At 70.8% G+C, this 56,189-nt stretch carries 53 protein-coding genes and 1 riboswitch (2 of these 54 cut by a window edge); of the genes, 37 read left to right on the top strand and 16 right to left on the bottom strand.

Going from position 1 to position 56,189, the window contains the following annotated elements; translation table 11 throughout:
* A protein-coding gene (locus ACTWQO_RS23640; protein WP_443239336.1) for an MMPL family transporter crosses the window boundary here: on the bottom strand, positions 1-989 show its 5' portion. 1,192 nt of this gene lie to the left of the window's left edge; 989 of the gene's 2,181 nt are visible here — the first part of the coding sequence; it begins with the start codon at positions 987-989; its stop codon lies beyond the left edge, outside the window.
* 134 nt (positions 990-1,123) lie between these two features.
* On the opposite strand from ACTWQO_RS23640, the gene rpe reads away from it, so the two are divergent.
* The 3 genes from rpe to ACTWQO_RS23625 all read left to right on the top strand — a co-directional run bounded on the left by rpe (position 1,124) and on the right by ACTWQO_RS23625 (position 3,528).
* On the top strand, positions 1,124-1,810 hold the full coding sequence (gene rpe, locus ACTWQO_RS23635) for a ribulose-phosphate 3-epimerase (protein WP_443239335.1): 687 nt from the start codon (positions 1,124-1,126) through the stop codon (positions 1,808-1,810).
* Between the two features lie 78 nt (positions 1,811-1,888).
* On the top strand, positions 1,889-2,932 hold the full coding sequence (locus ACTWQO_RS23630; protein WP_443239334.1) for a sugar-binding transcriptional regulator: 1,044 nt from the start codon (positions 1,889-1,891) through the stop codon (positions 2,930-2,932).
* 128 nt (positions 2,933-3,060) lie between these two features.
* The gene (locus ACTWQO_RS23625; protein ID WP_443239333.1) at positions 3,061-3,528 is read left to right on the top strand and encodes an iron chaperone; all 468 of its coding nucleotides are present in this window, start codon (positions 3,061-3,063) and stop codon (positions 3,526-3,528) included.
* 15 nt (positions 3,529-3,543) lie between these two features.
* Here the strand turns inward: ACTWQO_RS23625 and ACTWQO_RS23620 are convergent, their stop codons facing one another.
* Positions 3,544-4,143 (bottom strand): hypothetical protein, encoded by a 600-nt coding sequence (locus ACTWQO_RS23620; protein WP_443239332.1) that lies wholly within the window; start codon positions 4,141-4,143, stop codon positions 3,544-3,546.
* A gap of 130 nt (positions 4,144-4,273) precedes the next feature.
* Between ACTWQO_RS23620 and ACTWQO_RS23615 the strand changes: the two genes are divergently transcribed.
* A complete protein-coding gene (locus tag ACTWQO_RS23615) occupies positions 4,274-4,585 on the top strand; it encodes a barstar family protein (RefSeq protein ID WP_443239331.1) in 312 nt (103 codons plus the stop codon).
* An 8-nt stretch (positions 4,586-4,593) separates the two neighbouring features.
* Here the strand turns inward: ACTWQO_RS23615 and ACTWQO_RS23610 are convergent, their stop codons facing one another.
* A complete protein-coding gene (locus ACTWQO_RS23610; RefSeq protein WP_443239330.1) occupies positions 4,594-5,271 on the bottom strand; it encodes a response regulator in 678 nt (225 codons plus the stop codon).
* On the bottom strand, positions 5,268-6,473 hold the full coding sequence (locus ACTWQO_RS23605) for a sensor histidine kinase (RefSeq protein WP_443239329.1): 1,206 nt from the start codon (positions 6,471-6,473) through the stop codon (positions 5,268-5,270). Before ACTWQO_RS23605 ends, ACTWQO_RS23610 begins: the two co-directional genes overlap by 4 nt.
* Positions 6,474-6,852: 379 nt before the next feature.
* On the opposite strand from ACTWQO_RS23605, the gene ACTWQO_RS23600 reads away from it, so the two are divergent.
* From ACTWQO_RS23600 to ACTWQO_RS23565, 8 genes are all read left to right on the top strand, one after another.
* Positions 6,853-9,015, top strand: a complete 2,163-nt coding sequence (locus ACTWQO_RS23600) for an MMPL family transporter (protein ID WP_443239328.1) — start codon at positions 6,853-6,855, stop codon at positions 9,013-9,015.
* Positions 9,016-9,199: 184 nt separating this feature from the next.
* Positions 9,200-10,666, top strand: coding sequence for a GuaB1 family IMP dehydrogenase-related protein (locus ACTWQO_RS23595; protein ID WP_443239327.1), 1,467 nt, complete (start codon positions 9,200-9,202; stop codon positions 10,664-10,666).
* A gap of 391 nt (positions 10,667-11,057) precedes the next feature.
* Entirely contained in the window at positions 11,058-12,545 is a 1,488-nt protein-coding gene (locus ACTWQO_RS23590) for an amino acid permease (RefSeq protein ID WP_443239326.1), read from the top strand.
* Between the two features lie 10 nt (positions 12,546-12,555).
* On the top strand, positions 12,556-13,008 hold the full coding sequence (locus ACTWQO_RS23585) for an Lrp/AsnC family transcriptional regulator (RefSeq protein WP_062713983.1): 453 nt from the start codon (positions 12,556-12,558) through the stop codon (positions 13,006-13,008).
* A gap of 103 nt (positions 13,009-13,111) precedes the next feature.
* Positions 13,112-14,254 (top strand): MFS transporter, encoded by a 1,143-nt coding sequence (locus ACTWQO_RS23580; protein ID WP_443239357.1) that lies wholly within the window; start codon positions 13,112-13,114, stop codon positions 14,252-14,254.
* A 142-nt stretch (positions 14,255-14,396) separates the two neighbouring features.
* Positions 14,397-16,682: a nitrate- and nitrite sensing domain-containing protein gene (locus ACTWQO_RS23575; RefSeq protein ID WP_443239325.1), complete on the top strand. Its 2,286-nt coding sequence runs from the start codon at positions 14,397-14,399 to the stop codon at positions 16,680-16,682.
* Complete coding sequence (locus ACTWQO_RS23570; protein WP_443239324.1) at positions 16,672-17,109, top strand: roadblock/LC7 domain-containing protein; 438 nt, start codon at positions 16,672-16,674, stop codon at positions 17,107-17,109. The genes ACTWQO_RS23575 and ACTWQO_RS23570 overlap by 11 nt, the downstream gene beginning before the upstream one ends.
* Before the next feature lie 7 nt (positions 17,110-17,116).
* Entirely contained in the window at positions 17,117-17,494 is a 378-nt protein-coding gene (locus tag ACTWQO_RS23565; protein ID WP_443239323.1) for a DUF742 domain-containing protein, read from the top strand.
* Here ACTWQO_RS23565 and ACTWQO_RS23560 read toward each other — a convergent pair.
* Positions 17,491-18,027, bottom strand: coding sequence for a Repetin (locus tag ACTWQO_RS23560; protein ID WP_443239322.1), 537 nt, complete (start codon positions 18,025-18,027; stop codon positions 17,491-17,493). The genes ACTWQO_RS23565 and ACTWQO_RS23560 overlap by 4 nt on opposite strands.
* A gap of 298 nt (positions 18,028-18,325) precedes the next feature.
* On the opposite strand from ACTWQO_RS23560, the gene ACTWQO_RS23555 reads away from it, so the two are divergent.
* Entirely contained in the window at positions 18,326-19,114 is a 789-nt protein-coding gene (locus ACTWQO_RS23555; RefSeq protein WP_443239321.1) for a carbon-nitrogen hydrolase family protein, read from the top strand.
* Positions 19,115-19,163: 49 nt separating this feature from the next.
* Positions 19,164-20,861, top strand: coding sequence for a flavin monoamine oxidase family protein (locus ACTWQO_RS23550; RefSeq protein WP_443239320.1), 1,698 nt, complete (start codon positions 19,164-19,166; stop codon positions 20,859-20,861).
* Between the two features lie 6 nt (positions 20,862-20,867).
* On the opposite strand, the gene ACTWQO_RS23545 is transcribed toward ACTWQO_RS23550, so the two are convergent.
* Positions 20,868-21,554: a DUF5995 family protein gene (locus tag ACTWQO_RS23545; RefSeq protein ID WP_443239319.1), complete on the bottom strand. Its 687-nt coding sequence runs from the start codon at positions 21,552-21,554 to the stop codon at positions 20,868-20,870.
* A gap of 201 nt (positions 21,555-21,755) precedes the next feature.
* Between ACTWQO_RS23545 and ACTWQO_RS23540 the strand changes: the two genes are divergently transcribed.
* Positions 21,756-22,892, top strand: coding sequence for a glycoside hydrolase family 6 protein (locus tag ACTWQO_RS23540; protein ID WP_443239356.1), 1,137 nt, complete (start codon positions 21,756-21,758; stop codon positions 22,890-22,892).
* A gap of 138 nt (positions 22,893-23,030) precedes the next feature.
* A complete protein-coding gene (locus ACTWQO_RS23535) occupies positions 23,031-24,299 on the top strand; it encodes an alginate lyase family protein (RefSeq protein WP_443239318.1) in 1,269 nt (422 codons plus the stop codon).
* A gap of 8 nt (positions 24,300-24,307) precedes the next feature.
* Here ACTWQO_RS23535 and ACTWQO_RS23530 read toward each other — a convergent pair whose 3' ends face one another.
* Positions 24,308-25,519 (bottom strand): MFS transporter, encoded by a 1,212-nt coding sequence (locus ACTWQO_RS23530; RefSeq protein ID WP_443239317.1) that lies wholly within the window; start codon positions 25,517-25,519, stop codon positions 24,308-24,310.
* 108 nt (positions 25,520-25,627) lie between these two features.
* On the opposite strand from ACTWQO_RS23530, the gene ACTWQO_RS23525 reads away from it, so the two are divergent.
* Positions 25,628-26,947, top strand: a complete 1,320-nt coding sequence (locus ACTWQO_RS23525; RefSeq protein WP_443239316.1) for an ROK family transcriptional regulator — start codon at positions 25,628-25,630, stop codon at positions 26,945-26,947.
* Positions 26,948-26,963: 16 nt separating this feature from the next.
* On the opposite strand, the gene ACTWQO_RS23520 is transcribed toward ACTWQO_RS23525, so the two are convergent.
* Positions 26,964-27,719: an SDR family oxidoreductase gene (locus ACTWQO_RS23520; protein ID WP_443239315.1), complete on the bottom strand. Its 756-nt coding sequence runs from the start codon at positions 27,717-27,719 to the stop codon at positions 26,964-26,966.
* 404 nt (positions 27,720-28,123) lie between these two features.
* Positions 28,124-28,254: riboswitch (FMN riboswitch) on the top strand.
* Positions 28,255-28,402: 148 nt separating this feature from the next.
* Here ACTWQO_RS23520 and ACTWQO_RS23515 point away from each other — a divergent pair.
* From ACTWQO_RS23515 to ACTWQO_RS23475, 9 genes are all read left to right on the top strand, one after another.
* Positions 28,403-29,008, top strand: a complete 606-nt coding sequence (locus ACTWQO_RS23515) for a riboflavin synthase (protein ID WP_443239314.1) — start codon at positions 28,403-28,405, stop codon at positions 29,006-29,008.
* A complete protein-coding gene (locus ACTWQO_RS23510; RefSeq protein ID WP_443239313.1) occupies positions 29,005-29,646 on the top strand; it encodes a nicotinamide mononucleotide transporter family protein in 642 nt (213 codons plus the stop codon). Before ACTWQO_RS23515 ends, ACTWQO_RS23510 begins: the two co-directional genes overlap by 4 nt.
* Positions 29,643-30,932 carry a bifunctional 3,4-dihydroxy-2-butanone-4-phosphate synthase/GTP cyclohydrolase II gene (locus tag ACTWQO_RS23505; protein ID WP_443239312.1) on the top strand — a complete coding sequence of 430 codons (1,290 nt, stop codon included), beginning with the start codon at positions 29,643-29,645 and terminating at the stop codon, positions 30,930-30,932. Before ACTWQO_RS23510 ends, ACTWQO_RS23505 begins: the two co-directional genes overlap by 4 nt.
* A gap of 20 nt (positions 30,933-30,952) precedes the next feature.
* Entirely contained in the window at positions 30,953-31,438 is a 486-nt protein-coding gene (gene ribH / locus ACTWQO_RS23500) for a 6,7-dimethyl-8-ribityllumazine synthase (protein WP_362947672.1), read from the top strand.
* A 34-nt stretch (positions 31,439-31,472) separates the two neighbouring features.
* On the top strand, positions 31,473-31,745 hold the full coding sequence (locus ACTWQO_RS23495; protein ID WP_055636932.1) for a phosphoribosyl-ATP diphosphatase: 273 nt from the start codon (positions 31,473-31,475) through the stop codon (positions 31,743-31,745).
* Between the two features lie 44 nt (positions 31,746-31,789).
* Positions 31,790-32,638 (top strand): ATP phosphoribosyltransferase, encoded by an 849-nt coding sequence (gene hisG, locus ACTWQO_RS23490; protein WP_443239311.1) that lies wholly within the window; start codon positions 31,790-31,792, stop codon positions 32,636-32,638.
* 15 nt (positions 32,639-32,653) lie between these two features.
* Complete coding sequence (locus tag ACTWQO_RS23485) at positions 32,654-33,097, top strand: PH domain-containing protein (RefSeq protein WP_443239310.1); 444 nt, start codon at positions 32,654-32,656, stop codon at positions 33,095-33,097.
* Positions 33,098-33,271: 174 nt separating this feature from the next.
* Positions 33,272-34,600 carry a hemolysin family protein gene (locus ACTWQO_RS23480; protein WP_443239309.1) on the top strand — a complete coding sequence of 443 codons (1,329 nt, stop codon included), beginning with the start codon at positions 33,272-33,274 and terminating at the stop codon, positions 34,598-34,600.
* Entirely contained in the window at positions 34,597-35,682 is a 1,086-nt protein-coding gene (locus ACTWQO_RS23475) for a hemolysin family protein (protein ID WP_443239308.1), read from the top strand. Before ACTWQO_RS23480 ends, ACTWQO_RS23475 begins: the two co-directional genes overlap by 4 nt.
* Before the next feature lie 137 nt (positions 35,683-35,819).
* Here ACTWQO_RS23475 and ACTWQO_RS23470 read toward each other — a convergent pair whose 3' ends face one another.
* On the bottom strand, positions 35,820-37,682 hold the full coding sequence (locus ACTWQO_RS23470; protein ID WP_443239307.1) for an AAA family ATPase: 1,863 nt from the start codon (positions 37,680-37,682) through the stop codon (positions 35,820-35,822).
* Between the two features lie 436 nt (positions 37,683-38,118).
* Entirely contained in the window at positions 38,119-38,739 is a 621-nt protein-coding gene (locus ACTWQO_RS23465) for a uridine kinase family protein (RefSeq protein ID WP_443239355.1), read from the bottom strand.
* A gap of 202 nt (positions 38,740-38,941) precedes the next feature.
* Between ACTWQO_RS23465 and ACTWQO_RS23460 the strand changes: the two genes are divergently transcribed.
* The 3 genes from ACTWQO_RS23460 to ACTWQO_RS23450 all read left to right on the top strand — a co-directional run bounded on the left by ACTWQO_RS23460 (position 38,942) and on the right by ACTWQO_RS23450 (position 41,233).
* Positions 38,942-40,294, top strand: coding sequence for a peptidase C39 family protein (locus tag ACTWQO_RS23460; RefSeq protein WP_443239306.1), 1,353 nt, complete (start codon positions 38,942-38,944; stop codon positions 40,292-40,294).
* Between the two features lie 66 nt (positions 40,295-40,360).
* A complete protein-coding gene (locus tag ACTWQO_RS23455; protein WP_443239305.1) occupies positions 40,361-40,507 on the top strand; it encodes an SCO1431 family membrane protein in 147 nt (48 codons plus the stop codon).
* Between the two features lie 66 nt (positions 40,508-40,573).
* Entirely contained in the window at positions 40,574-41,233 is a 660-nt protein-coding gene (locus ACTWQO_RS23450; protein ID WP_443239304.1) for a TetR/AcrR family transcriptional regulator, read from the top strand.
* Positions 41,234-41,289: 56 nt separating this feature from the next.
* On the opposite strand, the gene ACTWQO_RS23445 is transcribed toward ACTWQO_RS23450, so the two are convergent.
* Positions 41,290-42,522, bottom strand: coding sequence for a glycoside hydrolase family 18 protein (locus ACTWQO_RS23445; protein ID WP_443239303.1), 1,233 nt, complete (start codon positions 42,520-42,522; stop codon positions 41,290-41,292).
* A 321-nt stretch (positions 42,523-42,843) separates the two neighbouring features.
* Between ACTWQO_RS23445 and ACTWQO_RS23440 the strand changes: the two genes are divergently transcribed.
* From ACTWQO_RS23440 to ACTWQO_RS23430, 3 genes are all read left to right on the top strand, one after another.
* The gene (locus ACTWQO_RS23440) at positions 42,844-44,016 is read left to right on the top strand and encodes an acyl-CoA dehydrogenase family protein (protein WP_443239302.1); all 1,173 of its coding nucleotides are present in this window, start codon (positions 42,844-42,846) and stop codon (positions 44,014-44,016) included.
* 350 nt (positions 44,017-44,366) lie between these two features.
* Positions 44,367-45,482, top strand: a complete 1,116-nt coding sequence (locus ACTWQO_RS23435) for a hypothetical protein (RefSeq protein WP_443239301.1) — start codon at positions 44,367-44,369, stop codon at positions 45,480-45,482.
* A gap of 46 nt (positions 45,483-45,528) precedes the next feature.
* The gene (locus ACTWQO_RS23430) at positions 45,529-46,626 is read left to right on the top strand and encodes a phosphotransferase family protein (RefSeq protein WP_443239300.1); all 1,098 of its coding nucleotides are present in this window, start codon (positions 45,529-45,531) and stop codon (positions 46,624-46,626) included.
* Positions 46,627-46,636: 10 nt separating this feature from the next.
* Here ACTWQO_RS23430 and ACTWQO_RS23425 read toward each other — a convergent pair whose 3' ends face one another.
* Positions 46,637-47,083 (bottom strand): hypothetical protein, encoded by a 447-nt coding sequence (locus ACTWQO_RS23425; RefSeq protein ID WP_443239299.1) that lies wholly within the window; start codon positions 47,081-47,083, stop codon positions 46,637-46,639.
* 268 nt (positions 47,084-47,351) lie between these two features.
* On the opposite strand from ACTWQO_RS23425, the gene ACTWQO_RS23420 reads away from it, so the two are divergent.
* The 4 genes from ACTWQO_RS23420 (at position 47,352) to fxsA (ending at position 51,450) form a co-directional block, all read left to right on the top strand.
* Positions 47,352-47,792: an Lrp/AsnC family transcriptional regulator gene (locus tag ACTWQO_RS23420; protein WP_125508282.1), complete on the top strand. Its 441-nt coding sequence runs from the start codon at positions 47,352-47,354 to the stop codon at positions 47,790-47,792.
* Positions 47,793-47,839: 47 nt separating this feature from the next.
* Complete coding sequence (locus ACTWQO_RS23415) at positions 47,840-49,447, top strand: amidohydrolase (RefSeq protein ID WP_443239298.1); 1,608 nt, start codon at positions 47,840-47,842, stop codon at positions 49,445-49,447.
* Positions 49,448-50,001: 554 nt separating this feature from the next.
* Positions 50,002-50,802, top strand: a complete 801-nt coding sequence (locus ACTWQO_RS23410; protein ID WP_443239297.1) for a polyprenol monophosphomannose synthase — start codon at positions 50,002-50,004, stop codon at positions 50,800-50,802.
* Positions 50,803-50,874: 72 nt separating this feature from the next.
* Positions 50,875-51,450 carry an FxsA family membrane protein gene (gene fxsA / locus ACTWQO_RS23405; protein WP_443239296.1) on the top strand — a complete coding sequence of 192 codons (576 nt, stop codon included), beginning with the start codon at positions 50,875-50,877 and terminating at the stop codon, positions 51,448-51,450.
* A 101-nt stretch (positions 51,451-51,551) separates the two neighbouring features.
* Here fxsA and ACTWQO_RS23400 read toward each other — a convergent pair whose 3' ends face one another.
* The 4 genes from ACTWQO_RS23400 to yczE all read right to left on the bottom strand — a co-directional run bounded on the left by ACTWQO_RS23400 (position 51,552) and on the right by yczE (position 55,048).
* Positions 51,552-51,926 carry an RNA polymerase-binding protein RbpA gene (locus ACTWQO_RS23400; protein ID WP_003977404.1) on the bottom strand — a complete coding sequence of 125 codons (375 nt, stop codon included), beginning with the start codon at positions 51,924-51,926 and terminating at the stop codon, positions 51,552-51,554.
* A gap of 267 nt (positions 51,927-52,193) precedes the next feature.
* Complete coding sequence (locus ACTWQO_RS23395; protein ID WP_443239295.1) at positions 52,194-53,540, bottom strand: MFS transporter; 1,347 nt, start codon at positions 53,538-53,540, stop codon at positions 52,194-52,196.
* Between the two features lie 42 nt (positions 53,541-53,582).
* Positions 53,583-54,350, bottom strand: coding sequence for a glycerophosphodiester phosphodiesterase (locus ACTWQO_RS23390; RefSeq protein ID WP_443239294.1), 768 nt, complete (start codon positions 54,348-54,350; stop codon positions 53,583-53,585).
* Positions 54,347-55,048: a membrane protein YczE gene (gene yczE / locus ACTWQO_RS23385; protein ID WP_443239293.1), complete on the bottom strand. Its 702-nt coding sequence runs from the start codon at positions 55,046-55,048 to the stop codon at positions 54,347-54,349. The genes ACTWQO_RS23390 and yczE overlap by 4 nt, the downstream gene beginning before the upstream one ends.
* A 64-nt stretch (positions 55,049-55,112) precedes the next feature.
* Between yczE and ACTWQO_RS23380 the strand changes: the two genes are divergently transcribed.
* Positions 55,113-56,189: the 5' portion of an SCO1417 family MocR-like transcription factor gene (locus tag ACTWQO_RS23380; RefSeq protein ID WP_443239292.1), read on the top strand. 432 nt of this gene lie beyond the right edge of the window; only the first 1,077 of its 1,509 coding nucleotides appear in the window; it begins with the start codon at positions 55,113-55,115; the stop codon falls past the right edge of the window.

Here is a 56,189-nt window from a genome sequence, read left to right as displayed (position 1 = left end):
ATCGCGGCGACCGGGCCGAGGCCGCGGGTCGAGTTCATCTCGGCGGCCAGCAGCACCAGCATGCTCAGTACGACCGTGGCGCCGGACGCGATCACCGCGGGACCGGCGCGGTGCAGAGCCAGGGCCATCGCCTCGTGCCGGTCCTCGTGGCGGCGGAGTTCTTCCCGGTAGCGGGCGACGAGGAGCAGGGCATAGTCCGTCCCCGCGCCGAAGACGAGCACGGTGAGGATGCCCGCGCTTTGGCCGTTCACCGTCAGGCCCGCGTTCTCGGCGAGGAAGTAGATCAGGGCCTGTGCGGTGAACAGGGCGGCGATCACGGAGAGCAGCGGGATCAGCAGGAGCGAGGGGCTGCGGTACGTCAGCAGCAGCATGATGATGACGACGCCCATCGCGGACACCAGCAGCGTCGAGTCGATGCCCTCGAAGGCCTCGGAGAAGTCCGCGGAGGTGCCGCCCGGTCCGGTGATGTGCACGGCGAGCCCGTCGCCGCCTTCGCCGACGTCGTCACGGATCGAGTCGACCGCGGGCGCGATGCGCTCCCAGCCCTTCTCGTCCATGGTGATCGGGATGTAGATCTGGGCGGCCCGCGGGTCGGTCTCCCGGTCGAAGGTCGGGCCGCGGGTCTCGGCGCCCCGGATGCCGTGGTCGGTGAGCTGCTTGAGCTGCCGTACATCCTCGGTGATCTGCGCCCGGTCCTGCGCGGTCAGGCCGCTCTCGCGGGCGTAGATGACGATCGCCGGGATGGTCTCGGGCCTGAAGTCCTCCGAGATCTCCAGGACTTGGGTCGATTCGGCGGACCCGGGCAGCCAGGAGGCGGCGTCGTTGTCCTGGGCGTCGGTGAGTTTCTGCGCGAACGGCGCCGTCAGGAAGAGCACCGCCAGCCACAGCACCAGCACGACCCATTTGGCGCGCCGTCCGCACACCAGGTGGGCGATGCCCTTGGTGCCCGTCGTGATCTCGGACTTCGTCTCGGAACTGGTCCCCGTCATGGCCACCCCCGCAGCCGTCCGTGGAGCCGGTGGGCGGCCCAGCATGGCACGCCCGGCCCTCGTACAACATCCGATGAACGTCTTAGGTACGGACCGAGGCGAACATTCGTGCCCGGACATGGGAGGCTTGGGTCATGGCCGTGCAGATCAACCCCAGCATCCTGTCCGCCGACTTCGCCCGGCTCGCCGAAGAGACGAAGGCGGTCGAAGGGGCCGACTGGCTCCACGTCGACGTCATGGACAACCATTTCGTCCCGAACCTCACGCTCGGCGTGCCGGTCGTAGAGTCGTTGGCCCGTGCGACGGACACCCCGCTGGACTGCCATCTGATGATCGAGGACCCTGATCGGTGGGCACCTCAGTACGTCGAAGCGGGTGCCGGTTCCGTCACGTTCCATATCGAGGCGGCCTCCGCTCCCGTGCGGTTGGCCCGGGAGATCCGGACCAAGGGTGCCCGTGCCTCCATGGCGCTCAAGCCGGCGACGCCCATCGAGCCGTACGAGGATCTGCTCCCCGAGCTCGACATGCTGCTGATCATGACGGTCGAGCCGGGTTTCGGTGGCCAGGCGTTCCTCGACATCATGCTTCCGAAGATTCGCCGCACCCGCGAGTTGATCAGCAAGCACGGCCTGGAGCTGTGGCTCCAGGTCGACGGTGGAGTCTCGGCGGCCACGATCGAGCGTTGCGCGGAGGCCGGAGCCGATGTCTTCGTGGCGGGTTCGGCGGTGTACGGCGCCGCCGATCCGGCCGACGCGGTACGTGCATTGCGCACCCAGGCGGAGGCGGCCACGGCCGTCGCGTCCTGGGCGTGCGACCACTGAGCCAAGGGAACGTGAACGGCGCCCTTCGGGGCGGATCAAGCGGGCCGGATCTGCAAGGATGAACAGCGAATCCAGAGTGTGAACAGCAGTGAGGAGAGCGCCGTGTCGGCAATGTCGGCGGGCCGGTCAGCCATGCGGATGGGACCCGCTGAGCTGGTGCAGGCGGCGGCCATGGCCCGCCGCTTCTACCTCGAGGGCAAGTCCAAGATCCAGATCGCCGAGGAGTTCGGCGTCAGCCGCTTCAAGGTGGCCCGGGTCCTGGAGACCGCTCTCGAACGGGATCTCGTACGGATCGAGATCCGCGTCCCGGCCGAACTGGACGCCGAGCGCTCCGACGCGCTGCGCGCCCGCTACGGCCTCAGGCATGCCGTCGTGGTCGAGTCCCCGGCCGAGCCCGAGGACTCGCCCGATCCCGAGAACCTCGGTGAGGTGGCCGCCGACCTGCTCGGCGAACTCGTCAACGAGGGCGATGTGCTCGGTCTGGCCTGGGGCCGCTCCACCATCCACATGGCCGCGGCCCTCGACCGGCTGCCGCCGTGCACGGTGGTGCAGCTGACGGGCGTGTACGACGCCGGGACCGCCGAGCGCGGTTCGGTGGAGGCCGTGCGCCGGGCCGCCCAGGTGTCCGGCGGTGACGCGCACCCCATCTACGCGCCGATGCTGCTGCCGGACGCGGCCACGGCGGCGGCGCTGCGGAACCAGACCGGGATCGCGCGGGCCTTCGAGTACTTCGACAAGGTCACGGTCGCCTGTGTCTCCATCGGCTCCTGGGAGCCGGGCATCTCGACGGTGTACGACATGCTCAGCGACGAGGAGCGGGCGCACTACTCGTCCCTCGGTGTCGCCGCCGAGACGTCCGCGCACCTCTTCGACGCCGATGGCCGCCGGGTCGGACGGGACCTGGGCGAGCGGTGCATCACGGTCAAGGCCGACCAGCTCCGCCGTATCCCCGAGGTCGTGGCGATCGCGGGCGGAGCGCGGAAGGCGGGCGCGATCGACGCGGTGCTGCGGTCGGGGCTCGTGACCAGCCTGGTGACGGACACGTCCGCGGCCGACCACCTGATGACGACGGGGTCGACGCCTCGGCCCGCGCTCAACCGGGCGGATCCGGACGGGCCCTGACGGTCCTTCAGGGCAGGGCGTGACGGGAGAGCCGTGGGCAGCATCGGTCAGTTTTCAAGAAGCCGATGCCGCCGCGGCTTCCTAGCATCGGGGGTGTTCCCAACCGATCGCGCAGAAGGATGCCTGTCATGCCGAACGCAGAGAAGTCCGCCAAGAGCACGACCGCCACGTCCTACGACGGCTTCACGGACGAAGAGCGGGCCGCGATGAAGGAGCACGCTCAGGAGCTCAAGGCCGTGCGCGGTGGGAAGCGCAAGACCAAGGCCGACGCGGAAGCCGCCGTGCTCGAGAAGATCGCCGAGATGCCGGAAGCGGACCGCGTGATCGCCGAGCGGCTGCACGCTCTCATCAAGGAGAGCGCGCCGGAGCTGGCGCCGAAGCTCTGGTACGGGATGCCTGCGTACGCCAAGAACGGCAAGGTGCTCTGCTTCGTGCAGGCCGCGGCCAAGTTCAAGTCCCGCTATCTGACGCTCGGCTTCGACGACTCGGCCATGCTCGACGACGGCACCATGTGGCCGACCGCCTTCGCCGTGACGGAACTGACCCCCGCCCACGAGAAGACGATTGCCGCGCTCGTGCGGAAGGCGGTGCGCTGAGGCGCCGGACCGGCGTCAGCGCGACTGCAGCGCGTCCAGGGCCACCGCCTGCGCGAGCATCAGGCGACGGTCGAACCGGTCGTCCTCGATCCGGAGCACGTAGTGGTCACGGAAGCGGGTCTTCTTCTCGAAGAAGCCCACGTTCCGGCCGTCCGTGTCGACGAAGTCGAAGTGGTACTTCCAGATGAAGGGCAGGTCGCCGATGAACGGCAGCAGCCCCCACACGCGCCGGAAGAGGGCCAGGGCGGCGTTGCGCTCCTGAACGGTCAGGGCAGGCAGGCCCGGCTGGTCGAGCGTCCATGTCGAGCGCAGCAGCGACTTGCCGAACTTCTTGCCGAACACGCCTATCGGCTGCCCGCCGCCGGTGACGTCATAGGCGCTGGCGAGGTCGACGACCTTGCGGGCCTTGAAGCCGCCGAAGACGGCTTGCTTCGACTCATCGGTGTAGAGGGTGACCTCTTCCTTGAACTTCATGCGCTTCTGCTCGACGAAGGCGACCTTCGCACCGGGCCCGCCGGCGCCGTCGTCGGCGAAGATCTCGTAGCGGTTGACCATCATGGTCACCCGCTGGTGGATGTGGAACTGCCGCTGGGACTGCACAGCGCCGACGTCCATGGGCTCCCCTTCACACGATGGCGCTCGGCAGCGTACAGGCCGTGGCCGGCGGTGGCGACGCGCTGCCGGCCCTGCGGCAGAATGACCACCACACCGATGATCACTACGAATCGTTCAGGGCGGTACTGAGATGACGGAAGTCGTGGTCACGCTGGACCTCGACGGGGTCACGGACAAGGCGGGCCTGATGGACCGCTGCGCCCGTGCCCTGTCGCTGCCCGACTGGTTCGGCCGCAACTGGGACGCGCTGGCCGACTCGCTCTCCGACCACACCGTCTGGCCCGACGGCGCCGTGGAGCAGGGGCTGCTGGTCGTCGTACGGAACTGGCAGCCGTACGCCGTCGCGCGCCCGGGCGAGTGGGAGACCGCGCAGGAGGTGTTCGGGCAGGCGGCCGACAAGGCGCCGGCGTTGACCGTGGCGCTGGCTCTTGGTCGAGCATGACCCTGCGTTCAGTGGCCCACGTCGTGATCGCCCGCTTCGATGAGGCCGCTTTCATAGGCGAAGATCACGATCTGGATGCGGTCGCGCAGCCCGAGCTTGGTGAGGATGCTCGACACATGTGACTTGACGGTGGCGGCACCGATGACGAGTTGCTCGGCGATTTCGGCGTTGCTCGCGCCGCGGGCGACGGCGGTCATGATCTCGCGTTCGCGGCCGGTGAGCCGGTCCAGGCGGGCTGCGACGGCGGCGTTGACGGTACGGTGCTGCGCGAACCTGTCGATGAAGCGTCGGGTGATCGAGGGGGCCAGCAGCGTTCCGCCCTCGGCCACGGTGCGTACGGCGGTGGCCAGTTGCTCAGGGGGAATGTCCTTGAGTACGAAGGCACTGGCGCCGGAGCGCAGCGCCTTGTAGACGTACTCGTCCGGGTCGAACGTGGTCAGGATCAGCACCTTGGGACCCCAGTCGGCCTCCTGAAGGATCCGGGAGGTCGCTTCGAGGCCGTCCATCTCGGGCATGCGGATGTCCATGAGGATCACGTCCGGACGGTGCAGGCGTGCCGCCTCGATCACCTCGAAGCCGTTGCCCGCCTCAGCCACGACCTCGATGTCGTGGTGGACCCGGAGAATCATGGCGAAGCCGCGCCGTACCAGCGCCTGGTCGTCGGCCACGACGACGCGGATGCTCACGTGGTCTCCCCCTTGACGGGCAGATGGGCGGCGAGCCGGAATCCGCCGCCGGGACGTGGCCGGGCGTCGAGGCTTCCGCCGAGCAGATGGGCTCTTTCGCGCATGCCGACGATGCCGTGGCCGGGTGGCCCCTTGGGTGCGGCCGGCGCGGCCTGGACGCTGCCGTGGCCGTCGTCGAGCACCTCGATGGTGATGCCGTCGCTCTCGTCGCGCAGCTGCACCTGGGTGCGGGTGCGAGGTCCGCTGTGTTTGAGCACGTTGGTGAGGGCCTCCTGGACGATGCGGTACGCGGAGAGGTCCACGCGGGCCGGGAGAGGGTCTCGGATGCCGTTCGTGACCGAGATGTCCAGACCCGCCTCGCGGACCTCGGCCACGAGCCGGGGCAGCTCGGCCAGACCCGGCTGGGGCCCCAGATCATCGCGCTCCGCGTCCGGCCGCAACACTCCCAGCAGGTGCCGCAGTTCGTCCAGCGCCTGGCGTCCCGCCTCCTCCACCGCCGCCATCGCCTCCAGGGCACCCTGCGGATCCTCGGCGGCCACCATCCGGGCCGCACCGGCCTGCACCGTCATCATGCTCACCCGGTGGGCGACCACATCGTGCAGTTCCCGCGCGATGTGGCTGCGTTCCTCGGTCACGATGCGCCGCGCCTCGGCGGCCTGTTCCCGGAGGAGCCGGGCGGCACGCCCGGCGCGAAGCCGTAGGCGCCGGCCGAGGTACCAGGCCCCCGACATGACGAGGGCGCCGAAGACGATGTCTCCCCAGGGGAGGGAAAGCAGGAGGCCGTCGATCGTGAGCGCGGCGATGGCCGCGACGACGCCGAGGGGACCCCACCGGGTGTCGTCGGAGTGCCGCCCGACGCTGTACAGCGCGACGATCACCATCCCGCCCAGAGTGGAGTGGCTGCTTCCCAGCGTCCCGGCCCACGCGGCGAGCACCACGCACAGCACCGCGAGCGGACTGCTCCGACGCCGGTAGAGCGCCGCGCCGGCCACCAGGATGAGCAGGAGCGCCGGATGGAGGATGCCCGAGACCGGGCGGACGACCATCGTGTCCCCCGGCCCTCCCTCCAGGAGCATCGTCGGCACGAACAGCGCCATGGCGAGGACGGCGTCCGCGGTGCGCGGCCAGCGCGTGAACGGGTCGCGGAACCTGCCCGGCACGCTGCGGCCCGGCGTCTCGGCATGCGGCGCCCTGCGATTCATCGAGGCTCCATCAAGAGGCGTCCGGGGCCTGGCGCAGGTCATCGGGACGCACCGGGCAGGTCATCGTAAGTCCGGCTCACAGGCACCGTCACCCGCCTGTGGACGGATCCGGTCCTCCGCCGCCGGCAGGAGGCAACCGCCCTGTTCTCCCCGTCGCGCGCGGGAGGGCCGAACCCGCCGCGGGGCGGGAGACGGTACCGGCGCCGACGCCCACGATGGGACTGCTCGCTCCCACTGCCGCCGAACGCCGGTCCGGTGCAGCCGACCGGCGGCCAACCACGGGATCCAGGTCGGCAGTTGACGTCGCTCGGCAGCAGACCGCAGGAGCCCGGTCGTCACGTGCCGCCGGTCGGCACCCGTCTCACAGGAGCCCACCACCATGAACCGACTCACGCGCCGCATCGGCGACGCGAGCGCCCGCCGACCGTGGGTGACCATCGCCGCCTGGCTGGCGGCCCTGGCACTCGTGCTGCCCCTGGCCGGCCTTGCGGGCGGCTCGTTCGTCGACGACCTCGTCGCTCCCGGCAGCCAGAGCGAGGAGGCGATGCAACTCCTCGAAGAACGCTTCCCCGAAGCATCCGGCGGCAGCGCCACGACGGTGTTCGCCGCGCCGGAAGGGGAGCGGATCGACCGCCACCGCCCTGCCATCGAGGCGGCCGTCGCCCGGATCGCCGATGTGGAGCACGTCGCCACGGTCACCGATCCCTTCACCGCCGGCACGGTCTCGCCCGACGGACGGATCGGCTTGGTCCACGTCACCTTCGACATACCGACGATGGACGTGCATCCCGAGCAGATCGATGCCCTGAACAGCGCCATCGAACCCGTACGTGGCGACGGTGTCGTCGCCGAACTCGGCGGCGACACCGTCTTCATCAATGCCGAGACGCCGACCTCGGGCGCGGAGGCGGCGGGCCTGCTGGCCGCCCTGGTCATCCTGGTGGTCGTCTTCGGCACGATCGTGGCCGCGCTGGTCCCGATCGCGCTCGCCCTCGTCGCCGTCGCCGCCGGACTGGGCGGCATCACGCTGCTCGCCCACGCGATGGACGTCTCCACAGCCGCCCCCACCATCGGCGCGATGGTCGGCCTGGGCGTCGGTATCGACTACGCCCTGTTCGTCGTGGCCCGCTACCGCGAGAACCACGCCGCCGGCCAGGACAACTCCACCGCGCTGTCGAACGCCATGGCGTCGTCGGGCGCGGCCGTCCTGTTCGCCGGCGGCACCGTCGTCGTGGCGATGACCGCGCTCGCAGTGACCGGCCTGGGCTTTCTGACCTCGATCGGTCTGAGCACCTCGCTGGTCGTGCTGTTCGCCGTGGCGACCGCCCTGACGCTGCTGCCCGCACTGCTGTCCCTGCTGGGCGACCGCATGCACAAGCGGCGGCGCCGGGGCCTGCGCACGCGCCGGGTGAACAAGCCCGAGGAGACCGCGTGGTGGCGGTTCGCCCACCGCGTCTCCGGTCGGCCGTGGCCGTATCTGCTGGTCGCGTCCGCGGCGTTGCTGGCGCTGGCCGCCCCGGCGCTGCGCATGGAGACGGGCTTTCCCGACGCGGGCGACGACGCGACCAGCACCACCCATCGCCGTGCCTACGACCTGATGGCGGAGGGCTTCGGCCCGGGCTTCAACGCCCCTCTGCTGATCGTTGCCGACCTGCGCAGCCCCGGCGTGGACGCCGAGGGCATCCCCGAGCTGTCCCGCCGCCTCGCCGACGACCCCGGCATCGCCTCGGTCGGCGAGCCCCAGATCTCCGCGGCGGGGGACACCGTCGTCCTGCCCACGCTTCCCACCACCGCCCCCGCGGACGCCGCGACCTCCCACACCCTCGAACGCATCCGCGACGTCGTCCCCGACAACGTCGCCGTGTCGGGCCTGACCGCCATGACCGACGACCTCACCCGGCAACTCGCCGACACACTCCCCGTCTTCATCGCCGCGATCATCGTGGTGTCGTTCCTGCTGCTGATGCTGGTGTTCCGCTCCATCGCGGTACCGCTGAAGGCGGCCGTGATGAACCTGCTGTCCATCGGCGGCGCGTACGGCGTCGTGGTGGCCGTCTTCCAGTGGGGCTGGCTGGGGGGACTGTTCAACCTGGAGGAGACCCTGCCGATCGCCTCACCCATGCCGACGATCTTCTTCGCGGTCCTGTTCGGCCTGTCCATGGACTACGAGGTGTTCCTGCTGTCGCGCGTCCGCGAGGAGTACGACGCCACGGGCGACCCCAAGGAGTCGGTGGCTCGCGGCATGGCGGTCACGGGCCGCGTCATCACCTCCGCCGCGTTGATCATGACCGTGGTGTTCCTCAGCTTCGTGGTCAATCCCTCGCCGCTCGTCAAGATGATGGGCCTGGGGCTGGCGACGGCCGTCGTGCTCGATGCCACGATCGTCCGGATGGTGCTCGTCCCCGCGTCGATGGCGTTGCTGGGACGCGCCGCCTGGTGGCTGCCCCGCCCCCTCGACCGGCTGCTGCCCCGCACCAGCACGGAGGGTGCCGCCGACGTCCCACCCCCGCCGGAGCCCGCGCTCGTCCCCAGCCGTCAGTGACAGGGACGTCCTCGGTCCTCGGCTCGCCGGTCGTACAAGCACTCGGGTAACGTTTTGTTGCAAGGCAGGTTCCTGCCCGGCACAGGAGTCCCCGTACCTCCTAGGAGGATCACATGAGCGTGGGGCTGTCTCGCTGTGTCTTCGTGGGAGTGACCTGCGTAATTTCACGTGAAATTGTGGGTCTATGCGTTTTCTTGAGGCCAGCACCGGTCGCCACGTAGAAGCATCTCCGGTTCCCTACGACCTGACGTACGACGACGTGTTCATGGTGCCGAGCCGCAGCGCGGTCGGTTCGCGGCAGGATGTGGACCTCAGCTCCTCGGACGGCACCGGCACCACGATCCCGCTGGTCGTCGCCAACATGACCGCGATCGCGGGTCGCCGGATGGCCGAGACGATGGCCCGGCGCGGCGGCCTCGTGGTCATCCCGCAGGACATCCCGATCGACGTGGTCACCGAGGTCGTCTCCTGGGTGAAGAGCCGCCATCTCGTCCTCGACACCCCGATCGTGCTGGCCCCGCACCAGACCGTCGCCGACGCGCTGTCCCTGCTGCCGAAGCGGGCGCACAACGCCGGTGTGGTCGTGGACGAGGAGCAGCGGCCGATCGGTGTGGTCACCGACGCGGACCTGTCCGGCGTGGACCGCTTCACGCAGCTCGAGATCGTCATGTCCCGGGACCTGCTGCTGCTCGACGCCGACATGGACCCGCGCGAGGCCTTCAACACCCTCGACCACCACAACCGGCGGTACGCCCCCGCGGTCGACAGCGACGGCCGGCTCGCCGGCATCCTCACCCGCAAGGGCGCCCTGCGCGCCACGCTCTACACGCCGGCCGTCGACGCACAGGGCAGGCTGCGGATAGCCGCCGCCGTCGGAATCAACGGCGATGTCGCGGGCAAGGCCAAGCAGCTGCTCGACGCGGGCATCGACACGCTCGTCATCGACACGGCGCACGGCCACCAGGAGTCGATGATCAGCGCGCTCAGGCTGGTCCGCGCCCTCGACCCGCAGGTCCCGATCGTCGCGGGCAACATCGTGTCCGCGGACGGGGTGAAGGACCTCGTCGAGGCCGGCGCCGACATCATCAAGGTCGGTGTCGGACCGGGTGCGATGTGCACCACCCGCATGATGACCGGGGTCGGCAGGCCGCAGTTCTCCGCGGTCCTGGAGTGCGCCGCCGAGGCGAAGAAGTACGGCAAGCACGTCTGGGCCGACGGCGGTGTCCGGCACCCCCGCGATGTCGCCATGGCGCTGGCCGCCGGTGCGTCCAACGTGATGGTCGGGTCCTGGTTCGCGGGCACGTACGAGTCGCCGGGCGACCTCCAGCAGGACGCCGACGGCCGTCTCTACAAGGAGTCGTTCGGCATGGCGTCCGCGCGGGCCGTGGCCAACCGTACGTCCGACGAGTCGGCCTACGACCGGGCTCGCAAGGCGCTGTTCGAGGAGGGCATCTCCACCTCCCGCATGTTCCTCGACCCCGCCCGCCCGGGCGTCGAGGACCTGATCGACTCGATCATCGCGGGTGTGCGGTCGTCCTGCACCTACGCGGGCGCCGGCTCCCTGGAGGAGTTCGCCGAGAAGTCGGTCGTCGGCATCCAGAGCGCGGCGGGCTATGCGGAGGGAAAGCCGCTGCACGCCAGCTGGAACTGACGTCTCACTCCCTTGTTGTTCGCCCCCGCCGCCCCTACCCGTCCCATCCCTGAGGGCTGCGCCCCCAGACCCCCGCTTCGGCCTGAACGGCCTCGTCCTCAAACGCCGGACGGGCTAAAAGCAGCCTTGAGGAGCGGGGGTCCAGGGGGCAGAGCACCCTGGCGGGACGCAACGCTCGAAAGCCCCCGTGCAACGAACGCCCACGTAGCCATGATGAACGCAATGATCTTGCACGCCCACGCAAGGTTGCTGCATTACAACGGCAACGCTGTTCCTCGTAGGCTGTCGCCTCGTACGTGGCGTGGCAGGGACCCCGCTCGGTGGGTCCCTGCCCGAAGGGGTGCCGCCGGTCCCTGTCGCCCCTGACCGGCAGCGATGAAGGAGCCAGCGCGTGCTCGACCAAGGCGCACCCCCGCACGACCGCAGTCAGACAGTCCCCGCCTCCCCGGGCGTCGGCGCACGCCTGTTGCGTCGCAAGCCCGTGGAACACCTGGTCGCGGAGGGCGGCCAGGGTGAGGGAGGGTCGCTGCGCCGCTCCCTCGGGCTGTGGCAGCTGACCATGATCAGCATCGGTGCCACGCTCGGCACCGGCATCTTCGTCGTGCTCGGCGACGCCGTCCCCGAGGCGGGCCCCGCGGTCACCCTCGCCTTCGTCATCGCCGGTCTCACGGCCCTGTTCTCGGCGCTGTCGTACGCGGAACTCGCGGGCAGCATCCCGGTCGCGGGCTCCTCGTACTCGTATGCGTACGCAACGATGGGTGAACTCGTCGCCTGGGTCTGCGGCTGGTGCCTGGTGCTGGAGTACGGCGTGTCCGTGGCCGCCGTCGCGGTCGGCTGGGGCGAGTACCTCAACGAGCTGCTCGACGGGACGATAGGGGTCACCATCCCGGCGACGCTGTCGTCCGCGCCCGGTGAGGGCGGGATCATCAACCTGCCCGCGCTGATCGTCGTCCTGCTGGCGATGGTGTTCCTGCTCGGCGGCGTCCGGGAGTCCGCCCGCGCCAACACGATCATGGTCGCCGTGAAGATCGCCGCGCTGGTGCTGTTCTGCGCGGTCGGCTTCATGGGCTTCAAGTCCGGCAACTACGAGGACTTCATGCCGCTCGGCATGGCGGGCGTGAGCGCGGCCGGCGCCACGCTCTTCTTCTCCTACATCGGCTTCGACGCCGCCTCCACCGCCGGTGAGGAGGCGAAGAACCCCAAGAAGGACCTGCCGCGGGCGATCATGCTCTCGCTGATCATCGTCACCGCGCTGTACGTGCTCGTCGCGGCCGTCGCCGTCGGCGCCTGGAACTGGACCAAGTTCGAGGGCTCCGAGGCCTCCCTCGCCGCGATCATGAACGACGTCAGCGGCCAGACCTTCTGGGGCACCCTGCTCGCGCTCGGCGCCGTCATCTCCATCGCGAGCGTGGTCCTCACCGTGCTCTACGGCCAGACCCGCATCCTCTTCGCGATGTCCCGCGACGGCCTGGTGCCCAAGGCGCTCGGCAAGGTCCACGCCAAGACGGGCGCGCCCCGCCTCAACACGGTGATCGTGTCGCTGTTCTGCGGTGCGCTCGCCGCCCTGATCCCGCTGGGCAAGCTCGTCGACGCCACCAGCATCGGCACGCTGTTCGCCTTCGCGCTGGTCAACATCGCGGTGATCGTGCTGCGTTACAAGCGACCCGAGCTGGAGCGGACGTTCAGGGTCCCCTTCGGCCCGGTCCTGCCGGTCCTGGGCTTCGGCTTCTGCGCGTACAACATGTTCAGCCTGGACTCCGTGACCTGGGTCGTCTTCGGGTGCTGGATGGCCGCGGGTCTCGTGTTCTACTTCAGTTACGGCTATCGCCGCTCCCGTCTCGCGACGCAGGAAGCGCTCGCAACACCAGAAGTGAAGTGAACCACCCGCAGTGCTGAACGATCTCGACGAACGCATCGTGCACGCCCTCGCCGAGGACGCCCGCCGCTCCTACGCGGACATCGGGCAACTGGTCGGCCTGTCCGCGCCCGCCGTGAAACGGCGCGTGGACCGGCTGCGCGCCACCGGCGCCATCACCGGCTTCACCGTACGGGTGGACCCGTCGGCGCTCGGCTGGGAGACCGAGGGGTTCGTCGAGATCTACTGCCGGCACAACACCTCGCCGGAGACCATCCGGCGGGGCCTGGAGCGCTATCAGGAGGTCGTGGCCGCGTCCACCGTCACCGGTGACGCGGACGCGGTCGTCCAGGTCTTCGCCTCCGACATGCGCCACTTCGAGCGGGTGCTGGAGCGGATCGCGGGCGAGCCGTTCGTGGAGCGGACGAAGTCGGTGCTGGTGCTGTCGCCACTGCTGCGCCGCTTCTCGTCGGGATCGCCCACGTAGTCGGGCCGCCCACCCAATTCCGGCGACGAATGCGCTCGGCCGGTCTAACATCGGTGTCATGACCTGGCGACATTGATCCTCACCAGAGCCTGGCGTCCGACGGCTGACCGCGACGCTGTACGGCTACTCGTTCCTGGACGAATTCGTCCTGCTGTACCCGGTGTACGCGCTGCTGTTCACCGACACCGGCCTGTCGGTCTGGCAGATCTCCTCCCTCTTCGCCCTGTGGTCGATCACCGGCGTCCTGCTGGAGGTCCCTTCCGGTGCTTGGGCCGACGCCGTCTCCCGCCGACTGCTGCTGTGGCTCGGCCCACTGCTGACTGCTGCCGGCTTCGCGCTGTGGGTGATCGTCCCGTCGTACTGGGCCTTCGCGGCCGGCTTCGTCCTGTGGGGCGCCGGTGGAGCGCTCGGCTCCGGTGCGCTGGAGGCCCTGGTCTACGACGAGCTGGACCGGCTCGGCGCGGCCGACCGGTACGCCCGAGTGATGGGCCGGGCGCGGGCGGCCGGGCTGATCGGCGTCATGGCGGCGATGGGGCTCGCCGGGCCGGTGTTCGCGTGGGGCGGTTATCCAGCCGTCGGGACGGCGAGCGTCCTGGCGTGTCTGCTCGCCGCGGCGACCGCGAGCCGGTTCCCGGAGCACCGGACGCCCACGGAGGACGGCGACAACTGGGCCGCGACCCTGCGGGCGGGGCTCGCCGAAGCACGCGCCGACCGTTCGGTGGTCGGGGCGCTGCTGCTCGTCCCGGCCGTCACCGCGGTGTGGAGCGCCCTCGACGAGTACACGGCGCTCCTGGTGCGGGACTTCGGCGTGCCGGACGAGAGGGTTCCGTATCTGCTTCTGCTGATCTGGGCGGGTGCCACGGCCGGGAGCCTGCTCGCCGGTCTCGCCGAACGCCTCGGCACGGCAGGGTTCGCGGGACTCCTCGCGGGCGCCGCGCTCGCCCTCGCCGTCGGTGCCACGGCGTCGTCCGTGGCCGGGCTCGGCCTCGTGGCCCTCGCCTTCGGCGGCTTCCAGCTGGCGACCGTGCTCGCCGACGCCCGCCTCCAGGACCGCATCGACGACAGCCGCCGGGCCACCCTGACCTCGCTCGCCGGTCTCGGCACCGAGCTGGCCACGGTCGCCACGTACGGCGCGTACGCGACGATCGGCGCGACGGCGGCGCACAGCACCGCCTTCGCCGTGTTCGCGGTGCCGTATCTGGTGACGGCGGTCCTGCTGGCGGCCGGGAGAGCGGCGACGCGGTGACGGCGACGGTCACTGCGGGCGACCGTGCGGTGGGGGTCGTGTTACCCCCGGCAACCGTTGCGTTCCCTGTGCGGCATCCCGTAAGTTGCAGGCGCCCGCGTGCTACCGGCGGGTAACACCCGCGGGTAACCCTGAGGAGACCATGCGCCGGCTCATCGGCCGTCCCACCACGGTCCGCGCCCGCATCGTGGCGCTCGCACTCGCCCCGGTGGTCGCACTGATGGCGCTGTGGAGCTTCGCCATGGTGTCGGTCACCGGCGAACTGCGCGCTCTCGCCCGGGTCGAGGGGGTGTACGACGACTTCGGCACCCCCGTCGACACGGCGATCGGACAGATCCAGATCGAACGACGGCTCGCCGCCGCCTACTTGGGCGCCGGCCACCGCACACCGGCCGCCCTGGACCTCATGGAACAGCAGCGCCGCACCGATCAGGCGGTGACCGCGCTGCGCGAGGCGGTCCGGGAAGGGGACCGCGACCGGCTCTCCGACCGGCAGCGGCGGGCCCTCGACACCATGCTCGACACCGTGGACGAACTCGACGGCCTGCGCGAGCGCGTGCTGTCCCGCGAGATCTCCTGGGACCGAGCCGTCACCGAGTACGGCGCCGTCGTGGAGCCCGGGTTCGACGTCCAGTCCACGCTCACCGCGCTGCAGGCCGGGCAGTTGGCGCGGGAGGCGCAGGTCGTCATCGAGCTCGTCCGGGTACGGGAGTTCGTCTCCCGCGAGGACGCCCTTGTCGCCGGTGCGCGGGCGGCCGGCACCCTCACCGACCGCCAGTACGACACGCTCACGGCGACGATCGAGGACCGCCGGGTCTTCCAGCGGACGTATGTGCCCGATCTGCCGTCAGACTCGCGGGCGCTGTTCGAGGAGTTCCGGCGCGGGGAGGCGCACCGGGCGCTGACCGCCGGTGAGGACGCGCTGCTGCGGGCCGGCGCCGACGGGGCGGGGCGCGCCGTCGCGGCCGACTCATGGCGTACGACGACCGACCGTGCGGTCAAGCGGTACATGGAGTTGTGCACCGAGGCGGCGCGGAACTCCGCCGAGCGCGGGCGGGCGTTCGCCTACCGTGAGCTGGCCAAGGCCGCGGTGGTGGGTGTGCTGGGGCTGGCGGCCGTAGGGCTGTCGCTGTGGTTCGCGGTGCGCGGGGCGCGTCGTATCTCGCGTCGGCTGGAGGATCTGCGGGACGCGGCCGACCTGCTCACGACGCGTCAACTCCCGGACGTCATGGAGCGGTTGAGCGCGGGTGACGAGGTGGACGCGCTCGCCGAGGCGCCGCCGCTGGCCGACGGGGAGGCGGGTGCCGACGAGATCGGTCAGGTCGGCCGGTCCTTCAACGCGGCCCGGCTCGCCGCGATCGAGGCGGCCGTGCGGCAAGCCACCCTGCGCCGGGGCCAGTTCTCGGTGCTGCTCACCATCGCCCGGCGCAACCAGGCGCTGGTGCACCGCCAGCTGAAACTCGTCGACACGCTGGAGCGGCGTACGAACGACCCGGACATCCTCGACCAGCTGTTCCGCATGGACCATCTGACCACCCGGATGCGGCGCCACGCGGAGGGCCTGATCATCCTCTCCGGCGCGGCGCCCGGCCGCAGATGGCGGCGTCCGGTGCCGATCGCCGACGTCGTCTCCTCGGCGGTGGGCGAGATCGAGGACTACGCGCGCGTGGAGGTGCCGCCGATGCCGAGGGTCGGCGTTGCGGCCGACGCGGTCGCCGATGTCGTCCATCTCATCGCCGAACTCGTCGAGAACGCCACGGTGTTCTCGCCGCCGCACACCCGGGTGACCATGCGTACCGGGCAGGCCGGTGGCGGCTTCGTCCTGGAGATCGACGACCGGGGGCTCGGTCTCGATCCCGACCAGCTCGACGAGGCCCGGCGCACGCTCACCGACCCGGACGACTTCGACCCGACCCGGCACGACCGGCTGGGCCTGTATGTCGTGGGCCGGCTGGCGGCGCGGCACGGCATCGAGGTCACGCTGTGCGGGTCGCCGTACGGCGGCACGACGGCGGTCGTGCTGCTGCCGGAGGGGGTGCTCGCCGAGGTGGACGGGCGGACGCCGGAGGAGGCGGAGAGCGGGAGGCCGAGGGCGTCCTCGGTGCGGAGCGCGGGGCCGTCCGGGACACCGCCGTCGCGGAAGGGGTGGGAGGAGTCCGGGAGCGGGGCGGCCGTGCTTGCCCTGCGTGGTCGCGACCGGGCCACGCCCGCTCTGCCCACCCGCGTCCGCCAGGCCTCGCTCGCCGAGGGCCTGCGTGACGACGGGCCGTCCGTGGACGCGCCGGTCACCGACGGCCCGCCCGATCGCGACGTCACGCCCGACGAGATGCGAGCCATCTTTGGTGCCTTCCAGCGCGGCACCGACCGCGGACGCAGAGGCCTGCCCGCCGACACCAAGGAAGGGACGGACGCCGACGATGCGCCCTGACCAGAACTCCGTTCCAGAACGCACCGGCACCGACCTCGGCTGGCTCCTCGACGACCTTGTCGCCCGGACCGATCACGTCCGCCAGGCCGTACTCCTCACCGCCGATGGCCTCCCGCTGAGCATGTCGGAGGGCATGGCGGCCCGGGACATCGAGCACCTCGCCGCCGTCTGTTCCGGCTTCCACGGCCTCGCCCGCTCGGCGGGGGAGCGGTTCGCCGCGGGAAGGGTGCGGCAGACGATGGTGATGCTCGACGACGCCTACCTCTTCATCACCCCGGCCGGCGACGGCACCCGGCTCGCCGTGCTGAGCGGGCCACAGACCGACGTCGGACAGCTCGCCCATGAGATGGCCCTGCTCGTCCGCCGCGTCGGCCGGCATCTGGCCACCGGCGCACGGTCGGCCGCCGCCGATCCGGCAGATCCCTGATCCGCCCGTGACCGACGACGAGCACTGGTACGAGGACGAGACCGGGGCGATGGTGCGCCCCTACACCGTCACGCACGGACGCACCCGGCCCTCGGACCACATCGACATGTTGTCGCAGGTCACGGCTTTGCGGCCGGACGGCGGACCGCCGGGCGTCGACCACGCGCGCGCCTCTCTGCTCGCCCTGGCGCACCGCGGCCCCCGCCCGGTCGTCGAGCTCGCCGCGGACGCCGACCTGCCGCTGACCGTCGTACGCGTACTGCTCGGGGATCTGGCCGCGGCCGGACTCGTACGCATCGACGAACCGCGGCGGACGGGGCCGGACGGTCCTGCCGCCGACCCCGAGCTGCTGCGGGTGATCGTCGCGCGGCTGCGCGAGATCTAGAAGCGCGGCTGCCAGGGCACGACCCTGAAGTCGCCCGTGCCCTTCTTCACCCGCTCGAACGGCGCCGAGCTCACGCACTTGGGCAGGTCCTTCGGACCCAGGTCCTCGGTCGTCGCCCAGCTGTAGCCGACCCGGTCGGTGCCGCCGGTGTCGTGGACGGTGATGCCCACCCGGGTGCCCTTCGCGCCGTCGAGGTCGGTGTCCGTGACGACTCCGGACACGACGGCCACCTTGCCGCCGGTGACCAGGCAGTCGACCTTCGCCTTCGCCCAGGCACCTTTCCCGTCGATGTAGTGGCTCCACTCGAAGGTGCCGGTCGCCTTCATCGGGTCGTCGGTGTCCTTCGCCGCCAGATGCGCGTCGAAGCTGAAGGTGATGTCGTCCCCGGCGACGCGGTAGAGCTTCGCGGTGCCGGTGAGCGCGGCGGCCTCGCGTCGCTTGTCAGCGTCGTCACCGGCAGTGGCCGATCCCGCCGCCCCGGCGGTGAGCAGCAGCGCGGCGCCGAGTACGGCGGTCTTCGTACGGCGGTTCATGGCGGTCCTTTCCGCAGGTCAACCGGACGCCCACCACTCTCGCCGGGCGGCGCCCGCGCCACATCGCGCCAGGGGCGGCACCCCGCCTCCGCCGTCCGGCGGGGACACCACGGCGATCTGCGCCTTCGGAGGTACGGCACCTCCGCCCGAGGTCGCGCAACGAATCGACGCCGCAGCCGGAACGGACGCAACAATCCGCTCACCGACGCGCAACGGCTCCTCCTTGTCCGCCCGAGCCGGCCGCCCGTACCGTCTACGTGGCCCCCACAACCACCCTTCCGTCCGGTGAGGATCACGCATGCGTACCGCCCTGCTCCAGAGCTCCGGCCGCCCCGGCTCCGTCGTCGAGAACCTCAAGGTCCTCGACGAGGCCGCGGGCAGGGCGGCGGACGCCGGTGCCGGGCTGCTGGTCGCGCCGGAGATGTTCCTGACCGGGTATGCCATCGGCGACGACATCGCCCGCCTCGCCGAACCCGCGGACGGCGACTGGGCCGACGCCGTCGCCGAGACCGCGACACGGAACGGCCTCGCGATCGCCTACGGCTACCCCGAGCGCTCCGGCGAGACCGTCTACAACTCCGCCCAGCTGATCGCCGCCGACGGCACCCGGCTCGCGAACTACCGCAAGACCCACCTCTTCGGCTGCTTCGAGCGCGACCACTTCACCCCGGGGGAGCAGCCGGTCGTCCAGGCCGAGCTGAACGGCCTCCGCGTCGGCCTCATGATCTGCTACGACGTCGAGTTCCCGGAGAACGTCCGCGCCCACGCCCTCGCCGGCACCGACCTCCTCCTGGTGCCGACCGCGCAGATGCACCCGTTCCAGTTCGTCGCCGAGTCCGTCGTGCCAGTGCGGGCCTTCGAGAACCAGATGTACGTCGCGTACGTCAACCGGGCCGGGCAGGAGGGGGAGTTCGAGTTCGTCGGGCTCTCCACGCTGGCCGGACCCGACGGGATCGCCCGCACCCGCGCAGGCCGCGGCGAGGAGCTGCTCCTCGCCGACGTCGACCCGGCCTTCCTCGCCGCCTCCCGCGAGGCCAACCCGTATCTGCGGGACCGCCGCCCCGGCCTCTACGGGTCCCTGGTCTGAAATCCCCTGATCTTCCCCCAGTTCTTTTCGCGCAAGGAGTCCGTACCCCATGACGTCCACGGTGCCCAACGCCGTCCAGCACGCCGACGCGCAGCAGCCGCCGATCACCATGTTCGGTCCGGACTTCCCGTACGCGTACGACGACTTCCTCGCCCACCCGGCGGGCCTCGGCCAGATACCCGCGACCGAGCACGGCACCGAGGTCGCGGTCATCGGCGGCGGGCTGTCCGGCATCGTGGCCGCCTACGAGCTGATGAAGATGGGCCTCAAGCCCGTGGTCTACGAGGCCGACCAGATCGGCGGTCGGCTGCGGACCGTCGGCTTCGACGGCTGCGACCCTTCCCTCACCGCCGAGATGGGCGCGATGCGCTTCCCGCCGTCCTCCACGGCGCTCCAGCACTACATCGACCTGGTGGGTCTGGAGACCCGGTCCTTCCCCAACCCCCTTGCGGAGACGACGCCTTCGACGGTCGTCGACCTCAAGGGCGAGTCGCACTACGCCGAGACGGTCGACGACCTGCCGCAGGTCTACCGGGACGTCGCCGACGCCTGGAACAGGTGCCTGGAGGAGGGCGCCGACTTCTCCGACATGAACCGGGCCCTGCGCGAGCGCGACGTGCCGCGTATCCGGGAGATCTGGGCGAAGCTCGTCGAGAAGCTCGACAACCAGACCTTCTACGGCTTCCTCTGCGACTCCGAGGCCTTCAGGTCCTTCCGGCACCGCGAGATCTTCGGCCAGGTCGGCTTCGGCACCGGTGGCTGGGACACCGACTTCCCCAACTCGATCCTGGAGATCCTCCGCGTCGTCTACACCGAGGCCGACGACCACCACCGCGGCATCGTGGGCGGCTCGCAGCAGCTGCCGCTCAGGCTCTGGGAGCGCGAGCCGGAGAAGATCCTGCACTGGGCGTACGGCACCTCGCTGAAGTCCCTGCACGACAACGGCGAACCGCGCCCCGCCGTGACCCGCCTGCACCGCACCGCCGGCAACCACATCACCGTCACCGACGCGAACGGCGACATCCGTACCTTCAAGGCGGCCGTCTTCACCGCCCAGTCCTGGATGCTGCTCTCCAAGATCGCCTGCGACGACTCGCTCTTCCCGATCGACCACTGGACGGCGATCGAGCGCACCCACTACATGGAGTCCAGCAAGCTTTTCGTCCCCGTCGACCGGCCGTTCTGGCTGGACAAGGACGAGGAGACCGGCCGGGACGTCATGTCGATGACCCTCACCGACCGGATGACCCGCGGTACCTACCTGCTGGACGACGGTCCGGACAAGCCGGCCGTCATCTGTCTGTCGTACACCTGGTGCGACGACAGCCTGAAGTGGCTGCCGCTGTCCGCGAACGAGCGGATGGAGGTCATGCTGAAGTCGCTGGGCGAGATCTATCCGAAGGTCGACATCAGGAAGCACATCATCGGCAACCCGGTGACGGTGTCCTGGGAGAACGAGCCCTACTTCATGGGCGCGTTCAAGGCCAACCTGCCCGGTCACTACCGCTACCAGCGGCGCCTGTTCACGCACTTCATGCAGGACCGGCTGCCCGAGGACAAGCGGGGCATCTTCCTGGCCGGCGACGACATCTCCTGGACGGCGGGCTGGGCCGAGGGCGCGATCCAGACCGCGCTGAACGCGGTGTGGGGCGTCATGCACCACTTCGGCGGGGCGACCGACGCGACCAACCCCGGCCCGGGCGACGTGTACGACGAGATCGCGCCGGTGGAGCTTCCGGAGGACTGACCCCGGTCAGTCGGGGAGCGGGGTGAGCAGCATCCGCCCCGCGAACCCCACCACCGCGTCCAGCCGCTCGGTGAACTCCTCGGCGACATCGGGGAGTTCACGCAGCGCCCACAGGGCCCGGGCCGTCGACCAGGTGGCGTCCCGGGCCCGCTCCAGGCTCCACGAGCCGAGCAGATGGGTGAGCGGGTCGGCGATCTGGAGGAGGTCGGGGCCCGGCATCAGATCTTCGCGGATGCGCTCCTCCAGCGAGACGAGGAGATCACCCACGCGGTCGAACTCGTCCTCCAGCTCGGCGGGTTCGCAGCCGAGCGTACGACAAGCGTCCACGACCGCGAGCGCGAGATCGTGGCCGACATGCGCATTGATGCCCGCCAGCGCGAACTGCAGCGGACGTACCCCGGGATGGTGGCGGTACTGGAACAGGGGCCGCCAGCAGGCCGGCGGGCGCCCCCCGTCGGCGACCGCGTCCACGGCCGCCAAGTACCGCTCCGCGAACCGCACATCCAGCATGATCGCGGCCCGGGCGTCGGGGAACCGGCCAGCGTCGATACGCCGCTCGACGGCCTCCGTGACGGTGAGGTAGACGCGGTTGAACACGGCGAGCCCGTCCCGCGGGGGCAGGGTCGCGTCGAGGGCGCGCATGCGGGAGACGACCGTGTCGACGGGTGTGGTGATCTGTTCCAATTGCGCCATGCACGCAGGGTCCCAGTCCTAGGCTGGCCGGGGTACCGGCGGGACCGACGCTTCGCCGGAATGGGGTAACGCGCCCGTCGCGCAGGGGGAGAACGTCGCGCAGGGTGAGACCAAGGGGGGAGCTGGACTGTGTCAGGCTCACGTGCCCGCCGCCTGGCCGCACGCAGGGCCGAGCGCAGAAGCGCCGCCCGGCGCGGCGCCATGGTCGTGGCGGCCTCCGTCGTGGTCGCCGTCGGCACGGTGACCGGCATGATGTCCGCGCTCGACGACGGACGCGGCCCCGACGAGGCCCGGCCCGAGGTGACCAGCTCACCACGCCTGGAACCGCTGCCCGCGGTCCCGTCGGCGTCCCCGTCGACGAAGGCGTCCGCTTCCCTGACCTCTTCTCCCTCTCCCTCGAAGAAGGGGGAGGAAGGGAGCGCGACCCCCTCACCCACGAAGACGGAGCCGAAGCAGCAGACCGCCGCCGCGTCCACACGGCTCTACCGCCACCCCGAGTCCCAGGTGCTCGACTGGGTCCGCGCCCACCCCGGCGACCCGCGCCACGCGGTCATCGAGTCCCGTATCGCCGATCATCCGGCGGCCGTGTGGTTCGCCGACTACACACCGGCCACCATCACCGCCCGGGTCCGCGCGGTCACCTCCGGCGGCGCGGCGCAGGGCCGGGCGCCGGTGATCGTGCCGTACGCCATCCCGGACCGCGACTGCGGCGGGTACTCGGACGGCGGTGCGCCCGACCTCGGGGCGTACGACGCCTGGATCGACGCCTTCGCGGCGGGACTGGGCTCCGGTGACGTCGTCGTGATCCTGGAGCCCGACTCGATCGCCCAGTCCGACTGTCTCTCCGCCGGTGCCCGCGCCGACCGCTTCGCCTCGCTGGCTCGCGCGGGCCGCGTCCTCAAGTCCGCGAACCCCAAGGCGCGCGTCTACTTCGACGCGGGCCACTCCGGCTGGAACCCGGCGGCCAAGCAAGCGGCGCTGCTGAAGCAGGCGGGCGCCTCCTCGGCCGCCTCCTCCGACGGCATCTTCAGCAACGTCTCCAACTTCCACCGCACGGCGGACGAGATCGCCTACGACCGACAGGTCCTCGACGCCCTCGACGGCCCCGCCTCCCTCGGCGCCGTCATCGACACCAGCCGCAACGGCAACGGAGCCCCGGCCGACGGCCAGTGGTGCGACCCGGCCGGCCGGAAGATCGGCCGGACACCCACCCTGAACACCGGCGAGGCGCGCATCGACGGCTATCTGTGGGTCAAGCTGCCGGGGGAGTCGGACGGCTGCAAGGGCACGCCGGGCACGTTCAGTCCGTCGTACGCCTACGACCTGGCCTCGTCGTAGCAGGCGGTTCCGCCATCTCTGTACATGAAGACTGTCCGAACATGAAGACTGTCCGATCCATTGCCTCGTGTCCCTGCTGGTCCTACGCTCACCCAGTCCTGCTCATGAACATCGTTCACATCCGTGATCGGAGGCTCAATGAGTGCAAGGAAACGCCTGAGCGTCCTGCCGGCCCTGGCGGCCGTACTCGCCGCTGGGATCGTCCCGGCGACCGCCGCCGCGGACACGGCTCCCAAGGCCCCGAAGACGGCCGTCCTCGACGGCACCCGGCTCCAGCAGACCAAGATCCGGCTCGACCGCGGCGACCCTCAACTCCGCCGCGCCCTCCGGGACTTGACCACCCGCGCCGACCGTTGGCTGGACAAGGGCCCCTGGACGGTCGTCGACAAGCCCAAGCCCGCGCCCGGCGGTGACGTCCACGACTACCTGAGCCAGGCGCCCTACTGGTGGCCCACCAAGCCCCCCACCGCCGACAACCCCTGGGGCTGCCCCTACGTCCAGCGCGACGGCGAGCGCAACCCCGAGGTGGACAGCGGCACCGACCGCCAGGACGTCGAGAAGGTCTTCGACTCGACGTACGACCTCACGCTCGCCTGGTACTACACGGGCCGGCAGCGGTACGCCGAGAAGGCCGGACGCATTCTGCGCACCTGGTTCCTCGACCCGGCCACACGGATGAACCCGAACCTGAACCACGCGCAGTTCATCCCCTGCAAGTACGACGGCCGCGCGATCGGCATCATCGACTTCTCGCAGTCCTACACCGCCGTCGTCGACGCGCTGGCCATCCTCCGCACCGGCGCCCCCGGCTGGACGAAGGCCGACCGCACGCGGATGGACCGCTGGAACGCCGACTTCCTCGACTGGCTGAAGAACAGCGACTTCGGCAAGCAGGAGGCCGCCGCGACCAACAACCACGGCACGTTCTACGACATGCAGCTCGCCGCCCTCGCGCACGCGACCGGCGACAGGGAACTGGCCCGCAGGACAGTCCGCGAGGCGGGCTCACGGCGTATCGATCCGCAGATCGCGGCCGACGGCAGCCAGCCGCAGGAGCTGACCCGCACCCGCAGCTGGCACTACTCGACCTTCGACCTGGTCGCCTACACCCGGCTCGCGGCCATCGGCCGGAACCTGGGCGTGAACCTGTGGGCCCATCAAGGTCCGGACGGCCAGAGCCTGTTCAAGGCGGTGCGGTATCTGCTGCCGGCCGCGACCGGCGCCGGGGCGTGGCCGCATCCGGAGCTGGAGTTCCACCGGTACGCGGCGACCGACGTCGTACACGCGGCGGCCGACGCGGGCGACGTCCGGGCGCGGCAGGCCGTGCCGCTGCTGGAGGCGCCGCCCGGCGGTGACCTGTGGGCGCTGCGCCCGGCGGCCGAGCAACTGGACTCGATCGCGGGCTGACGACCGTCTCAGGGCCGAGGGTCGACAACCGCCGTGTCCGGCGCGCTGACCTTCGGCCGGTCGCGGTCGCCCGCGCGCAGCACGCTCGCGAAGGCGACGATCCCGCCGGACAGTACGGTCACGAGCCCGAACGACACCACCAGGCTGGTCGCCTGGGCCAGCGTGCCGATCGCGCTCGGCGCGATCAGGCCCGAGGTGTACGTGATCGTCGCGACGCCCGCTATGGCCAGGCTGGGGTTGGACCCGCTGCGGCCCGCCGCGGCGAAGCACAGCGGGACGACCACGGCGATGCCCAGGCCCATCAGCGCGAAGCCGCTCATCGCCACCGCCGGATGATCCGAGACGACGATCAGCAGCCCGCCGAGGACAGCGAGGACGCCGCTCGTGCGCACCGTGCGCACCGAGCCGTACCGGTCCACCACCTTGTCCCCGGCGATCCGCGCGATCGCCATGGTGAGCGTGAAGCCCGTCGTGCAGGCCGCCGCCAGACCGGCCGAGGCCTCCAGTTGGTCACGCAGATAGACCGCCGACCAGTCCAGGCTCGCGCCCTCCGCGAACACCGCGCAGAACCCGATCGCGCCGATGAGCAGCGCCGACCTGGGCGGCAGGGCGAAGCGGGGCGGCGGTTCCTCGTCCTCGGCGGGCTGGAGGTCGAGCACCCAGGAGCAGGCGACCACGCCGAGTACCGTCAGGACGGCCGCCGCCAGCGCGTGGTGCAGCCGGGCGTCCGCGCCGAGGTGCGCGGCGAGCGTGCCGCCCGCCGAGCCGATCAGGGCGCCCGCGCTCCACATGCCGTGCAGGCCGGACATGATCGACCGGCCCAGGCGGTTCTCCACCTCGACGCCGAGCGCGTTCATCGCCACGTCCGACATGCCCGCCGTGGCGCCGTACGTGAACAGGGCCAGGCAGAGCGTCAGCAGGTTCGGGGCGAGGGCGGGCAGGACCAGTGAGAGCGTCCACAGTGCGATCAGGCCGCGCAGGGCGGTCCGGGCGCCGAAGCGGTGGCTGATCCGGCCCGCGAGCGGCATCGCGACGGAGGCGCCGAGCGCCGGGAAGGCGAGGGCGAGCCCCAACTGGCCCGCGCTCACCCCGGCATGGTCCTGGATCCAGGGCACCCGGGTCGCGAAGGAGCCGGTGACGGCGCCGTGCACGGCGAAGACGGCGGCCACGGCATACCGGGCCCGCCTCACCTCACGAAGGTCGTACACCACTGCACTCATTCTCCGGCCCCTCCCTGGCTCTTGGTCCCACTCGCGCCGCGTAAACTATCAGGAACCCTGCCTGATAGATAGCGGATTACCGGTCGCCCGATCTGGAAGGATCCCGGCATGCCCGCATCCCCGAGTACCGCCCGAGCCATCAACGACCGGCTCGCCCTGCGTCTGCTCCAGCAGGAGGGCCCCTTGACGGCGGGGCAGCTGAAGCAGCTGACCGGCCTGTCCCGGCCGACCGTCGCCGACCTCGTCGAACGCCTCGCCGCCGCCGGACTGATCGAGGTCGTGGGGGAGTCGGGCGAGCAGCGGCGCGGGCCGAACGCGAAGGTGTACGGGATCGTCGCCGACCGGGCCCATCTGGCCGCGCTCGACGTCCGCACCGAGGGCGTCTCCGTCGTCGTCTCCGACCTGCTCGGCAGGGTGCTCGCCGAGGCGTCCGTGCCGATCGGCGACGACACCGGCACGGGACCGGCGGTGGAGCAGGCGGTGACCCTGGTCGAGTGCGCGGTGAAAGAGGCCGGGACGCTGGCGGCGCCTCCACGCGCGCCCGCCCAGGAGTGGGGGCGGCTGCACACCGTGGGGATCGGCGCGCCCGGCCTGATCGACCCGGCCGACGGTGAACTCCGGGACTCCTCGGGTCTGCCGGAGTGGCATCGCCGACTGGTGGCCGTCCTTCAGGAACGCTTCCCGGACGCCCGCGTCAACGTCGAGAACGAGACCAACCTCGCCGCCCTGGCCGAGATGCGCGACGGCGCCGCCCGGGACCGCGACACCTTCGTCCTGCTCTGGCTCGGCATGGGCATCGGCGCCGCCGTCGTCCTGGACGGCCGCCTCCGCCGCGGCGCCTCCGGCGGCACCGGCGAACTCGGCTTCCTGCCGGTACCGGGCACCACCGGCCTGCCCTCGGCGACCGACTGCGAGGGCGGCTTCCACTCCCTGGCCGGCGCGGCGGCCATCGCGACGCTGGCGGCGGAGCACGGGGTCACGGCATCCGGCGCGGCCGACGAGCCGCATGCGGTGCGGCTGGTCCGGGCGGCGGTGGGGCGGGTGACGGCAGCGGCTGGGGAAGACCTGGTCGGTGCCGGCGGGCGTGATGGTGAGGGGAGCGCCGATCGCACCGGAGGTGCCGACCACGCGACCGCCGACGTCGAGGCAGCCCACCGCTTCCTCGACGCCCTCGCCGACCGCGTGGTCCTCGGCGTCGCCGCCGTCGTCTCCGTACTGGACCCCGGTTGTGTCGTGCTGGCGGGCGAGGTCGGCCGGGCGGGTGGGGATGAGCTGGCGGCTCGGGTGCACCGGCGGCTCGCCCGGATGTCACCGCTGCCCACGGAGGTACGCGCCAGCAGCCTGGGCGGCGGCGCGGTGCTGCGTGGAGCACTGCTGACCGCTCGCGACGGGGCTCAGGAGGAACTGTTCGCGCGGGGAGAGCGGTAACCGACGCACAGGGTGCTCAGGGCCGTCGCCCCGCTCCGAACCGAGCCGCGAGGTACTCCTCGAACGGCCCCTTGCCCACGGCCAGTTCCGGCGTGAGGTGTCCGCCCGCGCGGAACGCCCGGTACGCCTTGCCCGCCAGCGGCACGTTCAGGATCCGCCGCTTCCGCCCGGTCGCCGCCAGATACGCGCGGGCCAGCGATTCCAAGGACCGCACCTCCGGTCCTCCCATGTCCTGGACGCGCCCGGCGGGAGCGCCCGCGGCCAGCTCGGCGAGCCGGTTCGCGACCTCGGCGACCTCGATCGGCTGATCGGAGACACCGGCCGGCAGCAGCATCACGGGCGGCTTGGCCAGCGCCCCGAACACCTGCGCCAGCAGGTCGTGGAACTGGGTCGTACGCAGCACCGTCCAGCCCAGCCCTGAGTCCCCGACGAGCCTCTCCACGGCGAGCTTGGACTTGTAGTAGCCGAACGGCACCCGGTCCACTCCGACGATCGAGATGTAGACCAGATGTCCCACGCCCGCCCGGTGCGCGGCCGCGATGAGACGCTCCGCCGCCTGCTCGTCGCCGCCGCGCGGGCTGGAGGCGCAGTGCACGATCGTGTCCACACCGGCGACGGCCGCGTCCAGTCCGATGCCGCCCTCGCGCAGATCGACGGCGTACGGCCGGCTGTGCCTGCTGAGCACCCGCACCTCGTGCCCGTCCGCGCGCAGCCGCTCGGTGACGCTTCGGCCGAGTGTTCCGGTACCGCCGGTCACGAGGATCGTGGTCATGCTGCTTCAGTCCCTTCCGCGCCGGGCGCTCTCGCCGAGCCGACGTCGTGCGAACTCCAGCTTCTCGGGGTTCACCACCGCCCGCATCCCTGGACGCGATGGTCATGACGTCACCCTGCCAGAGGGCACACGGGCGGGGGATGGGAGGGCCCGACGGCGGGCAAGGGCCGTCGTCACCGCCGCCGGGCCGGTCTGCTCGGGATGAGACCTTGTCAAAGGACCCTAGAAAGGACTAGACCACAACGTCAATAGGTATGGACCAATCTCAAGGCCGCCGTCCGGGGCGGGAGTTGGGCCCGCCACGACCCGCCCGGGAAGTCCAGTCACGCCGCCTGTGAGCCACTCCACACCCTTCACCCGTATGGACCTCGATCAGGCGTGGCACACTGGCTCTGTACCAGAAGCAGCGCACTCCGGGGTCGGTGAAAGTCCGAACCGGCGGTTACAGTCCGCGACCCGATCGCCTCCAGCGATCGGTTGACCAGGTGAAATTCCTGGACCGACGGTTAAAGTCCGGATGGGAGGCAGTGCGCGGCGGGCGGGCATTCGTGCGCGCCGCCGATCTTGCTCGTTCCCTCGGGGACGGGTCCGTCCGGCGTCGCCCCCCAGTGCCGCAGTCCGTACATTCTGTCGTCATCGACAGCCCCGGAGTCCGTGCCCGAAGAGGCAGGAGGACCCGGGAAGTGTTCACCGGAATCGTCGAAGAGCTGGGCGAGATCACCGCCGTCGAGAATCTCGGCGACGCCTCCCGTTTCCGGCTGCGCGGCCCCGTCGTCACCGAGGGCGCGAAGCACGGCGACTCCATCGCCGTGAACGGTGTCTGTCTCACCGTCGTCGACCACGAAGGCGACGAGTTCACCGCCGACGTCATGGCCGAGACACTGAACCGCTCCAGCCTGGGTGTCCTCGCCGTGGGCTCCCGCGTCAACCTCGAACGCCCCACCGCGGTCGGCGCGCGCCTCGGCGGCCACATCGTGCAGGGCCATGTCGACGGCACCGGCGAGGTCCTGGAGCGCAAGCCGTCCGACAACTGGGAGATCGTGAAGATCTCCCTCCCCGCGGGCCTCACGCGCTATGTCGTCGAGAAGGGCTCCATCACCGTCGACGGCATCAGCCTCACCGTCGTCGACGCGGGCCCCGACCACTTCTCCGTCAGCCTGATCCCCACCACCCTCGCCCTGACCACGCTCGGCCTCAAGCAGCCCGGCGACCCGGTCAACCTCGAGGTCGACGTCATCGCCAAGTACGTCGAGCGGCTGCTCGCGGCGGGCCGAGGGGCGGACCGGTGAACTGGCTGAACGCCGAGGCGTTCGTCCTCTTCGACCAGCACATCATCTGGTCGGACATGGTCGGCAACATCTTCGGTCTGATCGCCCTCGCCCTGGGCTGGCGGCGCTCCCTGTGGACCTGGCCGGTGCAGTTCGCCGCCGGCCTCATCCTCTTCGGCGCCTTCTTCGGCCATCTGACGGGCAGCGCCGGCAAGCAGGCGGTCGTCATGGCCGTCGCGCTGTACGGCTGGTGGCAGTGGCAGCGCGGCAAGGACCGCGCGGCCGACGGCCACATCTCCGTCCGGTTCGCCACCTGGCGCGAGCGCGCGGCGATGATCGCCGCCGCCGCGGCGGGCACGGTCGCGGTGGCCCTGCTCTTCAAGGCATACCCGACCCTGTCCTGGGACCCTTGGCCGGACGCGTACATCTTCGTCGGCACCGTCGTCGCGATGTACGCCCAGGCCCGCGGCATGGTCGAGTTCTGGTTCGCGTGGCTGCTCGTCGACCTGGTCGGCGTGCCGCTCAACTTCGCCAACGGCTACGCCTTCTCCGGCTTCGTCTACGTCATCTACGGCGCGCTCGTCCTGTGGGGCATGCGCGACTGGTGGCTGCGCTCCCGCGAGGACGCGCGGCCCGTTCTGGAAGGAGCGCCGGCATGAGTGCGGCACCCGTCCTGTACAGCACCGACAACATCGAGGACTGGTCGCTCGACCCGATCGAGCAGGCCATCGCCGACATCGCCGCCGGCCGCCCGGTCGTGGTCGTCGACGACGAGGACCGGGAGAACGAGGGCGACCTCGTCATCGCCGCCGAGATGGCGACCCCCGAGATCGTCGCCTTCATGATGAGCGAGTGCCGTGGCCTGATCTGCGCCCCCATGGAGGGCGGTGAGCTGGACCGGCTGCGGCTGCCGCAGATGGTCGACGACAACACCGAGTCCATGAAGACCGCGTTCACCGTCTCCGTGGACGCCTCCGCCGCGCACGGCGTGACCACCGGCATCTCCGCCGCCGACCGCGCCGCCACCCTGCAACTCCTCGCGGGCGGCGAAGCCCAGGCCGACGACTTCGTCCGCCCCGGCCACATCTTCCCGCTGCGCGCCCGGCCCGGCGGCGTGCTGGTGCGCGACGGCCACACCGAGGCCGCCGTCGACCTCGCCCGCCTCGCGGGGCTGCGCCCGGCCGGCGCCATCGTCGAGATCGCGGGAGAGGACGGCCGTATGCTCCGCCTCCCCGAACTGATCCCGTTCGCCCGCAAGCACGGCCTGACGATCATCTCCATCGAGGATCTGATCGCCTACCGCCGCACCTCGGAGCCCACCGTCCGCCGCGAGGCCGAGACCCAACTCCCCACCGCCTTCGGCGACTTCACGGCGTACGGCTACCGCTCCACCGTCGACGGCGTCGAACATGTCGCCCTGGTGCACGGCGACATCGGCGACGGCGAGGACGTCCTCGTCCGCGTCCACTCCGAATGCCTCACCGGCGACATCTTCCACTCCCTGCGCTGCGACTGCGGCCCCCAACTGAGCGCCTCCCTGGAGCGCATCCAGGCCGAGGGCAGGGGAGTGGTGGTGTACCTGCGCGGCCACGAGGGCCGCGGCATCGGGCTGCTGTCCAAACTGCGGGCGTACGAGCTTCAGGAGCGCGGCCGCGACACGCTCGACGCCAACCTGGAACTCGGCCTGCCCGCCGACGCCCGGGACTACGGCGCCGGTGCCCAGATCCTCGAGGACCTCGGCGTCCGCAGCGTGCGCCTGATGACCAACAACCCGGACAAGACCGACGCGCTCGTCCGGCACGGCCTCAAGGTCAACGGCCGCGAGCCGATGCCCGTACAGGCGGGCGAGCACAACCTCCGCTACCTGCGCACCAAGCGGGACCGGATGGGGCACGACCTGCCCTGGCTGGACACGCCGGTCGTGTCCACGTGCGGCAACCAGTAAGAACAGAACCGAGGAGAGACGTGAGCGGCAAGGGTGCACCGGAACTGTCCGTACGCAACGTCGGGGACCTGCGGGTCGCCGTCATCGCGGCACAGTGGCACGAGAAGGTGATGGACGGCCTGGTGGACGGTGCCCTGCGCGCCCTGCACGACCTCGGCATCGACGAGCCGACCCTCCTGAGGGTCCCCGGCAGCTGGGAACTCCCGGTCGTCGCCAAGGTCCTCGCGGGCCGCGGTTACGACGCGATCGTCGCCCTCGGTGTCGTCATCCGCGGCGGCACCCCCCACTTCGAGTACGTCTGCCAGGGCGTCACCCAGGGCCTCACCCAGGTCTCCGTCGACACCGGCGTCCCCATCGGCTTCGGCGTGCTGACCTGCGACACCGACGAACAGGCCCTCGACCGGGCCGGGCTGCCCGGCTCCAACGAGGACAAGGGACACGAGGCGGTGACGGCCGCGGTGGCGACGGCGGCGACCCTCCGCTCAGTATCCGAGCCGTGGCGTTAGGTCGGTCGACCAAACGCGTAAAGTGGGCGCCACCATGTCCAAGAAGACGTTCGAGGAGCTCTTCGCCGAGCTCCAGCAGAAGGCCGCCACCGGCGACCCCGCCACTTCCCGCACCGCAGAACTGGTCGGGAAGGGCGTCCATGCCATCGGCAAGAAGGTCGTCGAAGAGGCCGCCGAGGTCTGGATGGCCGCCGAGTACGAGGGCAAGGAGGCGGCCGCCGAGGAGATCTCGCAGCTGCTCTACCACGTTCAGGTGATGATGGTCGCCCGCGGCATCTCCCTGGACGACGTCTACGCCCACCTGTGAATCCCGTCCCCCGCACCACCCTTCAAGCAAAGGAAGCCGACCTCATGCTGCGCATCGCCGTCCCCAACAAGGGTTCACTGTCCGGCCCTGCGGCGGAGATGCTGCATGAGGCCGGCTACCAGCAGCGCCGCGAGTCCAAGGAACTGCGGATCGTCGACCCGCACAACGAGGTCGAGTTCTTCTACCTCCGCCCCCGCGACATCGCCATCTACGTCTCCTCCGGCCGCCTCGACATCGGCATCACCGGTCGCGACCTGCTCATCGACTCCGGCGCCAACGCCGAGGAGATCCTCCCGCTCGGTTTCGCCCGCTCCACCTTCCGCTACGCCACCAAGCCGGGCACGGCCAAGGGCGTCGAGGACCTGGACGGCATGACGGTCGCGACGTCCTACGAGGGCATCGTCGCCAAGCACCTCGCCGACCACGGCATCGACGCCTCCGTCGTCCACCTCGACGGCGCCGTCGAGACCGCCATCGAACTCGGTGTCGCCGAGGTCATCGCGGACGTCGTCGAGACCGGCACCTCCCTGCGCAACGCGGGCCTCGAGGTCATCGGCGAGCCCATCATGAAGTCCGAGGCCGTCGTGATCCGCCGCACCGGCGAGAACGGCGAGGAGCCCAAGGTGCAGCAGTTCCTGCGCCGCCTCCAGGGCGTCCTGGTCGCCCGGACGTACGTGATGATGGACTACGACTGCCGCGTCGAGCAGCTGGAGAAGGCCGTCGCGCTCACGCCCGGCCTGGAGTCCCCGACCGTGTCCCCGCTGCACAACGAGGGCTGGGTCGCCGTCCGTGCGATGGTCCCCGCCAAGGAAGCCCAGCGGATCATGGACGACCTGTACGACATCGGCGCCCGGGCCATCCTGACCACGGCCATCCACGCCTGCCGCCTCTGAGAGGCAGTGGAGAACATGTCCGACCTGCCCGCCCTCCCCGTCACCTTCCGGCCGGCTCGCACCCGGGCCGTCCTGCTCACCGCCGCGGCCGCGATCTTCGTCGTCATCACGACGGTCGCGCTGCTGCTGGAACAGCTCAGCCCGGGCGAGCGCCTCAGCTTCATCTTCACGGCGGCCCTGCTCTGCGGAGTCCTCCTGATGCTCACCCGGCCGAAAGTGGTCGCCGACGAGTCCGGGGTGACCGTCGTGAACATCGCCAGCCGACGCCGTCTGGAATGGGCCGAAATCCTTCAGGTGAACCTGCGCCCGGGCGACCCCTGGGTGTTCCTCAACCTCAGCGACGGCACCAGCCTGCCCGCGCTCGGCATCCAGCCGGGCATCGCCAAGCAGCGCGCCATCGCCGACGCCAGGACCCTGCGGGCGCTCGCCGAAGCACACTCGATGAGGGATCTGACGTAGAAGGCCATGTCTTGATTAATCTGTTGGCGGAGGCGTATTCGTTGCGCCTCCGTCTCTGATGTTCCACCCGGTCTTCAGAGGCACCCTGCTACCCGAGGAGGGACTCCTTCCAGCGATGGACGGATCGTCCTGTAGTACCTGCGCCGCCCCCTCCCGACATATCGAGGCGGCGGCATGACCACCCCCTTGCTGCTCCTCGCAGCGGCATTCCTGCTGATTCTCGCCAACGGCTTCTTCGTGGCGGCCGAGTTCGGCCTGGTGACGGTCGAGCGCCCGGACGCCGAGAAGGCCGCCGCCGAGGGCGACAAACGCGCCCGTACGGTGGTCGAGTCGCTGAAGGAGCTGTCCTTCCAGCTCTCCGGCACCCAGCTCGGGATCACCATCACCTCCCTCGTCGTCGGCATGCTCGCCGAACCGGCGCTCGCCCAGCTGCTGGACGGCCCGCTCACGGCGATCGGCATCCCCGACGGCGCCGTGCCCGGCGTCGCCGTGGTCGTCGGCATGCTGCTGGCCTCGGCCGTGCAGATGGTGATCGGCGAACTCGTGCCCAAGAACTGGGCGGTCTCCCGCCCGCTGCAGGTCGCGCGTTTCGTCGCCGGCCCGCAGCACGCCTTCGCGCGGCTGTTCCGCCCGGTGATCGCCGGGCTGAACGCGGTCGCCAACCGGCTGGTCCGCATGCTGGGCATCGAGCCCACCGAGGAGCTGGCCTCCGCCCGCACCCCCGGCGAACTCGTCTCCCTGGCCCGGCACTCCGCACGCGCCGGCACCCTGGAACAGGACACCGCGGACCTGTTCGTACGGACCCTGTCGCTCGCCGAGCTGACCGCACAGCACGTCATGACCCCGCGCGTGAAGGTCAGCGCGCTGCAGTCGTCGGCGACCGCCGAGGACGTCGTCAATCTCACCCGCGCCACCGGTCTGTCCCGCTTCCCGGTCTACCGGGAGCGGATCGACGAGATCGTCGGCATGGTCCACCTCAAGGACGCCCTGGCGGTCCCCTCGCGCGAACGGCTGCGCACCCCCGTCACCCGGATCGCGCAGACCCCGCTGCTGGTCCCCGAGACCCTGCCGGTGCAGCCCCTGCTGGCCCGGCTGCGCAGCGAGCAGCCCATCGCCGTCGTCGTCGACGAGTACGGCGGTACGGCGGGTGTCGTCACCCTGGAGGACATCGTCGAGGAGATCGTCGGCGAGGTCCGTGACGAGCACGACGGTCAGGACATGCCCGAACTCGCCCCGGCCCCGCCGGAGGACGGCAGGCCCGCGTGGGATGTCGACGGCAGCTGCCGGGTCGACATCCTCCAGCGCATAGGCCTCGACGTGCCCGAAGGACCGTACGAGACGGTCGCGGGCCTGGTCGCCGACCTGCTCGGCCGGATCCCGGCCGTCGGCGACAAGGCCGAGCTGCCGGGCTGGCGGCTGGCGGTGCGCCAGGTCGGCCACTACCGCGCCGAGCGGGTTCGGCTGGTCAGGACGGCCCTCGTCGCCGCGGAGGCCGTCCGATGAGCGTGCTCCAACTTCTGTTCGCCGGACTGCTCGTGCTCACCAACGGCTTCTTCGTCGGCGCCGAGTTCGCCCTCGTCTCCGTACGCCGCAGCCAGATCGAACCGCTCGGCACCGCCCGGGCCCGGCAGGTGCTGTACGGCCTGGAGCGGCTGCCGCAGATGATGGCCGCCGCCCAGTTCGGCATCACCGTCTGCTCCCTGACGCTGGGCGCGGTGGCCGAGCCGACGGTCGCGCACATCCTGGAACCGTTCTTCGAGTGGATCCATCTCCCGCACGCGATGATCCACCCGCTGGGCTACGTCATCGCCCTGGCCACCGTCGTCTTCTTCCACCTCGTCATCGGCGAGATGGTCCCGAAGAACCTCGCGATGGCCGCCCCGGAGAAGGCCGCGCTGTGGCTCAGCCCCGGCCTGGTCGCCTTCGCCCGCCTCTGCAAGCCGATCACCGTCGCCCTCGGCGCCTGCGCCCAGGGCATCCTTCGGCTCTTCCGTGTCGAGCCGAAGGACGAGGTCGAGGCGGTCTTCACCAGCGAGCAGCTCAACCGGCTGGTGGAGGACTCCGGCCAGGCGGGTCTGCTCGGCCCCGAGGAGCAGGAGCGGCTGGAGGACGCGCTGGAACTGGGCTCCCGTCCGGTCACCGACGTGCTTCTCGGCCGCGAGTCGCTGGTGACGGTCAGTCCCTCGGTCACCCCGGGCCAGATCATCGCGCTCACCGCCCGCACCGGGTACTCGCGCTTCCCGGTCGTCGCGGACAACGGGGCGTTCATGGGGTACCTGCACGTCAAGGACGTACTCGACCTGGAGGAGTCCGAGCGGGCGGTGCCGCAGCGGATCTGGCGGCCGATGACGACGCTGCGGTCGGAACTGCCGCTGGATGACGCGCTCAGCGTGATGCGGCGTGCCGCGACGCACCTCGCGCAGGTGGCCGACGGGGCCGGGAAGGTGCTGGGGCTTGTGGCGCTGGAGGATGTACTGGAGCTGTTGGTGGGCGAGGTGCGGGATCCCGCGCATCGCGCGGTGACCGCTGTGCCGAAGGTGTCCGAGCCTCGGTCGGGGGCGCCGGAGGAGATGCTGGCCAGCTAGCTGGGGCCGGGCCCGGCGTGGTGGCGCGGGCGGGCGTTCGCTCGCCCGCGCTTACGGGGTGCCTCCCCCAGAGGGGGGACCCCCAGCGCCCACCCGTGCCGCCCCAGGCGGCACGCATGCCCGCAGGCTCAGCGGGGTCACATGGCGGACGGGTCCTGCGGGCCCCTCCCCGACAGCACCTCCCCATACGCCTGCATGAGGTCTGGCAACCGCAACGTCGACAAGTCGTCCCTCGTCAGCGTCCCCGGATAGGACGACAACCGCAGATCCCGGTACGCACAGCTCTTCTCGTACAGCGTCCGCAGGAACCGCCCGTTCCCCAGCTCGTCGATCCACCCCTGGTCGACGACATGCCCCGCGATGGACCGCAGCTCGTCCAGCGCCTCTTCGTCCCAGACGTCCCCGTTCTCCGCGGCCAGCACTTCGCCGATGGAGGTGAGTTCGAGGGGGCGGTAGGAGGGGAAGTCGACGCGGGTGGTGAAGCGGGAGGACAGGCCGGGGTTGGCGGCGAGGAGACGGTCCATGCCCTCGGGGTATCCGGCCAGGATCACCACGAGGTGGTCGCGGTTGTCCTCGGCCCGCTTCAGCAGCACCTGCAGCGCCTCGTCGCCGTACGCGTCCCCCTTGCCGTACCCGGAGTTGGAGAGCGAGTAGGCCTCGTCGACGAAGAGGACGCCGCCGATCGCGGAGTCGATGAGCTCGTTGGCCTTCACCGCTGTCTGGCCGAGGTACTCACCGACCAGGTCGGCGCGCTGGGCCTCCACCAGATGGTCGCCGCCGAGCAGGCCGAGGGCGTAGAAGACCCGCCCCAGGATCCGCGCCACCGTCGTCTTCCCCGTCCCCGACGGCCCGGAGAACACGAAGTGCCGCTTGGGCGGCTGGACCGGCAGTCCCTGACCGGCCCGCAGCCGGGCCATGTTCAACTGCGCGGACAACGCCTTGACTTGGCGTTTGACCGGTTCCAGACCCACCATGCGCTCGAGCTCGGCGAGCGCCTCCTCGAGTAATGCGGGGTCGGTCGGGCCGGCCGGGAGGGGTGGCGTCGGGACGATGGACTTCTCCCGCACCGCCGGATCGATCACCGACGGCAGCGGTCCGGTCGGCGGCAGGTCGGGCCCGGACAGCTTGAGGTCCCGGCCCTCCGTGCCGAAGAGCGGGTCCAGGGCGTCCGGCCCGTCGGCGACGTCCTGCCCACCGGACAGCGTGATCGCCGCGAGGCCGGTGGCGTCGTCGTATCCGTCGCCCTCGGCGATCGCGGCGAGCCGGGCCGAGGTGTCCATGAAGGCGGGGTCGACGCGGTGCACCGCACGGTAGAGCGGGAGGGCGGCAGCCGACCGGCCCGTCCCCTCATGCGCCCGGGCCAGCCAGTAGCGCAGCTCCTTGCGCTGGGGCTGCTCGCTGCGGCAGCGCATCAGGGCCGCCGAGAGAAGGGGTTCGGCCTGGCCGTACATCTCGAGGCGGACCCGGGCCATGCCGCCGAACAGACCCGCCTCGATGCCGAGCATCTGGTCGTCGATCAGCGGGTCGGTGTGCCGGACGAGCTGTTCCCAGTCCTTGACCAGATAGGACCGGCAGGCGTGCAGAAAGCGGACCTGATGGTCGGTGTCCACCGGCGGCAGGCTCGCGAGGGCCCGGTCGAGTTCAGGGACGTGGCGGCCGTCCAGCCAGTGGGAGGCGTGCGCGAGCAGCAGATCGCGAGGGCTCTCCAGCACGGGCTGCACCCACCAGCCCAGCCAGTACCAGGAGTTGAGGGTGCGGCGGTGCCGGGCGCGCTGTTCGCCGAAGCGGTCCCGGTGCCGGAACATCCTGAGCAGCGCGGTCGTCGTGTCCACGCGCAGCGCATGGAGTCCGAGCCAGCCGTCGGCCATCCCGGGGTCCATCCGCACGGCGGTCCGGAACTCCTCCTCCGCCTGTGGATAGGCGCCCATCGTGTAGGCATCGACGCCTCGCAGCCAGGCCAGGTCGGCCGGGGCCTCGGGGCCCTGCGTGCCGAAGTCCATCACGTCCCCCCACAAACCGTGCCCCCGTTCGGTTCGCCGCCGGGCCCGGTGCCCGTCGGCAGCCTTGCTCGAACCGCCCTACCGCGGACCGGAGTTGCAACGGTGCGCAGAGCAGCCGTCCGAAGGTCGCAACGAGGGCATCGTACCTGCGGGGGCATGGCCCGCCCCAGGGTGCCGCACGGGCCGTTTGACGAGGTGGGAGCAGATGGGGCGCACTCGGCTCGGTGACCGAGGGTGAGCGAATCATGCCGGGCAGCGCCCGAAATAGGTGGAGAGGGCAGAACGAAGCCCCCGATCACGGGGGAACAACCGGGGGCTTCGCGTCTGTAGGCGGCACTCAAATGGCCGCTCATTGAGAACGTAAGACCTGTACGGCCCCCCGGTCAAGCCGAGTTGGGGGACTCCGCGAAGTTCGAACGCGCGGGTCTTCACAAGTTCAGCACATTGCCGATGGCCCGTCACCGTGTGTGATTTCGCGGTCCGGACCAACCATTCCAACCGGCCCCGGACACACCTTGTATCCCTTTTCGCACTGTCGTACCAGGAGGTCGGCGAAGGGGCGCGAAGGGTCATCGGCGAAATGCCGCCGCTCCGCCTCGACCCACCCGGCCCAGAACTCCCGCTGTTCCTCCCCGTCCCGGTTCCGCCCTCGCGTCCAGGCCTCCTCGTGCGGCAACTCCATCCACAGCAGATGAGCCAGGTGCGGGCGCAGTGCCCGGCGTCCGGCGCCGACGCCCTCGACGAGGATCACGGGTGCGGGCGGCAGGAGGAGGTCCGGTCCGAAGCGGCGGGCGCGCCAGTCGTACGGGGCATAGCGCGCGGTCCTGCCCTGCGCGAGCGGCTCGATCACCTGGGCCAGCAGCCGGTCCGTCCAGTCGAACAGTTCCTCATGGCTGGCGATGTCGTCGAGACGGAGCACGGGAGCGCCGCCCAGCGCGGCGGCCAACTGCCCGGCGAACGTGGACTTTCCGGAGCCGGCGTGTCCGTCGATCCCGATCAGACGGACCGGGCCGCAGGACGGGCGGAGGCGGCGGAGCCGGAGGGCGAGGTCGTGAATCGTGATTCCCGGGGGTGCGGAAAGGGGGTGGATTCATTCTAGGCGCGGGGCTGCGCCGCAGGTCGTGACAGTGGTCGACACCAATATTGGTGGGTGTGGCATCAGTGGATGTGCTGGCCCGAGCACATCGCCTCCGTCCATAGTGGGCGCACCACCGTGCACCGGACCTGCCCCGACTCGGACACCTGGGGGTTTGCCGCCCATGAGCAGAGCCGAACAGCCCTCCCGCAGAAGCGTCCTGGCCGCCGCCGTCGTCGCGGCCGTCGCGGGCGGCCCGGCCCCCGCCGCCGCCGAGGACGCCGAGGACCCCGCGCAGGCCCGGTCCAGGTTTGTCGACAACCGCGCCTGGACCACGTACGCGGACTGGCGGGACGGCACCGCCCGCGGCACCCGGGCCGTCGCCGGCGCTCGCCCCGGCGTCGTACTCGACGTCCCCGCGGGCACCGTCGACTACACCGACCCGCACACCGGCAGGACGGCCACCTGGGAGTACGCGACCTGGACGTCCCCCGTCCACCGGCTCTCCGTCCCCTCGGCCGAGGCGATCGCGTCCTGGAACGCGCACACCCCGGGCGGCAGCTGGCTCCAGGTCGAGCTGCGGGGGACGTACACGGACGGCACGAACACCCCCTGGTACGTGATGGGCCGCTGGGCCGCCGGCGACCGGGACATCAAGCGCACGTCGGTCGACGACCAGAGCGACGGCAGGAGCAGCATCGCGACGGACACCTTCGCGATCGACGACCCGTCGACGGCCCCGCGGCTGGCGTCGTACCGGCTGCGACTGACCCTCTACCGCAAGCCGGGCACGAAGAGCACCCCGACCGTGTGGCGGCTGGGCGCGATGGGCTCCGACGTCCCCGACCGCTTCACCGTCCCGGCCTCCACGCCGGGCCTGGCCCGGGAGCTGGCCGTCCCGCGCTACTCGCAGGACATTCACCAGGGCCAGTACCCCGAGTACGACAACGGCGGCGAGGCCTGGTGCAGCCCCACCTCCTCGCAGATGATCATCGAGTACTGGGGCGGCCGTCTCACACCCGAGCAGCTGGCCTGGGTCGACCCGTCGTACGCCGATCCGCAGGTGTGCCACGCTGCCCGGTTCACCTACGACCACCAGTACGCGGGCTGCGGCAACTGGCCGTTCAACGCCGCCTACGCCGCCACCTTCAAGGGGCTCCAGGGCGTGGTCACCCGGCTCGGTTCGCTCACCGACCTGGAGACGCTGATCGCGGCCGGCATTCCGGCCATGACGTCCCAGTCCTTCCTGGCCGGCGAGCTGACGGGGGCTGGGTACGGGACCGCCGGGCATCTGATGACGGTCATCGGGTTCACGGGCGACGGCGATGTGATCGCCAATGACCCGGCATCGCCGAGCAACGAGGCGGTGCGACGCGTCTACCAGCGCCGCGAGTGGGAGAACATCTGGCTCCGTACCAAGCGCTACAACGCCGCGGGCGACGTCGTCTCCGGCACGGGCGGCGTCTGCTACCTCTACTTCCCCGCGCAGCCGACCGCGCAGCAGCGCCTGGCGCTTGCGGCCGTGGGCGTGAGCTGACGCGTCCGCCGGGCTGTGAGCAAGGTCTCGGCCGCAAAAGGCCCTGATGCTGGCAAGGTGGACATCATGACCGCGAACGCAGCCACAGTCTCCCGCGTCCGCGCCCGGACGGGCGGCCCCAAGGACGACGGCCCGAAGATCCTCGAGCACGTCATGGGCTGGACCCTCGTCGTGGTGGTCGCGATGCTCGTGGCCCAACTCGGACTGCTGTGACCTGATCCCCTGTTCGACCTGACATACTGCGGATGTCCCGCAGCCCGTTGAAGACCAGGGTCGAAATTGAATATCAGCCAACAGCGCGACGCTGAACGTCCACGGGTGCGCAGCACTGAGCGCTCGCTGGCGCGGCGCGCCGAACTCATCGCCATCGGGCGGAAGTTGTTCGCCGACACGTCCTACGACGCGCTCTCGATGGACGACATCGCCCGGCAGGCGCATGTGGCCAAGGGGCTGATCTACTACTACTTCCAGTCCAAGCGCGGCTACTACCTGGCGATCATCAACGACTCCGTCGCCGACCTGGTCACGTACGCCGCAAGCGGTCTCGAACTGCCGCCGGTGGACCGCGTCCACCGCACGATCGACAGCTATCTGCGCTACGCCGAGCACAACCAGGCCGCCTACCGCACCATCGTCAGCGGCGGCGTCGGCTTCGACGCCGAGGTGCACGCCATCCGGGACGGGGTGCGCGAGGCGATCGTCGCGACCATCGCCGAGGGTGCGTACGGCAGCAGCGACATCGCCCCGCTGGCCCGCATGGGCCTGCTCGCCTGGGTGTGCAGTGTCGAAGGCGCCGCCCTGGACTGGATCGACCGCCCCGAACTCTCCCGCGACGTCATGCGCGAGCTGCTGGTCAAGTCACTGGGCGGCGCGATGCGCGCCATCGAAGAACTGGACCCGTCCTACCCCGCTCCCCAGCCCGCCCGCCGGGACCCCTGACAGCCCAAGGGGCGGAGGTCTCGTGGTCCTCCGCCCCAAGCCCCCGTGGAATGGGGCTACTTGATCGCCTTGATCAGCTCGCCGCCGGCCGTGTCGCCGCTCAGCTCCCAGAAGAACGTGCCGCCCAGACCCTGCTGGTTCTTGTACGTCATCTTGGTCGCGATGGTCGCGGGGGTGTCGTAACTCCACCAGTTCGTCCCGCACTTGGCGTACGCGGTGCCGCCGACGGTGCCGGTCGCCGGGCACTTGGTCTTGAGTACCTTGTAGTCCTCGATGCCGTCCTCCCAGGTGCCGTCCGCCGGGCCGGTCGCGGTGCCGCCGGGTGCCGACTGGGTGACGCCGGTCCAGCCGCGGCCGTAGAAGCCGATGCCGAGCAGCAGCTTGGAGGCCGGGATGCCGAGGCCCTTGAGCTTCGCGATGGTCGCCGAGGAGTGGAAGTTCGCCTTCGGGATGCCGGTGTACGAGGTCAGCGGGGAGTGCGGTGCGGTGGGGCCGGCCGCGTCCCAGGCGCCGAAGAAGTCGTAGGTCATCGGGTTGTACCAGTCCACGTACTGGGCAGCGCCCGCGTAGTCCGCCGCGTCGATCTTGCCGCCCGCGGTCGCGTCGGCGGTGATCGCCGCGGTGACCAGGTTGCCGGTACCGAACTTGGCGCGCAGTGCCTGCATGAGGTTCTTGAAGGCGGCCCGGCCGCTGGTGTCGCAAGTGGCGCCGCAGGCGTTCGGGTACTCCCAGTCGATGTCGATGCCGTCGAAGACATCCGCCCACTTGGAGTTCTCGACCAGGTCGTAGCAGGACTGGGCGAACGCGGCCGGGTTCTTGGCTGCCTCGCCGAAACCGGCCGACCAGGTCCAACCACCGAAGGACCACAGGACCTTGAGGCCGGGATGCTTCTTCTTCAGCTCGCGCAGCTGGTTGAAGGTGCCGCGCAGCGGCTGGTCCCAGGTGTCGGCGACGCCGTCCACCGACTCGGCGGCGGTGTAAGTCCGTTCGGTGGCCGCGTAGTTGTCGCCCGCCGCGCACTTGCCGCCGGTGACATTGCCGAAGGCGTAGTTGATGTGCGTGAGCTTGGCCGCCGAGCCGGAGGTCTCGATGTTCTTGACGTAGTACTTGCGGTCGTAGGTGCCCCACTCGGTGAAGTAGCCGATCACTTTGGACCCGGCGGCTGCCTTCTTGGTGGGTTCGGCCGTGGCGGTGCTCGCGCCGGCGAGGAGTCCGGCGCCGAGGACGGCGCAGCAGACGGCCGACAGCAGGGCCCGGAACCGGGCGCGGGGACGGTGGGGTCGGTGCATCGGGTGTCTCCTCGTGGGGGAGAGGGAGCGCGGGCCGATTGGCATGAACGCGGTCAAGCGGTGGTGCGCCACAGTAGGAGGACTAGACCAGTAGGTCAATGGTTCGGACCAATTTTCGGCGCCTTGAATTTACCTTGAGTAAGCGGTCGTTAACTGGTGACGGCGAGCCTTCGATCGGGCATACTCACAGCGCAGAGCCGCTGGTCAGAACCTTCCGCAACCCGGGAGAACCCGAGCACGGCCCGCATCGAGACAGACCGTCGGAGCCGCCCCACCCACCAGGCGCGCCCGTCAGTGCCCGTCAGGGAGGAGAGCGTCGCCATGACCGACCGCACCCCGCAGCCGGTGGACCGACAACTGCCCACGGACGAGGCACGGGATCTGCTCGCCCTCGTCCGTGACATCGCTCAGCGCGAGATCGCCCCGAAGGCGGCCGAGGATGAGGACACCGGACGCTTTCCGCGCGAGATCTTCACCCTGCTCTCGGAATCCGGCCTCCTCGGACTGCCGTACGACTCCGAGTACGGCGGCGGCGACCAGCCGTACGAGATCTATCTCCAGGTCCTCGAAGAGCTGGCCGCGGCCCGGCTCACCGTCGGCCTCGGGGTGAGCGTCCACTCCCTGTCCTGCCATGCCCTCGCCAATTACGGCAGCAAGCAGCAGCAGGTCGAGTTCCTGCCCGACATGCTCGGCGGCGGACTGCTCGGCGCGTACTGCCTGTCCGAGCCGTCGTCCGGCTCGGATGCCGCCTCACTGCGGACGAAGGCCGTGCGGGAGGGCGATGACTGGGTGATCACCGGCACGAAGGCCTGGATCACCCATGGCGGGGTCGCCGACTTCTACACCGTCATGGCCCGCACCGGCGCGGAGGGCGCGCGCGGGATCACCGCGTTCCTGGTGCCCGCCGACGCGGAGGGGCTGAGCGCGGCGGCGCCGGAGAAGAAGATGGGCATGAAGGGGTCACCGACCGCGCAGGTCCACTTCGACGGGGTGCGGGTGCCCGACGAACGGCGGATCGGCGACGAGGGGCAGGGCTTCGCGATCGCCCTCGCCGCGCTCGACTCCGGGCGGCTCGGCATCGCGGCCTGCGCGATCGGCCTGGCCCAGGCGGCGCTCGACGAGGCGCTGGCGTATGCCACCGGACGGCAGCAGTTCGGGCGCCCGATCTCCGACTTCCAGGGGCTGCGCTTCCTGCTCGCCGACATGGCGACGCAGATCGAGGCGGGCCGGGCGCTGTATCTGGCGGCGGCGCGGCTGCGGGACGTCGGCCGGCCGTTCGCCAAGCAGGCCGCCATGGCCAAGCTGCACTGCACCGACACGGCGATGAAGGTCACCACGGACGCCGTCCAGGTCCTCGGCGGGTACGGCTACACGGCCGACTTCCCGGTCGAGCGCTACATGCGCGAGGCCAAGGTCCTGCAGATCGTCGAGGGCACCAACCAGATCCAGCGGATGGTCATCGCCCGTCATCTCGCGGGTCCCGAGACCCGCTGACCTGACTCAGTCCGCGCGGCGGCGCCGCGAGCCGGTTCCACTCCGGGTCGTGGCGCCCCGGCAGGGTGCGCCCGCGGTCGGCCCACTTGCGCATGAGATCGCGGTAGATGGGGGGATCCTGGGGCTGCGGCGGCGCCGGCGGAACCGATTTTGCGGGCGCCGGAACGAACACCCGGCGGGCTCGTCCCGTCGCCGGATAGGTGGGGGTCATACCTGGCCAACGCCCGGGCCGATCGGCAGGTCACCGAGCGGCGAAATCGTCTGTGAGTTCGCGGACGTATTGCTCCGTATATGGTTTCCTCCGATTACCTGACGTACCGTCAGTCGCACCGCCTCCAGGGAGGTATGCCGTGGCCGACGATCGTCCCGTACCGCTCGACGAGTACCCGGTGCACCAGGTCCCCCTGTCCATGAAGCACGTGGCGACCGGCGACCGGAACGCGTACGACCGCTGCATCTTCCACGTCATCGACCACGAGGGACGGGCGCTGCTGATCCTCGGCCTCGGCGTGTATCCGAACGTGGGCGTCGTCGACGCGTACGCGACCCTGCGGGTGGGGGACACACTGCACGCGGTGCGGGCGTCGGACGCGCTGGGAGAGGACCGGATGCGGCTCAGGGTCGGGCCGCTGCGCATCCTCGTCGAACGGCCGCTGCAGGACTTCGTGTTGAGCTGCGCGGCCGATCCGGCGGACCCGGACGGGCTGTCGTACGAGATCAACTGGTCGGCCGACTTCCCTGCCCTGTGGGAGCCGCACCACCTCCAGCGGCGCGGCGCCCGACTCACCCTGGAGGGCAGGCGCTTCGTCCAGGCGGGCCACTGCGACGGCTGGATGCGCGCCGGTGGGCAGGAGATACGCCTCGACGCCGGGGCGTGGACCGGGACGCGTGACCGCAGCTGGGGTGTGCGCCCGATCCCCGGTGAGGACGGCGGCCGGTTCGCCGAGGAGCACCCGACCGAGGGCTTCCACTGGATCTGGTGCCCGGTCCGTTTCGAGGACCGCTTCCTGATGGTCATCACCCAGGAGGACGCCGACGGCCACCGCTCGCTCAACGACGCCACCCTCGTCCGGCGCGGCCACCGCGACCGCCAACTCGGCTGGCCGCAGGCCGAGATCGGCTACCGCTCCGGCACCCGGCATCCGGAACGAGCCCTCATCCACCTCGGCGACATACGCAAGCCGACGGAACTGGACGTGGAGATCCTGACCTCCTCCCCGCTCGCGATCGGCGCCGGTTACCCGCCCGCCGACGACTGGCAGCACGGCACCTGGCGCGGCCACGGCTGGACCGACCGCCGCACGTACGACCTCTCGGCGCCGCACGCCCTGGCCGCGTACGGCGTCACCGACCATGCCGCGCGCTTCCGGCTGGACGGGCGCGTGGGGTACGGGATCTTCGAGCATGGGTCGTTCGGACGGCATGATCCGAGCGGGTTCGCGGACTTCACGTCGGTCGCGCCCTAGGTGGTGTGTGACATGGCACTCATGGCGCCCAGCGGTGGTGTGTGACATGGCACCCACCGCACCCCGGCCCCGCACCACCACCCGCGACCCCGAGGAGGTCGCCCGCCGCCTCACCGTCTGGCTCGGTACCCGGCTGCCCGGCGCCAAAGCAGTCCGCGTCACCGTCCCCGCCTCGAACGGCATGTCCAGCGAGACCCTGCTCTTCGACCTCGAACACCCCGAACCACCCCTGCGCGCCTGCGCATTGAGGCTCGCGGCGGACCCGGCGGCGTACACCGTCTTCCCGGTGTACGACATGCCCCGCCAGTACCGCACCCTGCGCCTGGTCGCCCAGCACACCGACCTCCCGGTGCCCAGGGTGCTGTGGCTGGAGGAGGACCCCGGCCCGCTCGGGGCGCCGTTCTTCGTCATGGAGCGCGTGGAGGGGCGGGTGCCGCCGGACGTCATGCCTTACACGTACGAGGGAAACTGGCTGCACGCGGCGAGCGATGCGGAGCGTGAGTATCTGGAGGCGGCGACCATCGGGCTGTTGGCCCGGCTGCACGACCAAGTTCCGCCGCGTGAGGCCGACTTCCTCGCCCTGCCGGGTGACGGCGACGCCCTGCGCCGCCACGTCACGGCTCAACGCGCCTACTACGCCTGGGTCGTCGACGGACTCGCCCGCTCACCCCTCATCGAGGACGCCTTCGAGCGGCTCAAGGAACTCTGGCTGCGCGAAACGGGCACGCCGGTGCTCAACTGGGGCGACGCACGCATCAGAAACGTCGTGTACGACGGCTTCGAACCCGCCGCCGTCCTCGACTGGGAGATGGCGGCGCTCGCCCCGCGCGAGGTCGACCTCGGCTGGACCGTGTACCTGCACCGCTTCTTCCACGACCTGACCGTCGCCTTCGGGCAGCGCGGCCTACCGGACTTCCTGCGCCGCGACCGGGTCGAGGAGCGCTACGCGCGCCTCACCGGCCACACCCCGCGCGACATGGACTTCTACACGCTGTACGCCGCACTGCGGCACGCCATCGTCATGCTGCGCGTCGCCTACCGCCAGGTCCACTTCGGAGAAGTCGACCTGCCAGCGGACCCGGACACACTGATCCTGCACCACGGCAGCCTGCGAGCCATGGTGCAGGGCAGCTACTGGGATTGAGCGAGCGGGCTCAGGCCGCGTGACGCCGCATGACGGGGACCCGCATGGGGCGCGAACCCGGTCCGCCGACGTGCGAGAAGGGCTGCTTGCGCCAGTCCAGCCCCTGCGGAAGCGTCAGCAGGAGGGCGGTGTCCTGCTCCTGGGGCTCGGCCGACTCGTCCGCGGGACGGGCCTCGGACGCGCGACGGCCGGTGCCGGCGCAGACCGTGAGCCCGAACGGGTTCCACGGCGAAGCGCACAGCGCGTGCTCCGGCAGGATCTCCTCGTCCGCCAGCAGGGCGATGGGCTGTGCGCAGTCCGGGCAGATCACCCGGTACATCTCGAAGGTGTCGTACGCGTCGAACTCCTCCGCTTCGAGAGCCTCGGCAGCGTCGGGTTCGACGCCCTCCGGCTGGGGCTCGACGACCGGCTGCTGCCGCTTGGGCGCGGTTCGACCAGGGCGCTTAACACTCTGCATGGGATTCTCCCCCTCGGGCTGGGCCGTGACGGCACTGCGGCCTCGACCACAGCAAGCACTTCCCGCCCCGTCTCGGCGTTAATCACGGGAACATCACGGAGAATCCGGCGGGCCTGTGGCGTTCGTCACATGCCATCCGCAGGTGCCCGGGGTGGCACGTTTGTCCCTCAGTCCGCTCACAGGCCGCTCTCGGGCACATCACGAACCGGGTATGACCTGGAGTGCTCAGGTATCCGAGGAGATCAACGGCACTGTAGGTTCTTGCGCCATGGAGGAGCTGGACCGACAGATCGTGCAGCTGCTCGTCAAGGACGGGCGGATGAGTTACACCGACCTGGGCAAGGCCACTGGCCTGTCCACGTCGGCCGTGCACCAGCGCGTGCGCCGGCTGGAACAGCGCGGCGTCATCCGCGGGTACGCCGCGGTCGTCGACCCCGAGGCGGTCGGGCTGCCCATGACCGCCTTCATCTCGGTCAAGCCGTTCGACCCCAGCGCCCCCGACGACATCGCCGAGCGACTGGCCGGCGTGCCCGAGATCGAGGCCTGCCACAGCGTCGCGGGCGACGAGAACTACATCCTCAAGGTCCGGGTGTCCACCCCGCACGAGCTGGAGGAGCTGCTGGCCCGGGTGAGGTCGCTGGCGGGGGTCTCGACGCGGACGACGGTGGTGCTGTCGACGCCGTACGAGGCACGGCCGCCAAGGATCTGAGCGCCCTGCCGACAGGCCGCCGCGCGTGAGGCGCGAAACTGTCCCTCATGAGTGAACGCGCCACTGCCTCCCCCCGCACCGTCCTCCTCCGCCGCGGGGAGGTCCACAGCCCCGCCGATCCGTTCGCGACCGCGATGGTCGTCGAGCGCGGACAGGTCGCCTGGGTGGGCTCCGAAGGTGCTGCCGACGCCTTCGCCGAGGGCGTGGACGAGGTCGTCGACCTGGACGGCGCGCTCGTCACCCCCGCGTTCACCGACGCCCACGTCCACACCACGTCCACCGGTCTCGCCCTCACCGGCCTGGACCTGTCCACCGCTCCCTCTCTCGACGCGGCCCTCGCCGCCGTACGGGACTTCGCCGCCGCCCGCCCGGACGACCGGGTCCTCCTCGGCCATGGCTGGGACGCCGCCCGCTGGCCGGGAGGCCGCCCGCCGACCCGCGCGGAACTCGACGAGGCGACGGGCGGCCGCCCCCTGTACCTGTCCCGCATCGACGTCCACTCGGCGGTCGTCACGACGGCCCTGCTCGATCTGGTCCCCGGCGAGGTCACGCGGGCCGACGAACCGCTCACCCGCGACGCCCATCACGCCGTACGCGCCGCCGCGTTCGCAGCCGTGACGCCCGCACAGCGCACCGAGGCCCAGCGCGCCGCCCTCGCCCACGCCGCCTCCGTCGGCATCGGCTCGGTCCACGAGTGCGCCGGCCCCGACATCTCCTCGGAGGACGACTTCGCGGGCCTGCTGCGGCTCGCGGGCGAGGAGCCCGGACCGCGCGTCGTGGGCTACTGGGCCGAGCAGGATGTCGAGAAGGCGCGCGAGCTGGGCGCCGTCGGCGCGGCCGGCGACCTGTTCGTCGACGGCTCCCTCGGCTCGCACACCGCCTGTCTGCACGATGCGTACGCCGACGCCGACCACACCGGCGTCTCCTACCTGGACACCGCCGCGGTCGCCGCCCATGTCGCCGCCTGCACCGAGGCGGGCCTCCAGGCGGGCTTCCACGCGATCGGGGACGCCGCCGTGACGGCCGTGGTGGACGGCGTCCGCGCCGCCGCCGAGAAGGTCGGTCTCGCCCGCGTCCGCGCCGCCCGGCATCGCGTCGAGCACGCCGAGATGCTCACCCCGGACACCGTGGCCGCCTTCGCCGAGCTCGGTCTGACCGCCTCCGTGCAGCCCGCCTTCGACGCGCTGTGGGGCGGCGAGGACGGCATGTACGCCCAGCGTCTCGGCGTACCGCGGGCCCGCCTGCTGAACCCCTTCGCGGCCCTGCTGCGCGCCGGAGTCCCGCTCGCCTTCGGCTCCGACAGCCCGGTCACGCCCCTCGACCCCTGGGGCACCGTCCGGGCCGCCGCCTTCCACCGGACGCCCGAGCACCGGATCTCCGTGCGCGCCGCGTTCACCGCCCACACCCGGGGCGGCTGGCGGGCCGTCGGACGGGACGACGCGGGGGTGCTGGTGCCGGGCGCGCCCGCGGACTACGCCGTGTGGCGCACCGACGCACTGGTCGTGCAGGCCCCTGACGACCGGGTCGCTCGCTGGTCGACCGACCCCCGTTCCGGCACCCCCGGTCTGCCCGATCTGAGCCCGGGCGCCGACCTCCCCGTCTGCCTGCGGACCGTGGTCGGCGGACGAACCGTGTTTGTACGGCCGGGCGAGTGATCTCACGGGGTGGCGTGCACAAGATCGACGTCCGGCGCACTGTCGCTCGACCTGCGTATCCTCCGCACTGACCAGGGCTTTGAGTAGATAACCGCAGGTCAAACGGCTGTTGACAGCCGATGGCGGGGGGCCGGTAGGTTCGGCCCAGTCCACCACCGGACGCCCGACCGGAGAACCTCCGTGCAGTCGTCGCCACGCCGCTGGGTCAGGGACGGTGTCGCAGCACCGGGGCACCGCCACTGGCAGCCAGGCTCAGCGCCCGCGCCGCGACGAGGGAACGTTCCGGCCGGTCGGGGAGGTGTGACCCGGGTGGGGCCCGGGCGCTCAGTAGACAACGGCCTTTCGGTCGACCCGCAGCCAGCGGGTCCCAGGTCGGCCCGAAGGGCGCCGGGCCCCCATCCGCAGACCCGCGGACGTCATGGATCACAGACGTCGAAAAGGGGACACTTACCCGGCTCTTGCCGAATCGACACCGGTGTACGACCCTTCTGACGCGTCCACGCAGGCAGCGCCCACTATGGTGGACCCCTGCGCACGGACACGAAGGGGCAGCAGTGAACGACGGCGACGGGACCCTCGCGGCACAGAGCCAGGGGAGGCAGTTCGGGCCGCTCGGCACGGCCTTGGTGATCATCCCGACCTACAACGAGGCGGAGAACATCAAGGCGATCGTCGGGAGGGTGCGCAAGGCCGTCCCCAAGGCTCACGTGCTCGTCGCCGACGACAACAGCCCCGACGGCACGGGCAAGTTCGCCGACGAGCTGACCGTCGAGGACGACCAGGTCCATGTCCTGCACCGCAAGGGCAAGGAGGGCCTCGGTGCCGCCTACCTCGCGGGGTTCCGGTGGGGCATGGAGCACGGCTTCGGCGTACTGATCGAGATGGACGCCGACGGCTCCCACCAGCCCGAGGAACTGCCCCGGCTGCTCACCGCGCTCAAGGGCGCCGATCTGGTGCTCGGCTCCCGCTGGGTGCCCGGCGGCCGGGTGGTGAACTGGCCCAAGTCCCGTGAGTTCATCTCCCGCGGCGGCAGCCTCTACTCGCGCGTGCTGCTCGATGTCCCCATCCGCGACGTCACCGGCGGCTACCGCGCCTTCCGCAGCGAGACCCTGGATGGCCTCGGCCTCGACGAGGTCGCCTCCCAGGGCTACTGCTTCCAGGTCGACCTGGCCCGCCGCGCGATCAAGGCCGGGTACCACGTCGTCGAGGTCCCCATCACCTTCGTGGAGCGCGAGTACGGCGACTCCAAGATGAGCCGGGACATCCTCGTGGAGGCGCTGTGGCGGGTCACCACATGGGGCGTGGGGGAGCGGGTCGGCAAGGTCTTCGGCCGGGGCAAGCCGTCACAGTCGTAGCCCTACGGCCTCACAGGCCCCATTGATCGTCCTCTTATCCCGTACTGAGCCGGACCCAGGCACACTGGACGCATGACGACTGGCGCTCCGACCCCGACCCACCCCGCACGGCCCCGGCGCTCCCGGCTGCGCACCTTCCTGCCGCTGTCCATCGCCGCCTGGCTGGTGCTGGAGATCTGGCTGCTGACCGTGGTCGCGGGCGCCTCCAGCGGGTTCACGGTGTTCCTGCTGCTGCTCGCCGGGTTCGTGCTCGGCGCGGTGGTCATCAAGCGGGCCGGCCGCCGTGCCTTCCGGAACCTCACCGAGACGCTGCAACAGCAGCAGAGCGGTGCGACACCCCCGGCCCCGTCGGCCAACAGCGAGGGCAACGGGCTGATGATGCTCGGCGGTCTGCTGCTGATGATCCCCGGTCTGGTCTCGGACGCGGTGGGCCTGCTCCTGCTGGTCCCGCCGGTCCAGAAGGCCATCAGCCGGTATGCGCAGCGGACCTTCGAGCGCACCCTGAGTCAAGCCGGCTCCGGCACCCTGGGCGATGCCTTCCAGCAGGCGCGCATGCACCGCCCCGACGGCAAGGTCGTGCAGGGTGAGGTCATCCGGGAGGAGCCGGGGGACGCCCCGCAGGGTCCGCGTCCGCCGCTCACGGGCTGAGGCCCGCCCGGGCACACCAAAACCGCGGGCGCCGTACGTGAACCTCACGTACGGCGCCCGCGGTTGTGCGTGCGTTACTTACTGCCCAAGCCCCGCAGGAATCACGCGGACTTGCGGCTGTCGCGCGGATGTACCGCGATGTTCATCGCACCGGACCGCAGAACTGCCAGGCGCTCCTCGAGGACCTCTTCGAGTTCCTCGCGGGTGCGCCGCTCCATCAGCATGTCCCAATGTGTACGCGCGGGCTTGGCCTTCTTTTCCTCAGGGCCGTCGCCGTCAACGAGGAGTGCCTGGGCCCCGCAGACCTTGCACTCCCACTCCGGCGGGATCTCCGCCTCGACCGAGAAGGGCATCTCGAACCGGTGCCCCTTCTCGCATGCGTACTCCACGGCCTGGCGTGGGGCCAGGTCGATGCCGCGGTCCGTCTCGTAGCTGGTCACCACGAGGCGCGTGCCGCGAAGAGCTCGCTCACTCATGAATCGTGCCTCCCGGGCTTGTCGCCCACAGGACAGGTGTCGCTGTCGTCGTCATCCGGTCAACGTCCGGTCGGCGGTAAAGATTCCCGTTCCGTGTCCCGTTCCGGGTCATGCGTCGCCGTCGTAGCCGCCCCTTGTTGTACCCACCAGTGCCCGGTTTGTCACATCTGCTAGCAGATGTCACCCAGCGTTTCGGCATCTTTGACGCGCAGTAACGGTACGCCTGGCAGGCCAAACGCGTACACTACCGCCCTTTCGCCTTGAGCGCTAAATCCTGTCCGGAACGGGGTTGCCCGCGTCGGTGATCGCCCGCCGCACCGGAACCCGTGCGAGCAGGGCAAATCCCAGGATGAAGAAGGCCACTAGAGAGATGATCGCGTCCCGATAACTTCCGGTCAGCTGGTAGGTGAGACCGAACAGAAGAGGGCCCAGCCAGCTCATGCCCCGGTCGCTGAGTTCGTACGCCGAGAAGTACTCGGCCTCTTTTCCGGGCGGGACCAGATGCGAGAACAGGGAGCGGGACAGTGCCTGGCTGCCGCCGAGAACCAGCCCGATCCCGGCGGCGAGCACGAAGAACCAGACCGGCGCGCCCGCCGGCAGGAAGTAGCCCGCGCCCAACGTCACCGTCCAGGCGATCAGCGAGCCGAGGATCGTGCGCTTGGCGCCGTACACCCGGGCCAGCCGCCCCAGCGCGAGGGCGCCCACCACCGCCAGCACCTGGACCATGAGAATCGCCCCGATCAGCGTCGACTGCCCGAGCCCCAGCTCCTCGGAGCCGTAGACGGAGGCCTGGGAGATCACTGTCTGGATGCCGTCGTTGTAGACGAGATAGGCCAGCAGGAACGCCAGCGTCAGCGGATGGCGGCGCATGTCGCGGACGGTCGCCGCCAGCTGCCGGAATCCGGGGGCGGTCGCCTCCTTCGCCGTGGACCGGCGATCCCGCAGCCGTCGTAGCGGGATGAGGGTGAAGGCACCCCACCACAGACCGGCCGAGGCGAGACAGATGCGGACGGCGGTGCCCTCCGAGACACCGAAGGTGTCGTGGGCGAGATAGAGCACCAGATTCAGTACGAGGACCAGCGCGCCCGCCGCATAGCCGAACGCCCAGCCCCGGGAGGAGACCGCGTCGCGTTCCTCAGGCGGGGCGATCTGCGGCAGGTAGGAGTTGTAGAGCATCATCGCGACGGACTGGGCGGCGTTGGCGACGATCAGCAGGAGGCCGCCGAGCAGATAGCGGTTCCCGTCGAGGAAGAACATCGCCGTCGTCGCCGCGGCCCCCACGTAGGCAGCGGCCGCGAGGAGCGGCTTCTTGCGGCCGGTGCGGTCGGCGGCGGCGCCCACCAGAGGCATCACCAGCACGGCCACGATCACCGACAGGGACACCGAGTACGCGAAGAAGGACCCCGCGCGGACCGGGATTCCCAGGGGATGCACGAATCCGTCCCCGTCCGCGGCCTCTTTCGCGACCGAGGTCAGATAGGGGCCCAGGAACACGGTGAGCACGCTCGTCGAGTAGACGGAGCACGCCCAGTCGTAGAAATACCAGCCGTGCTGCTCACGCCGCCGTCCCGTGGCCTCGTCGGCCGCTTCCGTCCGCACGGTGCCGGTGCCCACCCGTGCCCTCGCTTCCCCGAGAAGGCCAGCGCCTGCCGGGGCTCACACCCAGAGGCCCCGGTCCTCCATGACCTTGCGCAATGTGTCGATGTGATCGGTCATGATGCCATCGACTCCCAGGTCGAGGAGCCGGTGCATATCGTCGGCCTCGTTGATCGTCCACACATGCACCTGCAGCCCGCGCGCGTGGGCGGTGCGGAGGAAGCGGTGGTCCACCACCTGGATGCCGGACTGGGTCTCGGGCACCTGAGCGGCGACCGCCGAGCGGCGCAGCGCCGCCGGCACGCCCCAGGAGCGCAGCCGCAGGTTCAGCACGCCCCGGGTGCCGTACGACGTCGCCAGGCGCGGCCCGGCCAGCCGCTGGGCGCGTACCACGCGCGCCTCGGAGAAGGAGCCGACGCAGATCCGGTCCCAGGTGTTCGTGCGCTCGATCAGATCGAGGAGCGGGTGGAGCGCGGGCTCGGCCTTCATATCGACATTCCAGCGAACGTCGGGAAACTCCTCGAGCAGATCCTCGAAGAGGGGCACCGGCTCCGTGCCCGCCACGCGCGCGTGCGCCACGTCCCTCCACGGCAGGTCGGCGATCCGGCCCGCCCCGTCGGTCACCCGGTCCAGGGTCGCGTCGTGGAAGGCGACGAGCTTTCCGTCCGACGTGGCGTGGACGTCGGTCTCGAGGTACCGGTAGCCCATCTCCACCGCGCGCCGGAACTGCCGCGCGGTGTTCTCCAGGCCGTCCGCGTCGCCGCCGCGGTGGGCGAAGGCGATCGGGCCGGGGTGGTCGAGATAGGGGTGGCGTATCCGCGTGCTCACGGACGAAGTATCGCCCCATGGGGTTGCCCTTCGGCAACGACCGTGCTGCCGCCCGGTGCCGACGGGACGGCGAACACGCGCAGGAAGCGCTGGGCCAGCGGGCCGATCGAGACCGCGTACAGGAGGGTGCCGACACCGATCGTGCCGCCGAGGGCGAAGCCCGTCACGACCACCGCCACCTCGACGGCCGTCCGCATCAGCCGGATCGAGCGGCCGGTGCGCTGATGCAGCCCGGTCATCAGCCCGTCCCGGGGGCCCGGACCGAAGCGCGCGGCGATGTAGAGGCCGGTGGCCACGCCGTTGAGCAGGATTCCGGCGACCAGGAGAGGGATGCGTACGGTCAGGGAGTGGGCGGCGGGCAGCAGGGCGAGGGTGCCGTCCATGGCGATGCCGACGACGAAGACGTTGGAGACGGTGCCGAGGCCGGGGAGCTGGCGCAGCGGGATCCACAGGAGCAGGACCGCCGCGCCGACCACGATCGACACCACGCCGATCGTCAGGCCCGTCAGCTCGGCCAAGCCCTGGTACAGCACGTTCCACGGCTCAAGCCCCAGTCCCGCCTCGACGAGCAGGGCCGAACTCGCTCCGTAGAGGGCGAGACCCGCGTACAGCTGGATCAGTCGGCGCGTCAATTGGCCCTTCTGGCCCTTCGCGGACAAGACGTTCCCCCCCATGGTGGTGGTTGTGGCCTGATGCATGACACCCTGTGGCTTGAGGAGAAGTGTGATCCATGGCCAATTCGGGGAAGGTGGACTGATTTCCATGGCGCAGTGGACATCGGCCGTGGGGGCGGCTCAGCTCGCCCGGCTGCTCGGCTCCCAGCAGGACCGCCCGGCGGGTCCGGGCACGCGCCGTCCGCCCGCCTACCGCGCGCTCGCCGACGGCATCCGGCTGCTCGTGCTCGAAGGCCGCGTCCCGGTGGCCGCGCGGCTGCCCGCCGAACGCGAGCTGGCCCTCTCCCTCTCCGTCAGTCGTACGACCGTCGCCGCGGCCTACGAGGCGCTGCGTGCCGAGGGATTCCTGGAGTCCCGGCGTGGAGCGGGCAGTTGGACCGCAGTACCGGCCGGCAATCCGCTGCCCGCACGCGGTCTGGAGCCCCTGCCGCCCGAGGCGCTCGGCTCGATGATCGACCTCGGCTGCGCGGCGCTGCCCGCGCCCGAGCCGTGGCTGACACGGGCGGTGCAGGGGGCGCTGGAGGAGTTGCCGCCGTACGCGCACACGCACGGCGACTATCCGGCGGGGCTGCCGGCGCTGCGCGCGATGATCGCCGAGCGGTACACCTCGCGCGGGATTCCGACCATGCCCGAGCAGATCATGGTGACGACGGGTGCGATGGGTGCCATCGACGCCATCTGCCACCTTTTCGGCGGGCGGGGTGAGCGGATCGCGGTGGAGTCGCCTTCGTACGCCAACATCCTGCAGCTGATGCGGGAGGCGGGTGCCCGGCTCGTGCCCGTCGCCATGGCCGAGGGGCTTGCCGGGTGGGACATGGACCGGTGGCGGCAGGTGCTGCGGGAGGCGGCGCCGCGGATCGCCTATGTCGTCGCCGACTTCCACAATCCGACCGGTGCGCTGGCGGATGAGAGCCAGCGGCGGCAGTTGGTCGATGCGGCGCGGTCGGCGGGGACCGTGCTGATCGCCGACGAGACGATGAGCGAGCTGTGGCTGGACGACGAGGTCGAGATGCCGCGGCTCGTGTGTGCCTTCGACCCTGCCGGGTCGACCGTCATCACCGTGGGGTCCGCGAGCAAGGCGTTCTGGGCCGGGATGCGGATCGGGTGGGTGCGGGCGGCTCCCGATGTGATCCGCAGCCTGGTCGCCGCGCGCGCGTATGCGGAT

It is taken from the genome of Streptomyces sp. 4N124, assembly GCF_052245395.1.
Taxonomy (GTDB): Bacteria; Actinomycetota; Actinomycetes; order Streptomycetales; family Streptomycetaceae; genus Streptomyces.
The sequence above is the reverse complement of the archived record's forward strand: the minus strand, read 5'-3'. Positions and strand labels throughout refer to the sequence as shown.

Excerpts from the sequence above, each read along its gene's own strand:
- ACTWQO_RS23595 (WP_443239327.1), top strand. The coding sequence starts at position 9,200 with ATGCGTTTTCTTGAGGCCAGCACCGGTCGCCACGTAGAAGCATCTCCG.
- yczE (WP_443239293.1), bottom strand. The coding sequence starts at position 55,048 with ATGCATCAGGCCACAACCACCACCATGGGGGGGAACGTCTTGTCCGCG.
- hisG (WP_443239311.1), top strand. The coding sequence starts at position 31,790 with ATGCTGCGCATCGCCGTCCCCAACAAGGGTTCACTGTCCGGCCCTGCG.
- ACTWQO_RS23535 (WP_443239318.1), top strand. The coding sequence starts at position 23,031 with ATGAGTGCAAGGAAACGCCTGAGCGTCCTGCCGGCCCTGGCGGCCGTA.
- ACTWQO_RS23555 (WP_443239321.1), top strand. The coding sequence starts at position 18,326 with ATGCGTACCGCCCTGCTCCAGAGCTCCGGCCGCCCCGGCTCCGTCGTC.
- ACTWQO_RS23525 (WP_443239316.1), top strand. The coding sequence starts at position 25,628 with ATGCCCGCATCCCCGAGTACCGCCCGAGCCATCAACGACCGGCTCGCC.
- ACTWQO_RS23485 (WP_443239310.1), top strand. The coding sequence starts at position 32,654 with ATGTCCGACCTGCCCGCCCTCCCCGTCACCTTCCGGCCGGCTCGCACC.
- ACTWQO_RS23495 (WP_055636932.1), top strand. The coding sequence starts at position 31,473 with ATGTCCAAGAAGACGTTCGAGGAGCTCTTCGCCGAGCTCCAGCAGAAG.
- ACTWQO_RS23455 (WP_443239305.1), top strand. The coding sequence starts at position 40,361 with ATGACCGCGAACGCAGCCACAGTCTCCCGCGTCCGCGCCCGGACGGGC.
- ACTWQO_RS23620 (WP_443239332.1), bottom strand. The coding sequence starts at position 4,143 with ATGGACGTCGGCGCTGTGCAGTCCCAGCGGCAGTTCCACATCCACCAG.
- ACTWQO_RS23540 (WP_443239356.1), top strand. The coding sequence starts at position 21,756 with ATGGTCGTGGCGGCCTCCGTCGTGGTCGCCGTCGGCACGGTGACCGGC.
- ACTWQO_RS23420 (WP_125508282.1), top strand. The coding sequence starts at position 47,352 with ATGGAGGAGCTGGACCGACAGATCGTGCAGCTGCTCGTCAAGGACGGG.
- ACTWQO_RS23430 (WP_443239300.1), top strand. The coding sequence starts at position 45,529 with ATGGCACCCACCGCACCCCGGCCCCGCACCACCACCCGCGACCCCGAG.
- ACTWQO_RS23445 (WP_443239303.1), bottom strand. The coding sequence starts at position 42,522 with ATGCACCGACCCCACCGTCCCCGCGCCCGGTTCCGGGCCCTGCTGTCG.
- ACTWQO_RS23470 (WP_443239307.1), bottom strand. The coding sequence starts at position 37,682 with ATGGACTTCGGCACGCAGGGCCCCGAGGCCCCGGCCGACCTGGCCTGG.
- rpe (WP_443239335.1), top strand. The coding sequence starts at position 1,124 with ATGGCCGTGCAGATCAACCCCAGCATCCTGTCCGCCGACTTCGCCCGG.
- ACTWQO_RS23475 (WP_443239308.1), top strand. The coding sequence starts at position 34,597 with ATGAGCGTGCTCCAACTTCTGTTCGCCGGACTGCTCGTGCTCACCAAC.
- ACTWQO_RS23415 (WP_443239298.1), top strand. The coding sequence starts at position 47,840 with ATGAGTGAACGCGCCACTGCCTCCCCCCGCACCGTCCTCCTCCGCCGC.
- ACTWQO_RS23440 (WP_443239302.1), top strand. The coding sequence starts at position 42,844 with ATGACCGACCGCACCCCGCAGCCGGTGGACCGACAACTGCCCACGGAC.
- fxsA (WP_443239296.1), top strand. The coding sequence starts at position 50,875 with ATGACGACTGGCGCTCCGACCCCGACCCACCCCGCACGGCCCCGGCGC.
- ACTWQO_RS23480 (WP_443239309.1), top strand. The coding sequence starts at position 33,272 with ATGACCACCCCCTTGCTGCTCCTCGCAGCGGCATTCCTGCTGATTCTC.
- ACTWQO_RS23460 (WP_443239306.1), top strand. The coding sequence starts at position 38,942 with ATGAGCAGAGCCGAACAGCCCTCCCGCAGAAGCGTCCTGGCCGCCGCC.
- ACTWQO_RS23575 (WP_443239325.1), top strand. The coding sequence starts at position 14,397 with ATGCGCCGGCTCATCGGCCGTCCCACCACGGTCCGCGCCCGCATCGTG.
- ACTWQO_RS23570 (WP_443239324.1), top strand. The coding sequence starts at position 16,672 with ATGCGCCCTGACCAGAACTCCGTTCCAGAACGCACCGGCACCGACCTC.
- ACTWQO_RS23425 (WP_443239299.1), bottom strand. The coding sequence starts at position 47,083 with ATGCAGAGTGTTAAGCGCCCTGGTCGAACCGCGCCCAAGCGGCAGCAG.
- ACTWQO_RS23520 (WP_443239315.1), bottom strand. The coding sequence starts at position 27,719 with ATGACCACGATCCTCGTGACCGGCGGTACCGGAACACTCGGCCGAAGC.
- ACTWQO_RS23600 (WP_443239328.1), top strand. The coding sequence starts at position 6,853 with ATGAACCGACTCACGCGCCGCATCGGCGACGCGAGCGCCCGCCGACCG.
- ACTWQO_RS23625 (WP_443239333.1), top strand. The coding sequence starts at position 3,061 with ATGCCGAACGCAGAGAAGTCCGCCAAGAGCACGACCGCCACGTCCTAC.
- ACTWQO_RS23505 (WP_443239312.1), top strand. The coding sequence starts at position 29,643 with ATGAGTGCGGCACCCGTCCTGTACAGCACCGACAACATCGAGGACTGG.
- ACTWQO_RS23530 (WP_443239317.1), bottom strand. The coding sequence starts at position 25,519 with ATGAGTGCAGTGGTGTACGACCTTCGTGAGGTGAGGCGGGCCCGGTAT.
- ACTWQO_RS23400 (WP_003977404.1), bottom strand. The coding sequence starts at position 51,926 with ATGAGTGAGCGAGCTCTTCGCGGCACGCGCCTCGTGGTGACCAGCTAC.
- ACTWQO_RS23560 (WP_443239322.1), bottom strand. The coding sequence starts at position 18,027 with ATGAACCGCCGTACGAAGACCGCCGTACTCGGCGCCGCGCTGCTGCTC.
- ACTWQO_RS23605 (WP_443239329.1), bottom strand. The coding sequence starts at position 6,473 with ATGAATCGCAGGGCGCCGCATGCCGAGACGCCGGGCCGCAGCGTGCCG.
- ACTWQO_RS23615 (WP_443239331.1), top strand. The coding sequence starts at position 4,274 with ATGACGGAAGTCGTGGTCACGCTGGACCTCGACGGGGTCACGGACAAG.
- ACTWQO_RS23545 (WP_443239319.1), bottom strand. The coding sequence starts at position 21,554 with ATGGCGCAATTGGAACAGATCACCACACCCGTCGACACGGTCGTCTCC.
- ACTWQO_RS23550 (WP_443239320.1), top strand. The coding sequence starts at position 19,164 with ATGACGTCCACGGTGCCCAACGCCGTCCAGCACGCCGACGCGCAGCAG.